Origin of the sequence: Roseobacter sp. OBYS 0001 (assembly GCF_019654895.1) — a bacterium.
Classification (GTDB): Bacteria; Pseudomonadota; Alphaproteobacteria; order Rhodobacterales; family Rhodobacteraceae; genus Roseobacter; species Roseobacter litoralis.
On sequence record NZ_BPES01000003.1, the window covers coordinates 230,686 to 286,811 of the forward strand.

Annotated in this window: 57 protein-coding genes (2 of these 57 only partly in view); 30 read left to right on the plus strand and 27 right to left on the minus strand. The window is 58.2% G+C overall.

All coding sequences use genetic code 11. The annotated features are described in order from the left end of the window. Window positions 1-211: the 5' portion of a hypothetical protein gene (locus tag K5Q35_RS08855; RefSeq protein WP_013962955.1), read on the minus strand. The gene continues 122 nt to the left of window position 1, outside the view; 211 of the gene's 333 nt are visible here — the first part of the coding sequence; the start codon lies at window positions 209-211; its stop codon lies off the left edge, out of view. A 367-nt stretch (window positions 212-578) separates the two neighbouring features. Here K5Q35_RS08855 and K5Q35_RS08860 point away from each other — a divergent pair, with 367 nt between their 5' ends. The 13 genes from K5Q35_RS08860 to K5Q35_RS08920 all read left to right on the plus strand — a co-directional run bounded on the left by K5Q35_RS08860 (window position 579) and on the right by K5Q35_RS08920 (window position 10,949). Beyond that, window positions 579-1,436 (plus strand): CoA ester lyase, encoded by an 858-nt coding sequence (locus tag K5Q35_RS08860; RefSeq protein WP_220799296.1) that lies wholly within the window; start codon window positions 579-581, stop codon window positions 1,434-1,436. Between the two features lie 4 nt (window positions 1,437-1,440). Next, entirely contained in the window at window positions 1,441-1,998 is a 558-nt protein-coding gene (locus K5Q35_RS08865; protein ID WP_013962953.1) for an NnrU family protein, read from the plus strand. Between the two features lie 16 nt (window positions 1,999-2,014). Continuing rightward, window positions 2,015-2,218: a DUF1737 domain-containing protein gene (locus K5Q35_RS08870; RefSeq protein ID WP_220799297.1), complete on the plus strand. Its 204-nt coding sequence runs from the start codon at window positions 2,015-2,017 to the stop codon at window positions 2,216-2,218. Further along, a complete protein-coding gene (locus tag K5Q35_RS08875; RefSeq protein ID WP_013962951.1) occupies window positions 2,218-3,252 on the plus strand; it encodes a MaoC family dehydratase in 1,035 nt (344 codons plus the stop codon). Before K5Q35_RS08870 ends, K5Q35_RS08875 begins: the two co-directional genes overlap by 1 nt. Window positions 3,253-3,378: 126 nt before the next feature. Continuing rightward, window positions 3,379-4,098 carry a DUF4344 domain-containing metallopeptidase gene (locus tag K5Q35_RS08880; protein ID WP_259650504.1) on the plus strand — a complete coding sequence of 240 codons (720 nt, stop codon included), beginning with the start codon at window positions 3,379-3,381 and terminating at the stop codon, window positions 4,096-4,098. Window positions 4,099-4,153: 55 nt separating this feature from the next. After that, complete coding sequence (locus tag K5Q35_RS08885; RefSeq protein WP_220799299.1) at window positions 4,154-4,819, plus strand: DUF1194 domain-containing protein; 666 nt, start codon at window positions 4,154-4,156, stop codon at window positions 4,817-4,819. A gap of 154 nt (window positions 4,820-4,973) precedes the next feature. Further along, a complete protein-coding gene (gene sdhC / locus K5Q35_RS08890) occupies window positions 4,974-5,357 on the plus strand; it encodes a succinate dehydrogenase, cytochrome b556 subunit (protein ID WP_013962948.1) in 384 nt (127 codons plus the stop codon). Between the two features lie 10 nt (window positions 5,358-5,367). Beyond that, entirely contained in the window at window positions 5,368-5,739 is a 372-nt protein-coding gene (gene sdhD / locus K5Q35_RS08895; RefSeq protein ID WP_013962947.1) for a succinate dehydrogenase, hydrophobic membrane anchor protein, read from the plus strand. Between the two features lie 52 nt (window positions 5,740-5,791). Next, entirely contained in the window at window positions 5,792-7,597 is a 1,806-nt protein-coding gene (gene sdhA / locus K5Q35_RS08900) for a succinate dehydrogenase flavoprotein subunit (RefSeq protein WP_013962946.1), read from the plus strand. Window positions 7,598-7,832: 235 nt separating this feature from the next. Further along, the gene (locus tag K5Q35_RS08905; RefSeq protein WP_220799300.1) at window positions 7,833-8,183 is read left to right on the plus strand and encodes a hypothetical protein; all 351 of its coding nucleotides are present in this window, start codon (window positions 7,833-7,835) and stop codon (window positions 8,181-8,183) included. A 153-nt stretch (window positions 8,184-8,336) separates the two neighbouring features. Beyond that, complete coding sequence (locus tag K5Q35_RS08910; RefSeq protein ID WP_013962944.1) at window positions 8,337-9,116, plus strand: succinate dehydrogenase iron-sulfur subunit; 780 nt, start codon at window positions 8,337-8,339, stop codon at window positions 9,114-9,116. A gap of 9 nt (window positions 9,117-9,125) precedes the next feature. After that, window positions 9,126-9,839: a ZIP family metal transporter gene (locus K5Q35_RS08915; RefSeq protein ID WP_220799301.1), complete on the plus strand. Its 714-nt coding sequence runs from the start codon at window positions 9,126-9,128 to the stop codon at window positions 9,837-9,839. 264 nt (window positions 9,840-10,103) lie between these two features. Further along, window positions 10,104-10,949, plus strand: coding sequence for a DUF1989 domain-containing protein (locus K5Q35_RS08920; RefSeq protein ID WP_013962941.1), 846 nt, complete (start codon window positions 10,104-10,106; stop codon window positions 10,947-10,949). A 104-nt stretch (window positions 10,950-11,053) separates the two neighbouring features. On the opposite strand, the gene deoD is transcribed toward K5Q35_RS08920, so the two are convergent. Together deoD and K5Q35_RS08930 are read right to left on the minus strand one after the other, a co-directional pair. Continuing rightward, entirely contained in the window at window positions 11,054-11,758 is a 705-nt protein-coding gene (deoD, locus tag K5Q35_RS08925) for a purine-nucleoside phosphorylase (RefSeq protein ID WP_220799302.1), read from the minus strand. Window positions 11,759-11,821: 63 nt separating this feature from the next. Next, window positions 11,822-13,789 (minus strand): protein meaA, encoded by a 1,968-nt coding sequence (locus tag K5Q35_RS08930; protein ID WP_220799303.1) that lies wholly within the window; start codon window positions 13,787-13,789, stop codon window positions 11,822-11,824. 249 nt (window positions 13,790-14,038) lie between these two features. Between K5Q35_RS08930 and K5Q35_RS08935 the strand changes: the two genes are divergently transcribed. The 5 genes from K5Q35_RS08935 to K5Q35_RS08955 all read left to right on the plus strand — a co-directional run bounded on the left by K5Q35_RS08935 (window position 14,039) and on the right by K5Q35_RS08955 (window position 20,256). Further along, on the plus strand, window positions 14,039-15,409 hold the full coding sequence (locus K5Q35_RS08935) for a 1-acyl-sn-glycerol-3-phosphate acyltransferase (RefSeq protein WP_220799304.1): 1,371 nt from the start codon (window positions 14,039-14,041) through the stop codon (window positions 15,407-15,409). A gap of 135 nt (window positions 15,410-15,544) precedes the next feature. Continuing rightward, entirely contained in the window at window positions 15,545-16,825 is a 1,281-nt protein-coding gene (gene ccrA, locus K5Q35_RS08940; RefSeq protein ID WP_013962937.1) for a crotonyl-CoA carboxylase/reductase, read from the plus strand. A 368-nt stretch (window positions 16,826-17,193) separates the two neighbouring features. Then, window positions 17,194-17,913: a LuxR family transcriptional regulator gene (locus tag K5Q35_RS08945; RefSeq protein ID WP_220799305.1), complete on the plus strand. Its 720-nt coding sequence runs from the start codon at window positions 17,194-17,196 to the stop codon at window positions 17,911-17,913. 116 nt (window positions 17,914-18,029) lie between these two features. After that, window positions 18,030-18,668, plus strand: coding sequence for an acyl-homoserine-lactone synthase (locus K5Q35_RS08950; RefSeq protein WP_013962934.1), 639 nt, complete (start codon window positions 18,030-18,032; stop codon window positions 18,666-18,668). Between the two features lie 52 nt (window positions 18,669-18,720). Beyond that, on the plus strand, window positions 18,721-20,256 hold the full coding sequence (locus K5Q35_RS08955; RefSeq protein ID WP_220799306.1) for an ATP-dependent RecD-like DNA helicase: 1,536 nt from the start codon (window positions 18,721-18,723) through the stop codon (window positions 20,254-20,256). Window positions 20,257-20,378: 122 nt separating this feature from the next. Here K5Q35_RS08955 and K5Q35_RS08960 read toward each other — a convergent pair whose 3' ends face one another. The 10 genes from K5Q35_RS08960 to K5Q35_RS09005 form a co-directional block, all read right to left on the minus strand. Continuing rightward, a complete protein-coding gene (locus tag K5Q35_RS08960; protein WP_220799307.1) occupies window positions 20,379-21,152 on the minus strand; it encodes a TIGR02186 family protein in 774 nt (257 codons plus the stop codon). Between the two features lie 2 nt (window positions 21,153-21,154). Next, a complete protein-coding gene (locus tag K5Q35_RS08965) occupies window positions 21,155-22,069 on the minus strand; it encodes a sulfite exporter TauE/SafE family protein (protein ID WP_044025372.1) in 915 nt (304 codons plus the stop codon). Between the two features lie 95 nt (window positions 22,070-22,164). Beyond that, the gene (locus K5Q35_RS08970) at window positions 22,165-23,133 is read right to left on the minus strand and encodes an ABC transporter permease (protein ID WP_013962930.1); all 969 of its coding nucleotides are present in this window, start codon (window positions 23,131-23,133) and stop codon (window positions 22,165-22,167) included. Continuing rightward, window positions 23,133-24,227, minus strand: coding sequence for an ABC transporter permease (locus tag K5Q35_RS08975; RefSeq protein WP_220799308.1), 1,095 nt, complete (start codon window positions 24,225-24,227; stop codon window positions 23,133-23,135). The genes K5Q35_RS08970 and K5Q35_RS08975 overlap by 1 nt, the downstream gene beginning before the upstream one ends. A gap of 4 nt (window positions 24,228-24,231) precedes the next feature. Next, complete coding sequence (locus tag K5Q35_RS08980) at window positions 24,232-25,785, minus strand: ABC transporter ATP-binding protein (protein WP_220799309.1); 1,554 nt, start codon at window positions 25,783-25,785, stop codon at window positions 24,232-24,234. 2 nt (window positions 25,786-25,787) lie between these two features. Continuing rightward, window positions 25,788-26,783 carry a BMP family protein gene (locus tag K5Q35_RS08985; RefSeq protein WP_013962927.1) on the minus strand — a complete coding sequence of 332 codons (996 nt, stop codon included), beginning with the start codon at window positions 26,781-26,783 and terminating at the stop codon, window positions 25,788-25,790. Window positions 26,784-26,918: 135 nt separating this feature from the next. Continuing rightward, window positions 26,919-27,350, minus strand: coding sequence for a GNAT family N-acetyltransferase (locus K5Q35_RS08990; protein WP_013962926.1), 432 nt, complete (start codon window positions 27,348-27,350; stop codon window positions 26,919-26,921). Further along, a complete protein-coding gene (gene tsaB / locus K5Q35_RS08995; RefSeq protein ID WP_220799310.1) occupies window positions 27,347-27,961 on the minus strand; it encodes a tRNA (adenosine(37)-N6)-threonylcarbamoyltransferase complex dimerization subunit type 1 TsaB in 615 nt (204 codons plus the stop codon). The genes K5Q35_RS08990 and tsaB overlap by 4 nt, the downstream gene beginning before the upstream one ends. A gap of 47 nt (window positions 27,962-28,008) precedes the next feature. After that, on the minus strand, window positions 28,009-28,572 hold the full coding sequence (locus tag K5Q35_RS09000; protein ID WP_013962924.1) for a NifU family protein: 564 nt from the start codon (window positions 28,570-28,572) through the stop codon (window positions 28,009-28,011). A gap of 134 nt (window positions 28,573-28,706) precedes the next feature. Beyond that, window positions 28,707-29,162 carry a universal stress protein gene (locus tag K5Q35_RS09005; RefSeq protein WP_013962923.1) on the minus strand — a complete coding sequence of 152 codons (456 nt, stop codon included), beginning with the start codon at window positions 29,160-29,162 and terminating at the stop codon, window positions 28,707-28,709. Window positions 29,163-29,297: 135 nt separating this feature from the next. On the opposite strand from K5Q35_RS09005, the gene K5Q35_RS09010 reads away from it, so the two are divergent. Further along, on the plus strand, window positions 29,298-29,693 hold the full coding sequence (locus K5Q35_RS09010; RefSeq protein WP_013962922.1) for a BLUF domain-containing protein: 396 nt from the start codon (window positions 29,298-29,300) through the stop codon (window positions 29,691-29,693). Here K5Q35_RS09010 and K5Q35_RS09015 read toward each other — a convergent pair. Together K5Q35_RS09015 and K5Q35_RS09020 are read right to left on the minus strand one after the other, a co-directional pair. Beyond that, window positions 29,688-30,554: a branched-chain amino acid aminotransferase gene (locus K5Q35_RS09015; protein ID WP_220799311.1), complete on the minus strand. Its 867-nt coding sequence runs from the start codon at window positions 30,552-30,554 to the stop codon at window positions 29,688-29,690. The two genes, K5Q35_RS09010 and K5Q35_RS09015, sit on opposite strands and share 6 nt — an antisense overlap. A gap of 71 nt (window positions 30,555-30,625) precedes the next feature. After that, complete coding sequence (locus tag K5Q35_RS09020) at window positions 30,626-30,853, minus strand: hypothetical protein (RefSeq protein WP_220799312.1); 228 nt, start codon at window positions 30,851-30,853, stop codon at window positions 30,626-30,628. 127 nt (window positions 30,854-30,980) lie between these two features. Here K5Q35_RS09020 and K5Q35_RS09025 point away from each other — a divergent pair, with 127 nt between their 5' ends. Beyond that, window positions 30,981-31,691: a M48 family metallopeptidase gene (locus tag K5Q35_RS09025; RefSeq protein ID WP_220799313.1), complete on the plus strand. Its 711-nt coding sequence runs from the start codon at window positions 30,981-30,983 to the stop codon at window positions 31,689-31,691. Here K5Q35_RS09025 and K5Q35_RS09030 read toward each other — a convergent pair whose 3' ends face one another. From K5Q35_RS09030 to rimO, 3 genes are all read right to left on the minus strand, one after another. Continuing rightward, window positions 31,692-32,081 (minus strand): thiol-disulfide oxidoreductase DCC family protein, encoded by a 390-nt coding sequence (locus K5Q35_RS09030; protein WP_220799314.1) that lies wholly within the window; start codon window positions 32,079-32,081, stop codon window positions 31,692-31,694. It lies immediately after the preceding gene. Window positions 32,082-32,166: 85 nt separating this feature from the next. Further along, window positions 32,167-32,409 (minus strand): CDGSH iron-sulfur domain-containing protein, encoded by a 243-nt coding sequence (locus tag K5Q35_RS09035; RefSeq protein ID WP_220799315.1) that lies wholly within the window; start codon window positions 32,407-32,409, stop codon window positions 32,167-32,169. A gap of 65 nt (window positions 32,410-32,474) precedes the next feature. After that, window positions 32,475-33,854 carry a 30S ribosomal protein S12 methylthiotransferase RimO gene (rimO, locus tag K5Q35_RS09040; protein WP_220799316.1) on the minus strand — a complete coding sequence of 460 codons (1,380 nt, stop codon included), beginning with the start codon at window positions 33,852-33,854 and terminating at the stop codon, window positions 32,475-32,477. Between the two features lie 65 nt (window positions 33,855-33,919). On the opposite strand from rimO, the gene K5Q35_RS09045 reads away from it, so the two are divergent. Then, window positions 33,920-35,872, plus strand: a complete 1,953-nt coding sequence (locus tag K5Q35_RS09045; protein ID WP_220799317.1) for an AsmA family protein — start codon at window positions 33,920-33,922, stop codon at window positions 35,870-35,872. On the opposite strand, the gene kdsA is transcribed toward K5Q35_RS09045, so the two are convergent. Next, window positions 35,869-36,702, minus strand: a complete 834-nt coding sequence (kdsA, locus tag K5Q35_RS09050; RefSeq protein WP_220799318.1) for a 3-deoxy-8-phosphooctulonate synthase — start codon at window positions 36,700-36,702, stop codon at window positions 35,869-35,871. The two genes, K5Q35_RS09045 and kdsA, sit on opposite strands and share 4 nt — an antisense overlap. A 384-nt stretch (window positions 36,703-37,086) precedes the next feature. On the opposite strand from kdsA, the gene K5Q35_RS09055 reads away from it, so the two are divergent. The 4 genes from K5Q35_RS09055 (at window position 37,087) to K5Q35_RS09070 (ending at window position 39,649) form a co-directional block, all read left to right on the plus strand. Continuing rightward, window positions 37,087-37,686, plus strand: coding sequence for a uracil-DNA glycosylase family protein (locus K5Q35_RS09055; RefSeq protein WP_220799451.1), 600 nt, complete (start codon window positions 37,087-37,089; stop codon window positions 37,684-37,686). After that, window positions 37,661-38,458 carry an SseB family protein gene (locus tag K5Q35_RS09060; RefSeq protein ID WP_013962912.1) on the plus strand — a complete coding sequence of 266 codons (798 nt, stop codon included), beginning with the start codon at window positions 37,661-37,663 and terminating at the stop codon, window positions 38,456-38,458. The genes K5Q35_RS09055 and K5Q35_RS09060 overlap by 26 nt, the downstream gene beginning before the upstream one ends. 172 nt (window positions 38,459-38,630) lie before the next feature. Then, a complete protein-coding gene (locus K5Q35_RS09065; protein WP_220799319.1) occupies window positions 38,631-39,155 on the plus strand; it encodes a YHS domain-containing (seleno)protein in 525 nt (174 codons plus the stop codon). Continuing rightward, window positions 39,155-39,649, plus strand: a complete 495-nt coding sequence (locus K5Q35_RS09070; protein ID WP_013962910.1) for a rhodanese-like domain-containing protein — start codon at window positions 39,155-39,157, stop codon at window positions 39,647-39,649. Before K5Q35_RS09065 ends, K5Q35_RS09070 begins: the two co-directional genes overlap by 1 nt. Window positions 39,650-39,651: 2 nt before the next feature. On the opposite strand, the gene mdoH is transcribed toward K5Q35_RS09070, so the two are convergent. The 7 genes from mdoH to K5Q35_RS09105 all read right to left on the minus strand — a co-directional run bounded on the left by mdoH (window position 39,652) and on the right by K5Q35_RS09105 (window position 49,361). Then, complete coding sequence (gene mdoH, locus K5Q35_RS09075) at window positions 39,652-41,544, minus strand: glucans biosynthesis glucosyltransferase MdoH (RefSeq protein ID WP_220799320.1); 1,893 nt, start codon at window positions 41,542-41,544, stop codon at window positions 39,652-39,654. Next, window positions 41,541-43,067, minus strand: coding sequence for a glucan biosynthesis protein (locus K5Q35_RS09080; RefSeq protein WP_220799321.1), 1,527 nt, complete (start codon window positions 43,065-43,067; stop codon window positions 41,541-41,543). The genes mdoH and K5Q35_RS09080 overlap by 4 nt, the downstream gene beginning before the upstream one ends. Next, on the minus strand, window positions 43,067-44,287 hold the full coding sequence (locus tag K5Q35_RS09085) for an OpgC family protein (RefSeq protein WP_220799322.1): 1,221 nt from the start codon (window positions 44,285-44,287) through the stop codon (window positions 43,067-43,069). Before K5Q35_RS09085 ends, K5Q35_RS09080 begins: the two co-directional genes overlap by 1 nt. A 48-nt stretch (window positions 44,288-44,335) precedes the next feature. Beyond that, window positions 44,336-45,676, minus strand: a complete 1,341-nt coding sequence (locus K5Q35_RS09090) for a tetratricopeptide repeat protein (protein WP_220799323.1) — start codon at window positions 45,674-45,676, stop codon at window positions 44,336-44,338. A 184-nt stretch (window positions 45,677-45,860) separates the two neighbouring features. Further along, window positions 45,861-47,069 (minus strand): CaiB/BaiF CoA-transferase family protein, encoded by a 1,209-nt coding sequence (locus K5Q35_RS09095; RefSeq protein WP_220799324.1) that lies wholly within the window; start codon window positions 47,067-47,069, stop codon window positions 45,861-45,863. Then, complete coding sequence (locus tag K5Q35_RS09100; RefSeq protein WP_220799325.1) at window positions 47,053-48,714, minus strand: thiamine pyrophosphate-binding protein; 1,662 nt, start codon at window positions 48,712-48,714, stop codon at window positions 47,053-47,055. The genes K5Q35_RS09095 and K5Q35_RS09100 overlap by 17 nt, the downstream gene beginning before the upstream one ends. A gap of 83 nt (window positions 48,715-48,797) precedes the next feature. Then, window positions 48,798-49,361, minus strand: a complete 564-nt coding sequence (locus K5Q35_RS09105) for a GcrA family cell cycle regulator (protein ID WP_013962903.1) — start codon at window positions 49,359-49,361, stop codon at window positions 48,798-48,800. Between the two features lie 389 nt (window positions 49,362-49,750). Here K5Q35_RS09105 and K5Q35_RS09110 point away from each other — a divergent pair, with 389 nt between their 5' ends. Then, window positions 49,751-50,926, plus strand: a complete 1,176-nt coding sequence (locus K5Q35_RS09110) for an aspartate aminotransferase family protein (protein ID WP_220799326.1) — start codon at window positions 49,751-49,753, stop codon at window positions 50,924-50,926. A 60-nt stretch (window positions 50,927-50,986) separates the two neighbouring features. Next, window positions 50,987-51,913, plus strand: coding sequence for an ornithine carbamoyltransferase (gene argF, locus K5Q35_RS09115; RefSeq protein WP_220799327.1), 927 nt, complete (start codon window positions 50,987-50,989; stop codon window positions 51,911-51,913). A 4-nt stretch (window positions 51,914-51,917) separates the two neighbouring features. Here the strand turns inward: argF and hrpB are convergent, their stop codons facing one another. Next, window positions 51,918-54,359 carry an ATP-dependent helicase HrpB gene (gene hrpB, locus K5Q35_RS09120; protein ID WP_220799328.1) on the minus strand — a complete coding sequence of 814 codons (2,442 nt, stop codon included), beginning with the start codon at window positions 54,357-54,359 and terminating at the stop codon, window positions 51,918-51,920. 93 nt (window positions 54,360-54,452) lie between these two features. On the opposite strand from hrpB, the gene meaB reads away from it, so the two are divergent. From meaB to K5Q35_RS09135, 3 genes are all read left to right on the plus strand, one after another. Then, window positions 54,453-55,442 carry a methylmalonyl Co-A mutase-associated GTPase MeaB gene (gene meaB / locus K5Q35_RS09125; protein WP_220799452.1) on the plus strand — a complete coding sequence of 330 codons (990 nt, stop codon included), beginning with the start codon at window positions 54,453-54,455 and terminating at the stop codon, window positions 55,440-55,442. Window positions 55,443-55,578: 136 nt separating this feature from the next. Beyond that, window positions 55,579-55,878 carry a 50S ribosomal protein L28 gene (gene rpmB, locus K5Q35_RS09130; RefSeq protein WP_013962898.1) on the plus strand — a complete coding sequence of 100 codons (300 nt, stop codon included), beginning with the start codon at window positions 55,579-55,581 and terminating at the stop codon, window positions 55,876-55,878. Window positions 55,879-55,978: 100 nt separating this feature from the next. Continuing rightward, a protein-coding gene (locus tag K5Q35_RS09135; RefSeq protein WP_220799329.1) for a hypothetical protein crosses the window boundary here: on the plus strand, window positions 55,979-56,126 show its 5' end (the start). Its footprint extends 206 nt past the window's final position; only the first 148 of its 354 coding nucleotides appear in the window; the start codon lies at window positions 55,979-55,981; its stop codon lies off the right edge, out of view.

The window sequence follows — 56,126 nt, forward strand, 5'->3', positions numbered from 1 at the left end:
CTGATGCGAAGACCTCAACAACAGAGTTGTTAGCGCCAAGGCCCATGGAATGGCGGGTTTCGCCGTATCCTTCGGCAAGCCTGTCTACAACCGCCTCGCGCGGGCCACAATTGCGCGGGTTTTCGGCAGCCGCGCTATGGCTGGATACGATGTAAAGAGCAGCGGCTGCGGTGAGCGCGCCAAGATGCAGTACTTTTACAGTGCGTTTCATGTCTATCTGCCTCAAGAGTAAGTTGAAATTTGACCTTCTGGTCAGACCGGTTTTCCGGCAGTGACCGGATTAATCCGGTTGGTATGCAGTCGCTGCGGGTGTGTCCGGCCATTTTCGGGCGGCAGTTTTTTCTGCACTGGGCACAGGTCTGTTGAGCGACCCCTGAAGCATCCGTTACAGAGTTGAACTAATCGTAAAGACCACGCGCGCAAACAGTTTCAATTTGAGGCTTTCTGCACTGCAGCGAGAAAATGCTTGATGTTCAATTCCAAAAATAATACGAATTCGCGCAAGTTTATAAGGCGCGCTGATGCCTCGGTCTTTTGGCACAGGCTTCCGGCGTCGCGGTCACGATCGGAGCTGTTTCATGTCACATTCCAACCGACCCCTGCGGTCCGTCCTGTACTTGCCTGCGTCCAACCCGCGCGCTTTGGTCAAGGCACGCAGTCTGGACGTGGATGCGATCATTTTTGATCTCGAAGACGCGGTGGCGCCTGATGAAAAAGCAGGCGCACGCGATACGCTCGCACAGGCGCTGTCTGAGGGCGGCTATGGCGCGCGCCTGAAAATTGTACGGGTCAACGCGCTCGACACGCCCTGGGGTGTCGCGGATGCAAAGGCGGCGACTGACATGGGCGCGGATGCGGTGTTGCTGCCAAAAGTGGATGGACCGGAGCACCTTGAGGCGCTCGCGGCGCTCACCGGTGATTTGCCGCTGTGGGCGATGATGGAAACGCCACTTGGCATGTTGAATGCCGCCGCAATTGCCAGCCACAAGCGCTGCGCAGGGCTCGTTATGGGCACCAACGATCTTGCCAAAGACATGGGCACGCGGTTCCGCTCGGATCGTTTGCCGATGATGGCCGGGCTGGGCCTGTGCCTGTTGGCCGCCAAGGCGCATGGCGTTGCGGTTGTGGACGGTGTTTATAATGCCTTTAAAGATGATGAGGGGCTGAAGGTCGAATGTGATCAGGGCCGCGACATGGGTTTTGACGGAAAAACGCTGATCCATCCCGCACAGATCGCAATCGCGAACGCAGCCTTTGCACCGACGGAAGAAGAAGTCGAACTCGCCAAGCGTCAGATTGACGCTTATGAGGCTGCATTGGCCGAAGGTCAGGCGGTTGCCGTGGTCGACAGCCGGATCGTTGAAAATCTGCATGTTGCAACTGCGCGCGAAACATTGGCAAAAAGGGACGCAATAGCAACCCTGAACGCGAGGTAGCAAAATGTTACTCCTGATCGCCGGCCTGATCCTTTGGATCGCCGCACATTATTTCAAACGCCTGATGCCACAACAGCGCGCGGCGATGGGAAACGCGGGCAAGGGTGTCGCCGCCGTTGCGATTGTCGCATCGCTGGTTTTGATGGTGATGGGGTACCGGGCTGCAGACTTTATCCCCGTCTGGCAACCTCCTGCCTTTATGATGCACGTCAACAACACGCTGATGCTCTTTGCGCTCTGGGTCTATGGATCGAGCGCTGCGAAGGGCGCCAAGGCGTGGCCTGCGTACAAACTGCGTCACCCGCAGCTGGTAGGGTTCAAGATCTGGGCGCTGGCGCATTTGCTGGTAAATGGCGATCTCGCGTCGATTATTCTGTTCGGCGGGCTGCTTGCCTGGGCCGTGGGGTCGGTGATCCTGATCAACAAGGCAGAACCTGAGTGGACCGCACCTGAGCGGGCGGGCATGGCGACGCGCGTGCGTCTGGCAGTGATCACGCTGGTTCTCTACGGGCTCATTTCAGCCGTTCACATATGGGCGGGCGTCTGGCCATTCCCGACCTAACCCCGGAGCATTGCGCATGATACTTTATCGCTTCCTCTCAGCGGAGGATACTTCCGCCTTTTGCCATAAAGTCACGGATGCGTTGAACAAAGGCTGGTCCTTGCACGGCAGTCCGACGCAGACGTGGGACCATCGTGCGGGTGTCATGCGCTGCGGGCAGGCGGTCACGAAAGAGGCACCCGGCACCTATACCGCTGACACCAAACTCGGAGAGCACTGATGCGCACCAAGACCAATGACGGCCGCTTTTTCGAAGACTATGCGGTCGGGCAGGTGATCAATCATGCAGTGCCCCGCACGGTCAAAATGGGCGAACGCGCGCTTTATCATATGCTCTATCCGGCGCGGCACGCACTTTATTCATCAGACCAGTTTGCGCAAACCTGTGGGATGCCATTCAGCCCGCTGGATGACATGATCGCCTTTCATGTGGTCTTTGGCAAAACCGTGCCGGATGTGTCGCTGAACGCGATTGCCAATCTCGGCTATGCCGAAGGGCGCTGGCATCTGCCGGTCTGGCCCGGGGACACGCTGCGCTCACGATCCGAGGTCATCGGGGTCAAGCAGAATTCCAACGGGAAAAGCGGCGTGGTCTGGGTGCGCACCACCGGCCTGAACCAGAACGACGAAACGGTCATGGACTATGTGCGCTGGGTGATGGTGCGCAAACGGGACCCGGAGGCGGATGCGCCCGAACCGGTGGTGCCGGACCTTGCCAAAGTGGTCGCGCCGGATACGCTGGTGATCCCGCGCGGTCTGGATTTCACGAACTATGATTTCACCCTCGCCGGTGAGCCGCATCGCTGGGGTGATTACGAGGTGGGTGAGACGATTGATCATGTGGACGGCGTCACCATAGAAGAAGCAGAACACATGATGGCGACCCGGCTGTGGCAGAACACCGCCAAGGTTCACTTTGACACCTCGGCGCGCCCGGATGGCTCGCGATTGATTTACGGGGGGCATGTGATCTCGATGGCGCGCACGCTCAGCTTTAACGGGCTGGCGAATGCGCAGATGATCGTGGGGCTGAATGGCGGCGCGCATGCGAACCCCTGTGTCAGCGGTGATACTGTGCGCGCCTGGTCCGAAGTGCTGGACAAGGCCGAAACATCTGCGCCGGGCGTTGGCGCGATCCGTTTGCGTCTGGTGGCGACCAAGGGCGGCGCCCCCTTTGATCTGCGCGGTGAGGATGGGAAATACCTGCCCAACGTGCTGCTGGACCTCGATTACTGGGCCTTGATGCCCGTGTAACAGCGCGACTTCGTTGCGCGCGCCGACTAACCTGCGCGCATCTTACGCGTGTCCTACATGATTGTTGCCGCCTGCGCGCTGCGCTTCCTTGCAGGGCATCGGCGCGCATAGATGGAAAGGCCAAGCATGCGTAAAGCGTTCATTGCGATGCTATTCGCGGCCACGCTCGTTTTGCCGGCGACCGCGAAATCGGATGACCGGACGGATGATTTCGTAACCGCAAATGCGCTGGCCATTCTCTATCACGAGTTGGGTCACGCGTTGATTGATATTCTGGACTTGCCCGTCTTCGGTCAGGAAGAAGACGCAGCGGACGTGTTGAGCGTGTTGCTGATCCATCAGCTTTACGATGACGGCGATGCGAGCGACATCATCTATGATGCGGCTTTCGGGTTCCTGCGGGAAGCGGAAGAATATGAACCCGCGCTCTGGGGCGTACATGGTCCGGACCTGCAGCGCTATTACACGATGATTTGCCTGTTTTATGGCGCTGATCCCGATGGTCGCCATGACCTCGCAGAGGAGCTTGATCTGCCGGAAGAACGACGCGACACCTGTTCCGATGAATTTGAACTGGCCGAGGCAAGCTGGGGGCCTGTGCTGGATGAGATTGCTGAGGAGGCGCCGGGTAAGAGCCTTGTTTTTAAGGGCGACGTAACCGGTTTGCTTGGTGGAGTGCTGGCCGAGGAGGTTGCCGCGCTGAACGCCGATTTTGCCCTGCCCGACAGCGTTTATCTGTCAGTGCAGGACTGCGACGAAGCAAATGGGTTTTATGCCCCGGAATCCCGCGAGATCATTCTGTGTTCTGAACTGGACGGATATTTGCGCGGCCTGTCGAATTTTTGATCGCTGTTTTGCTGAAAATGCTGGGCATGTCCCGATAGTGGCGTAACCTCGGCTTATGAGATTTATATGGGCTGCCGTCATTTATTTGTTTGGGTCCGTGCAGGCTGCGCTGGCCTGCCAGTTGGCGCTTGTGTTGGCCGTCGATATTTCCGGGTCTGTCGACAAACACGAATATCGCATTCAGATGGACGGGCTTGCTGCGGGTTTGAGGGACGGCATCGTCGTCGATGCGTTGCTGGAGCAAGAGGCGATGGTGACGCTGATCCAATGGACGGGGTCAAGCCGCCAGCGGCAGACCATACCCTGGACAGCGATCCGCGCGGCCGAAGACGTAGCGCGCCTTGCAGACCAAATAGCGGCGGATGAACGGGTTTGGCGCAACTATTCAACGGCCGTCGGAGAGGCTCTGATCGCGGCGGAACAGGCGCTAAAATCCGTGCCGCATTGCGCACGCAAGGTCATTGATGTGTCCGGTGATGGAATATCAAATGAAGGTGCAGCGCCGGACAGTCGCAGAGCGGCACTGACCGCGTTGGGGGTGACGGTCAACGCGCTGGCCATTGAAACCGATGAGGACGATCTGACGGGCTGGTTTTACGAGAACCTCATCCACGGTGAGGGTGCCTTTGTCATGACCGCAGACAGCTTTGAGGATTATCCGGCGCAGATAAAGCGCAAACTCCAGCGTGAAACGACGCGACAGCTCAGTCGAAATGATTAATGTGATCACGGTTTTGTTAGGTGTGATCACAAAACGCGCAAAAGGGAGAATTTTGTTCAGATCGCGCCAATTTAACGCGCTTTTTGGCCGATGCCGCAGGTGACAAGTGCAATAATAGGAGTAAAAGAATATCAGCGAACAAAAGGAACATATCATGGCTGATGTGAATCGGGGCAACCGTCCCTTGTCACCGCATCTGAGAATCTACCGCCCGCAGCTCACGTCAATAACCTCTATCTTGACGCGGATCACGGGAAACGCACTGCTGATTTCCTCCCTGCTGGTTGTGTGGTGGTTTCTCGCGGCGGCAACGTCGCCTGAATCCTTCGCGGTTGCCAATGGCGTGCTGACCAGCTGGTTCGGTGATGTGGTCATGACCTTGTCGCTCTGGGGGCTATGGTATCATACGCTTGCCGGTGTGCGGCATCTGATCTGGGACCAAGGCATCGGCCTTGACATCGAAACCGCGTATAAAATGGGCTATGCGGTGATCGGCGGATCTTTTGTGCTGACACTTTTGACCATCATCTTGATCTAAGGGGCCTGTGATGAGCTATCTAACCGACCGAAAGCGCGCTGTGGGCCTTGGATCTGCCAAGTCCGGGACGGAACACCACTGGTCGATGACGGTCAGTTCCGGTGCGCTGCTTATTCTGATCCCGCTGTTCGTCTTTACCTTTGGCCCGATGCTGGGCGCGTCATACGAAGAGGTCACGGCCTATTTCGCCCGCCCGTTCCCGGCGGTGATTGCCGGTTTGACGATCATTGTAACGTTTAAGCACTTTGCAGGGGGCGTTCAGGCGCTACTTGAGGACTACGTGCACGGTGTGGCGCAAAAAGTGGCGATCGTGGCGATGACATGCGTCAGCTATGCGGCCATGGGTTTTGGCCTCTATGCGATTGTTCGCCTCGCACTGTAAAAATCATTCCGGCGCGCGCCTGTGTGCCAGCTAGACTTCCGGGAGTTACTCGATGGCTGAATACGAATATGAAACACATGAATACGACGTTGTCGTCGTAGGAGCAGGCGGTGCTGGCCTGCGTGCGACTCTCGGCATGGCCGAGCAGGGGCTTCGCACCGCCTGCGTCACCAAAGTGTTCCCGACCCGCTCTCATACGGTTGCCGCGCAGGGCGGGATCGCCGCTTCGCTGGCCAATATGGGCCCGGATAACTGGCAGTGGCACATGTACGACACGGTCAAAGGCTCCGACTGGCTCGGTGATACGGATGCGATGGAATACCTCGCCCGCGAAGCGCCCAAGGCGGTTTATGAGCTGGAACACTACGGTGTCCCGTTCAGCCGGACAGAAGAGGGCAAAATTTACCAGCGCCCCTTTGGCGGACATACAACCGAATTTGGCGAAGGCCCCGCCGTGCAACGGACCTGTGCCGCCGCCGACCGGACGGGCCACGCCATTTTGCACACGCTCTATGGTCAGTCGCTGAAAAACAACGCGGAATTCTATATTGAGTATTTCGCGATTGATCTGATCATGTCGGATGATGGGGTCTGTCAGGGTGTGATGTGCTGGAAGCTGGATGACGGGACGCTGCACCTGTTCAGCTCGAAAATGGTCGTTCTGGCGACAGGCGGCTATGGCCGGGCCTATTTCTCCGCCACGTCGGCGCATACCTGTACCGGGGATGGCGGCGGGATGACCGCGCGTGCGGGTCTGCCGTTGCAGGATATGGAGTTTGTTCAGTTCCACCCGACGGGTATTTATGGGGCCGGGTGCCTCATCACCGAAGGAGCAAGGGGCGAAGGCGGCTATCTGACCAACTCCGAAGGCGAGCGTTTCATGGAACGCTACGCACCGCAGTACAAGGATCTTGCGCCGCGCGATTATGTCAGCCGCTGCATGACGATGGAAATCCGCGAGGGGCGCGGGGTCGGCGCGAACGGCGATCACATTCACCTCAACCTCAACCATCTGCCGCCGGAAACGCTAAAGCTGCGCCTGCCGGGTATTTCGGAAAGTGCGCGCGTCTTTGCGGGCGTGAACCTCAACAAAGAACCGATCCCCGTTTTGCCGACCGTGCATTACAACATGGGCGGCATTCCGACGAATTACTGGGGTGAAGTGCTTGCGCCGACGCCGAATGAACCCGATCGTATCTCACCCGGTTTGATGGCCGTGGGCGAAGCGGGCTGTGCTTCGGTGCATGGGGCGAACCGGCTGGGGTCGAACTCCCTGATCGACCTTGTGGTCTTTGGCCGTGCGGCGGCGATCCGGGCAGGCAAGATTGTCGATCCCGACAGCCCTGTGCCAAGCCCGAACCAGAAATCTGTTGAGGCGGCACTGGATCGGTTTGACAATGCACGCTACGCCAAAGGGCATATGCCAACCGCAGAACTGCGCCTTGAAATGCAGCAGACCATGCAAAAAGATGCAGCGGTGTTCCGCGCCAATGAAACCCTTGCTGAAGGCAAGACGGCGATGGAAGAGGTTGCGGACAAGTGGGCGGATGTCGGCGTCACCGACCGCAGTTTGGTCTGGAATTCCGATCTGATGGAAACGCTGGAACTCTCCAATCTGATCCCCAATGCCGTGGCCACGATCACTGGCGCTGAGGCGCGCAAGGAAAGTCGTGGTGCGCATGCGCATGAAGATTTCCCGGAGCGTGATGATGAGAACTGGCGCAAACATTCGCTGATCTGGTTCAAGGGAAACAAGGCGAGCCTCGGCTATCGCGGCGTGCATGAACAAGCGCTTACCAGCCACAACGATGGCGGCATTGATCCCAAAAAGATCGCCCCGAAAAAGCGCACGTTCTGAGATCAGACTGCGATACCTGACAAAGCGCCCCAGACGGGGGCGTTTTTATGTACAGCATTTTGCGTTTTATCTGAGGCATTCGCATCGCGAGACGCGCTCGACCGAAGGAAGAGGCAATGACGTGTGATCGAAATCAAACGCAAAATGCTTTAATCAGCGTCCGGATCGTGCAAAAAACAACGCATAAACCGATAAGCGCTGCGGCAGAACCAGCGCGTTTGGAAAGGCAGAAATGATGCAGAAATTGAGTTTAGTGGCGGCGGTGCTCTGTTTGAGCGCGTGTAGCGGGATCCAGCAGGCGACCGATAAGGCGGGCCGGGATGCCGCGAAAACGGTACTTCCAGAAGCACTTGCGGTCTATTTCCCACAGGTGCCAAAACAGTTGTTTGAACCCTTCACGGATTGCGTGGTCGATAATGCAAATGCAAGTGAGGTGCAGGCCCTCGCTGCAGACGCGGTTGTTGGCGTGGATCAAGGAACAGCGGATACAGTGCGCGCGGTATTGGCACGCCCCGAAACGCAGTCCTGCCTGAGCGCACGCGCCACAACGATGGATTTGCCGATACCCGGCCTGTCCAACACCTGACGCGCCGTGCATCGGCAAGCGTGCCAGGAAAGGCGCCCATGCCATAGATGCGGGGCAGAACTGCGGCATTCGGCTGCACCTGCATGCTGATGAGGTGCATGGAAATTTAAGCGTCATGCGGATAGTATCACGCTCAAAGAGGAATTCAGTCACATGGTTCAATTATCACTCCCTAAAAACTCCCGCATGACCAAGGGTAAAACCTGGCCGAAACCCGAAGGCGCGACCGACCTGCGTAAATTCAGCATTTATCGCTGGAATCCTGATGACGGTCAAAACCCACGCCTGGACACATATTTTGTCGATATGGACACATGTGGTCCGATGATTTTGGACGCACTGATCAAGATCAAGAACGAGATTGACCCCACGCTGACCTTCCGGCGCTCTTGCCGCGAAGGGATTTGCGGATCTTGCGCCATGAACATCGATGGCATCAACACGCTGGCCTGTATCTACGGAATGGATGAGGTAAAAGGCGATGTCAGGATCTACCCGCTGCCCCACATGCCCGTGGTCAAAGACCTGATCCCGGACCTGACGCATTTTTATGCCCAACACGCATCGACCATGCCATGGCTTGAAACCAAGACGAACCGCCCGGCAAAAGAGTGGAAGCAATCCATTGACGACCGCAAAAAACTGGACGGTCTCTATGAATGCGTGATGTGCGCCTGCTGTTCAACGTCATGCCCGTCTTACTGGTGGAATGGGGACCGTTACCTTGGGCCAGCGGCATTGCTGCATGCCTATCGCTGGATCATTGACAGCCGTGATGAGGCGACCGGTGAACGGCTCGATGACTTGGAAGACCCGTTCAAACTGTATCGCTGCCACACCATCATGAACTGCGCCAAGACCTGCCCGAAGGGCCTCAACCCTGCGGAAGCGATTGCGAACATCAAAAAGATGATGGTAGAACGGCGCGTTTAACCCTGCGCTATGGAAAGTGCGGTCGATAGCATCTGGGGCGCGCTTGTCCTTGCGACACTTGCGGGCGCGTCCATCCCTTTGGGGGCCTGGCTGGGCACCTTTCACCGCCATATCATGCCGGATTGGCTGGAAGACGAGGCCCGCCACGGCGTGGTCGCTTTCGGGGCCGGGGCCTTGCTGGCGGCGGTTGCCTTGGTCCTGATCCCCGAAGGCAGTGAAAGGTTGGACCCCTTTCCCGCTTTGCTCTGGTTTTTTGCCGGCGGTGTAGGTTTTGCGCTCATCGACAGGGTGCTCAGCAAAACCGGTGGGCGGCTCTCGCAGTTTCTGGCCATGATGATGGACTATCTGCCCGAGGCGCTTGCCCTTGGTGCCTTGATTGTGGGGGATCCCGGCGCGGCCCTTCTGGTGGCGGGGCTGATTGCGTTGCAGAACCTGCCGGAAGGGTTCAATGCCATGCGCGAGATGTCGCAGGACAGGCCGGTGCCGCTCTGGATCTTCTTTGTGATGGTTCCCCTTGGGCCGCTTGCAGCTTTTATCGGTGTGACGCTGCCGCCGGAACAGGATGCGTTGATCGGGGCGGTTATGATGTTGGCTTCGGGGGGTATACTCTATCTCATGCTGCAGGATATTGCGCCACAGGTCCGGTTGGATAACGCCATGCTTCCCCCGCTTTGTGGCGTTCTTGGGTTTGGGCTTGGTCTGGCGGGGGATTTGTTCATCTGATGCATATCGTCATTGGTCTTTTGTTCGCTTTTGTTCTTGTGATGCTCTACGCGCGCAAAAACCGTGCGACGCGTCTGTGTCGCTGGCGCTCCGACCATACGGGTGACCATGATGCCTTGTTTAAATACAAATGCGCCGCCTGCGGGGCGGTAACCTATACCGGGACGAAAGACTCCCCAAACATCTGCCTTTCAGACCAGATGTGATGCCGCCATCTGATCCATAGCGACCATGCGACGACCCAAATCCGGAGGATAGACACACATGAGCGAACCAAAAGATGCTGATGCCCGCCGCGCGGTCAAGCCGGTGATCTGTTACCCGGTTGAAACGTTGCCCGCACCCGATATGGCGATGTACGCGCGCGCGCGCGACAGTCTGAGCAAAGTCGATGAGGTGCTCGTTCCCGCACGCGATGCGCGGTGTTTTTCGGTTCCGCGTGGCCACTTCTTTCGCATCACCTCGGTGGAGGGCGCGCAGGTTGGCGATCTCAACCTGCACAACGCGCAGGATGTGTCCGAGCGGTTTTATTCCGGAAAGACACGCGCCCTGCATGGTACGCATCTGACAACCGGCCAGCGCATGTGGTCCAGTTTCCCGCACCTGCGCCCGATGGCGACGATCACGCAGGATACGTTGGGTTGGTACGGCATCGATCCTTTTGGCGGGTCGGTGCACGATGTGATCGGTACCCGCTGCGACCCCTATACGCATGCGCTGTTGTCCGACGGGGGACAGTATCACCATTGCTGCCATTCGAACCTGACGCGCGCCCTCTCCGATCACCTCGGGGTGTCGCGCGCTGAGGCGGAACCTTTGGTGCATGATGTGCTCAACGTATTTATGTGCACAGGGTTTACCCGCGACACAGGCCAGTATTTCATGAAGGCCAGCCCGGTGCGGCCGGGTGATTTCATCGAGCTTTTCGCCGAGATCGACCTTTTGGGCAATCTGTCGGCCTGCCCCGGTGGGGATTGCTCCTCTGAGCATTCAAGCGATGCTGCGTCCTGCCACCCATTGCTGGTGGAGGTGTTCAAACCTGCGCCGGACGCTCTGGCAGGTTGGAACCCACCGGCGGCGAACAGCTATGACGGAACCCACGGTCCCTGAAGCGTTGCGCGTAAATCCTGAATCACTTGTTCGCGGCCCCTCTCTGCGGTCCAACGCGAACAGTGATATGCAATGCCTCAAGTTAAACTCGAAAAGCGATCGTCTCAGGCGAAGGCGGCCTCCAGCGCGATTTCGACCATATCGCCAAAGGTCTGTTCGCGATCCTCAGCCGGGAGCGCCTCGCCGGTTTGCAGATGATCGCTGACCGTGAGTATCGCCAGCGCACGCCTTTTGTGGCGCGCGGCCAGCGTGTAAAGTTCGGCGGCTTCCATCTCGACGCCGAGGATACCGTGCCGCACCATCTGTTCATCCAGATCGGGGCGTTCGGCGTAAAAAACATCCGATGAATAGATACCGCCCACATGGGTGCGCGTGCCTTTGGCCTTGGCGGCGGTGACAGCAGCGGCCAAAAGATCATAATGCGCGGTGGGCGCAAAATTCACCTCACGGAAAATCCCCGAAGACGGCGAAGTGATCGTGGTGGCGGACATGGCAATGATCACGTCACGCACGGCCACATGCGGTTGCATGCCGCCGCAGGACCCGATGCGGATCAGGGTTTGCGCGTTATAGGTTGAAATCAGTTCATTGGCGTAGATCGACAGCGAGGGCATGCCCATGCCGGAGCCCTGGATTGTCACGCGGTTGCCTTTGTAGGTGCCGGTGAACCCCAGCATGCCGCGCACTTCGTTGACCAGTTCGGCCCCCTGCAGAAAGGTCTCCGCCGCCCATCTGGCGCGGTAGGGATCGCCCGGCATCAGCACGGTTTCGGCAATCTGGTCGGGGCGGGCACCGATATGGATGGTCATGCAGGACTCCTTTGGCAGTTCGGTGCAGTTAACGGCACCTCACTACCCTCTGCAAGCCATCAGCTACTGTGCTGCCACCGCCTGAGGGTCCGCCAGCGTGACGATATCCATCATGATCGTGTTGAGTTCAAAGTCCTTGGGCGTGTAGACCCGCGCAACCCCCATTGCGCGCAGGCGTTCGGCGTCATCATCCGGGATGATGCCGCCGACGATCACAGGCACATGGGACAGCCCGGCCTCGCGCATCTGGGTCATCAGGTCTTCGACCAGCGGAATGTGGCTGCCGGACAGGATCGACAGGCCGACCACATGTGCCCCGTCCTCCAGCGCGGCGTTTACGATCTCCGCCGGGGTCAGGCGGATGCCTTCATAGGCGATTTCCATGCCGCAATCACGGGCGCGCACGGCGATTTGTTCGGCCCCGTTGGAGTGACCGTCCAGCCCGGGTTTGCCCACAAGGAACTTCAGGCGGCGGCCCAGTTTGTCACTGACCACATCCACCGCATCGCGCAGATCATCCAGACCTTCGGTCCTGTTGGAACGCGCACCGGACACGCCGGTAGGTCCGCGGTATTCACCATGCACGGCGCGCATCTGTGCGGCCCATTCGCCCGTGGTTACACCCGCCTTGGCCGCTGCAATAGAGGCGGGCATGACATTGCGCCCCTCTTTTGCCGCTGCGCGCAGATCGCCAAGCGCTTGTTTGACGGCCTCTGGGTCCCGCGCGGCGCGCCATTCATCAAGGCGCGATATCTGCTCTGCTTCGACGGCCGGGTCGACGACCATGATGCCACCATCGCCCGTCATCAGCGGCGAGGGTTCCCCCTGCTGCCATTTGTTGACACCGACAACGATCGTTTCACCCGCCTCAATACGGCCCAGACGATCGGCATTGCTGTCCACGAGGCGCGCTTTCATATAGTCGATGGCCTCAATCGCGCCGCCCATACTGTCGAGGTTCGCGAGTTCCTGACGCGCACCGTCCTTGAGTGCTTCGACCTTCGCATCGACCGCCGGATTGCCGTCAAACAGATCATCAAATTCCAGAAGGTCCGTTTCATAGGCCATGATCTGCTGCATGCGCATCGACCACTGCTGATCCCACGGACGGGGCAGGCCAAGTGCTTCGTTCCACGCAGGCAGCTGGACGGCGCGCGCGCGTGCCTTTTTGGACAGGGTGACCGCCAGCATTTCGATCAGGATGCGGTAGACGTTGTTTTCGGGTTGCTGCTCGGTCAGACCAAGCGAGTTGACCTGCACACCATAGCGGAAACGGCGATATTTCGGGTCCTCAACACCATAGCGGTCACGGCAAATCTCGTCCCACAGATCGACAAAGGCGCGCATCTTACACATCTCGGTCACAAAGCGGATGCCCGCGTTCACGAAAAACGAAATACGGCCCACAAGTGCGGGGAAATCCTCCTCCGGGACGCGGGGTTTCAGCGCATCCAGCACAGCGGTCGCGGTCGCCAGCGCAAAGGCGAGTTCCTGTTCCGGCGTCGCGCCCGCCTCCTGCAAGTGGTAGGAGCAGACGTTCATCGGGTTCCATTTCGGAACATGCGTATAGCAGTATTCGGCCACATCCGCGATCATCTTGAGACTGGGAGCGGGCGGGCAAATATAAGTGCCGCGGCTCAGATATTCCTTGATCAGGTCATTCTGTACCGTGCCTTGCAGCTTTGAGATATCCGCGCCCTGTTCCTCGGCCACGGCAATATAGAGTGACAACAGCCAAGGCGCGGTCGCGTTGATCGTCATCGAGGTGTTCATCTGATCCAGCGGGATCTGGTCAAACAAGGCGCGCATATCGCCCAGATGGCCAACCGGCACACCGACTTTTCCGACCTCGCCCCGGCTCAGGATATGGTCGCTGTCATAGCCGGTCTGGGTCGGCAGATCGAAGGCCACGGACAGGCCGGTCTGCCCTTTGGCAAGGTTTGAGCGATAAAGTTCATTTGACGCTTTCGCGGTGGAATGGCCGGCATAGGTCCGGATCAGCCAGGGTCGGTCTTTCTGCGGGTGCGTCATATGCGTCATCCTGAATCAGCTTGAGTAATTTTCTTACGTGCAAGCTGCCATATGCGGAATTTTATATCAATGCAAATTTGCCGCGCTGCAGCAACTCGGCTGTGCTTTATCCTGCTTTACGCCATGTGCCGACCCTTGGCAAAGACAGCCCCGCGTGAGTGATGCAGGAAAACGATGGTCGCACGCAGAACGCTGCTGTTTGGGCACGAAAAAGGTTTACCCATCGCGCAATTCTTGAAACAAGCTAGCATGACTTCGACAGTGGAATTGCCGGTTTGGTTTTTTGTGCTCATCCTGCTGTTCGCGGCAGTGACTTTCGCGTCCCACTTTCTGTTTCCTTCCGTCAGGTGGTTTTTCCGGCGTCGTCTTGAACGGGCCGTTGCACAATTGAACGAACGTCTGACGCGACCGATCGAACCTTTCAAGCTGGCGCGCCGCTATGACATGATCCAGCGTCTGATCTACGACCCTGAAGTGACACGCGAAATCGTGAACTATGCTAAGAGCCATGGCGTGCCTGAAAACGTCGCCTTTGAAAAAGCCCGCAGTTATGCCCGCGAAATCGTCCCCAGCTTTAGTGCAGTGACCTATTTCGGACTTGGCATCCGTCTGGCGCGCATGCTCGTCAATTCGATTTACGAAGTATGGACCGGCCCAAAGAACGACGCGATCATCAAATCCATTTCAAAAGACGCCACGATTGTCTTTATCATGAACCACCGCTCCAACATGGATTACGTGTTGGTGACCTATCTGGCCGCGCAAACATCTGCTTTGTCCTATGCGGTGGGGGAATGGGCGCGTGTCTGGCCGTTGAGCCGGTTGATCCGGATGATGGGGGCCTATTTTATCCGGCGTCGCTCGCGCGGTGCGCTTTATCGTAAGGTGCTGGAGAGATACGTGCAGATGGCCACCGAAGGGGGCGTGGCGCAGGGAATATTCCCCGAAGGCGGGCTCAGCCTGACAGGTCGCTTGATGCCGCCCAAGATGGGTCTTTTGTCTTATCTCGCGCAGGGTCCGGACGGTCCGGAACGGGACGTGGTCTTTGTGCCAGTGGCAATCAACTATGACCGTGTTCTCGAAGACCGGGTGCTGATCGCGGCGGGTCAGCGGGGTGATCGTCGCTTTGGTGCCCGGATATCGGTGGCCGTGCGATTTATCCTGCGCAAATTCTGGCAGGCCCTGCGGGGTCGTTACGTACGATTTGGCACGGCGGCAGTTGTCTTCGGCGAACCTTTATCCATACGCGGATACTGCACTGAAAATTCAGTGGACGAGTTGGCGGCTGAATTGATGCGGCGCATTGAAGACGCCATGCCGGTGCTGATTGTGCCTTTGCTGGCCCGCCAGTTTCAAAAACACACGGGGCCACTGTCAAAGGACCAATTGGTTTATGAGCTGTCCCGGGATGCAGCGAGGCTCGGCGATCATATGCCCCATATGTCGCAGCCTGATTTGGCAAAAGCCGTTGGCAAAGGTCTGGTTCGCATGCGGCGCAACAACCTGCTCGATCAGCATGACACCCAGTGGCAGATGATTGAATCCGAACGGGCGGTCATAGATTTTTACGCGAATTCCATTGCGCACAGATTTCCGGATGATCAGGTGCGTGCGTCATAATTTCTGCACACGCTCGGTCATAAAGTTACAAAAATGAGGTCTCATATGTTGCAATGTTGCGCGTGAGAACTTATTCAGGGCGCAGAGCGACGCGATTCTGCGACGCGGCATGACTGAAACAGGCTGGAGACTGCAATGGCACTGGATACGACCGTCGCCCATTACGAAGCACCCGAAAAAGATCTCTATGAGGTCGGTGAGATGCCACCGATGGGCTATGTGCCAAAGCAAATGTATGCTTGGGCCATTCGCCGCGAACGGCATGGTGAACCCGACAAGGCGATGCTTCAGGAAGTCGTGGATGTGCCCGAGCTCGACAGCCAGGACGTGCTGATATTGGTGATGGCGGCAGGGGTAAATTACAACGGTGTCTGGGCCGCCTTGGGTAAGCCAATCAGCTTTTTTGACAGTCACGATGAACCTTATCAGATATGCGGGTCGGATGCGGCCGGGATCGTTTGGGCGGTCGGAGATCGTGTGACGCGCTGGAAAGTGGGCGATGAAGTGGTCGTGCATTGCAACCAGGACGACGGCGATGACGAGGAATGTAACGGGGGCGATCCGATGTATTCGCCATCGCAGCGTATTTGGGGTTATGAAACCGCTGATGGGTCGTTCGCGCAATTCACACGCGTTCAAAGCCAACAGCTTATGCCCCGCCCCAAACATCTGACCTGGGAAGAGTCTGCGTGCTACACGCTGACACTGGCAACGGCGTACCGGATGCTGTTTGGTCACGAGCCGCATGACCTCAAGCCGGGGCAGAACGTGCTGGTCTGGGGCGCATCGGGTGGACTAGGGTCATATGCGATCCAGCTGATCAACACCGCAGGTGCCAATGCAATCGGCGTGATTTCGGATGAAAGCAAACGCCAGTTCGTGATGGACCTCGGCGCGAAAGGTGTCCTTAACCGCAAGGATTTTAACTGTTGGGGCCAGTTGCCGACAGTGAATACGCCGGAATATGCCACATGGTTTACAGAGGCGCGCAAGTTCGGCAAGGCGATCTGGGACATCACCGGTAAGGGCGTGAATGTCGACATGGTGTTCGAACACCCCGGCGAAAGCACGTTCCCGGTTTCTACCTTCGTGGCGAAAAAAGGCGGCATGGTGGTCATCTGTGCGGGGACCACGGGCTTTAATCTGACGTTTGACGTGCGCTACATGTGGATGCATCAGAAGCGCTTGCAGGGCAGTCACTTTGCCCATCTCAAACAGGCGAGTGCCGCCAACAAGCTGATGCTGGAGCGTCGACTGGACCCTTGCATGTCCGAAGTCTTTAGCTGGGCAGATCTACCGCAAGCGCATATGAAGATGCTGCGCAATCAGCATAAGCCCGGCAACATGTCGGTGCTGGTGCAGGCTCCGACAACAGGACTGCGTACACTCGAGGATGCTTTGGAGACGCGCGGTTAACCGCCTACTGAGTCGTTTTACCTTCGAAAGCCCGCGAATCACCCCAGTGAGTCGCGGGTTTTTTGTTTGAAAAAACTGACGCTCTTTAGGATCAACAGGTTAGAAAATCGCGCTTCCCTATTTCTGGGGAGTATATATCCGCGAATTTTAAACGTGGTTACTAAATGGTAGAGTATTCTTAATCATTCGTTAACCTTTGAGAGGCGAGTCTACCATGCGAAGCGACTGGATACTGGACGTTCTAACGGACCTAAAAACTTTTGCCACGGCCAACGACCTGCCTGTACTTGCAGAACAGTTGGACGATACTGCAATTGTTGCATTGGCAGAGATTGCCTCGCTTCATGAAAGGACGCAGAACAACGCTCATGGCGACGAACAAAGTAGTGGAGGAGGTATTAGCGGCGCTGGAGCAAGCGGACACGCTTGAAGGAATCAATGAGGCGGTATTCGCGCTTCGGGGTCATTACGGCGTCGAGAATATGGTCTATCATTGGGTCGACAGCGCTGGTGATCAATACGGCTACGGAACATACCCCCTTGAGTGGGCGGCGCGGTACCAAGAGCAGAACTACATTCGTATAGATCCGGTCGTGATCGGTTGTTACCAGAGATTCCACCCTGTGGACTGGAAGCGATTGGACTGGTCGAGCAAAGCTGCAAGAGCGTTTCGTGCAGAAGCTGCAACATTTGGGTTAGGGAATCAGGGATATTCGATTCCCATCAGAGGACCTAACGGCCAGTTCGCGCTCTTCACGGTAAACACCAGTTGCGACGATGAGGAATGGGAAGAATTCACGGAGAGTAACCGGAGAGAGCTGATCCTGATTGCCCACTATTTTAACCAAAAGGCGCTGGAGTTCGAGCCGAACAAAACACCGGAGCAATCACAATCCCTCTCGCCGCGCGAGGTTGATGCGATGACGCTGCTTGCCATCGGATACAGCAGGGCGCAAGTCGCTGAAACTCTTTCTATTTCTGAACATACGCTGCGCGTTTACATCGAAAGTGCGCGGTTCAAACTAGGCGCCGCCAATACCACACATGCGGTCGCCCGGGCCCTCAGCAGAGGCCTGATTGTGGTCTGAGTCTTTGGCGTTTTGAGTGCCAAAGGTTACCAACACGCGCGTGCGGGTTGGCGGCTGTTAAGCATCCTCAAGTTATTCCTTTGGTCATCAAACGAACCGACCAGAGGAAAAAACAAATGATCCGTTACCTATACGCTGACCAACTGGACCAACACCCGACACTGCGCGATTCCATGTTCCGGGACCGCGCCGATCAGTTCAAGACAAGGTTAGGATGGGACGTCGACATCGACGAAGACGGCTTTGAACGGGATCAATATGATGCGCTGAACCCCCTTTATGTGATCTGGGAAAACGCGGATGGCTCTCATGGTGGTTCGATGCGCTTTCTGCCGACGACAGGGCGCACGATGATCAACGAACATTTCACGGACATTCTGGGGGGCGGCACGATTACCAGCCCGCTGATCTGGGAATGCACGCGCTTTTGCCTCAGCCGGGGTGCACAAAGCAAGGTGGCTGCAGCCTTGATGCTGGCCGGTGGTGAGATCATGCAGAACTTTGACGTCGCGCATTTTGCCGGTGTTTTCGACGCACGGATGGTGCGCATTTATCGGCTGATCGGCTCTTCGCCAGAGGTTCTGGGCAGCACAGGCAATGGGCGTGACAAGATCAGCGTTGGTCTTTGGGAATTCACCCCGGATGCACAGGCCAAGGTCGCGGCCAAGGCCGGGCTGTCGCTTGAATTGTCCCGCCTTTGGTTCAACCGCGCTTTTGGGACCACATCCGAACAACCACTCGCACAGGCAGGCTAAAACAGACCGTTCCTCACTGGTTCCCGGCGTGGCCTGCCTGTAGGGTCACGCCATGGAAGCCTCTGTTGTGAAATACTCTGATGACCAAGCCGTCGCTTTTGACGCGGTCACGGCTTTGCTCAGTGAAGCAGGCATAAACCTCGAAGATCAACTCCTGATGCCACCGCGCAGTTCCAAGGCAGCGGTCATGGCGATCATCGGCAAGGCAGGTTCCGGAAAAACCCTACTTCTTGCAGAGCTTTACAAGGCCATTCAGGATGCAGGTGTTGATGTGGTCTCAGGGGACTATGAGCCGCGCAAAAAACGCGACAGGCGCACGCTGGCCATCCTTGCCCCTACAAACAAGGCCGCCTCTGTACTGCGCCTGCGGGGGGTTCCGGCGACGACGATACACCGTATTTTGTACACGCCTGTCTATGACCCCGAATATGAGCGGATTGCGGAATGGTTGGCAGGCACCGGCGACAAACCCGAAACAGAAGCGTTGAGCGAAGAGGCTCTGAGCCGCGCCGAAGCGTTTTATGCCAAAAATAAATCCATTCCCGGCGCTTTGGCGGCCGCAGGATTGCGGGGGTCCGATTTCATCACGGGATGGAAGCGTCGCGAAGAGCCGCTGGACATCGGGTTTGTGGACGAGTCCTCCATGCTGGATGATAAGCAGTTCGAAGACCTTCGTGAGATTTTCCCCACGCTGTTGCTGTTTGGTGATCCGGCCCAGTTGGCGCCGGTTAATCAGTCTGGCGCCATGGTGTTCGACAAACTCCCGGCCCCCCGCATTCAGACATTGAGCCGTGTGCATCGACAGGAAGCAGACAATCCGATTCTTGATCTGGCCCATGCGCTGTCTGACCCGGATATTGGGTTTGAGGCCTTCGAACGCATGATCGAAGATGCGGCAGGTCGCGACGAACGTGTCGTCTGGGGTCAGCGGGTTGAAGTAGACCTGATGGCGCGCAGCCCGGTGCTGGTTTGGCGCAACGCGACCCGGATCCGCTTGATCAACGCGTTTCGTCAGGTTCATGGCGCGCCCGAAGATGCGCTGCTGGAAGGCGAACCGCTGATCTGCGACGGGTTGGAGCTGCCCTTGAAACACCGCAAGAAACGGCTCGATCTGGAGGCGCGCGGGCTGATCAAAGGGGCGCAGGTGATCTATCTGGGTGAGGGGCGCAAGCCGGGGTTCAGCAGGTTGCATGTGATGGGGGCCGAAGACCCGCAGGTCTCTGCCGCGTCGATCGTAAAGATTGAAAAACCTGACGAAGAAGAACCGTTTATCCCTTTTGCCGCACGCATGGGCGCGACTTTTCTGCATGGGGCGGCTGTGACGATCCACAAGGCACAAGGCAGCCAGTGGGATACCGTGCAGGTTTTTGCGCCCGATTTGTATGCGGCTGCGCGCATGGGGCGAACAGAGGCGGCGCAGCCGTTGTGGAAACGTCTGGCCTATGTGGCCATCACACGCGCGCAGAACAGGTTGGTGTGGGTGGTGCGCAATCGTCTTGCCAAGCCCACGGGTGGGCTACGCGTCGATGACCTGCGCGCCTTGCCAGCCGCCCCCCTCAGTTTGGCAGAACCTGACGAGGTGAATTGAACGTGCCGGTTGGGTAAAGCTAAAGCGTCATGCGAAAAACCTCAATCACATAACGCTGCCTGAAATCAAAGATTTCAACGCGTTACGTGATTCTTGATGTTTCAGGTATTTCGTCAGACGCTCTAGGCGCGAAAAAGCTTGAAGACCGCGGCCGCACCCCAGCCTGCCGCAATGGCGATGGCCAAAGACATCAACCCGTACAAAAGGGGCTGCTGGCGTGACAGTTCGAACAGCCAACGTTCCATACCGACCTTCTGGACGTCGATTGTGGTTGCATAGCTGGATACGATATCACCGCCGCGTGTCAGGAAAATACGGGTCGCGTAATCCCCTTCGGTCAAAGCGGCGGGCAGCCGCACCGATGTGCGAAAAAGCGTCTGTTCCTCGATTACGACACTGCCCTCACGCAATTGATAGATTTCGCTGTTTTCGCGAATGCGGATCAGCGCCTCTGTAAAGACCGCCGAATTATCTATGTTTTGAGGTGCGCCCACGGACCGGATCGCACGCGGCACAGAAACCCTGTAGCGTAAATCTTCGACTTCTTTGAGAACGTCGCGCAGGGGCCCGCTGGATAAGACTGCGTAGAAGCTTGGCGCTTCATCCACGTCGACCGCATCGGTATTGACCCAGATGCCCAGCTTTTTCTCTTTGCGCCGGACGGTGATGGGCAGGGACGGCCCGGCGATTGTGACGATCACCTGCACGGGGGGGCCATCCGGGATCAGCTCTTCGCGCTTGATGGCCCCGAAAATCAGGATTTCAGAGCCGTCAAAATTGGTATTAATGGAAATCTTGTCTTTGCTGAGGCCCAGAACGACTTCTTCTGCAGTGCTGACTGAGGCCGTCATTGCCAATGCAACGAAGGCGATCAGAGACAGGAGGCGTGCCACCATCTCTAATGCCCTGTGCTTGCGCCGATGGAGTAAAGCTCCGAAGGCATGATCAATAGGTCAAGCGCCAGTTTCCCACAGACAACCAGAACCATGATGGCGAGCAGGATACGCAGTTGCTCCGCCTTGAGCTTTACACCAATACGGGTGCCTACCTGCGCCCCGATCACGCCACCCACCAGCAGTAAAACGGCCAGCACGATATCGACAGTAAAGTTGGTCGTCGCATGCAGCAGCGTGGTGAAGGCGGTCACAAAGATAATCTGGAACAGAGACGTGCCGACAACAACCTTGGTTGGCATCCCGAGCAGATAGATCATCGCGGGCACCATGATGAAACCACCGCCCACACCCATAATGGCCGCCAGTATCCCGACACAAACGCCGACAATGAGCGGCGGGATCACCGAGATGTACAAACCCGACACACGAAACCGCATCTTGAATGGTAACCCGTGGATCCAATTGTGTTTTTTACGCGCGGGCGGCTTACCTTTCTTGGTGTTCCGGATCGCATTGAGGCTTTCGATAAACATCAGCCCGCCGATAACGCCAAGGAAAACAACGTAACACAGCTTGACCAGCAGATCGACCTGGCCCTGCGCTTTAAGGTAGTTGAAAATCACCACCCCGACTGCGGCCCCGACAAGGCCACCGACCAACAGCACCGTTCCCATCTTGAGGTCCACGGTTTTACGTTTGAGATGCGCCAGCACACCAGAGAACGACGAGGCCACAATCTGGTTCGCCTCGGTCGCCACGGCGACGGCGGGGGGGATGCCGATGAAGAACAGCAGCGGTGTCATCAGAAAGCCGCCGCCAACGCCAAACATACCGGATAAAACGCCCACAATTCCGCCGAGCCCGAGCAACAGGAAGGCGTTGACCGAAACTTCGGCGATGGGAAGGTAGATTTGCATGACCTCGTTTAGGCGTAGAGCCATGCAAAATCAATGCTTAGCGGACCTGTGTGCGCATCAGGACTGATGTAATTTTGAAAACTGGCCTTATGCGGCTAGCGTTCCTTTACATAGGGTTGGCCGCCTGCGCGTGGGGGGATCGCCTTGCCGACGAAACCTGCCAGAATAATGACCGTCATGATATAGGGCAGCGCCCCGAGAATCTGTCCCTGTACCTTTATGCCGATCACCGCCTGAATGACGTCTGGTCGCGTTTCCAATGCGCCGAAAAGCCCAAAGAGCAGCGTCGCATAAAGCGCATACCACGGTCGCCATTTGGCGAAGATCAACGCGGCCAAAGCAATGAAACCGCGCCCGGCAGACATGTCTTTGACAAAGCCAGCTTGCAGCGCGGTCGAGAGGTACGCCCCCGCAATGCCGCACAGGACACCGCAAATCAGCACGGCGGCGTAGCGCAGGCCGACAACGGAAACGCCTGCGGTATCTACCGCTGCAGGATTTTCGCCCACTGCGCGCAAGCGCAGCCCGAAACGCGTGCGGTAGAGGATCCACCACGTCAACGGCACCGTTGCAAAGGCGAGATAGACCAAAATGGAATGACCCGAAATCAACTCGGCGTAAATCGGGCCAAGGATTGGCACATTGGCCAGTGCATCGGCAAAGGGCAGGGTGATCGGCTCAAACCGCGCGCCGCCCATGAGCGATGGCGTTCGCCCCCCTTGTTGAAACCAGTCCTGCGCAATCAAGACCGTCAGCCCGGCAGCAAGGAAGTTGATCGCGACACCGGAGATCAACTGGTTGCCGCGAAAAGTGATTGAGGCGACGCCGTGCAGCAAACTGAGCGACATTGAGGCGGCAATACCCGCCATCAGCCCGAGCCAGACAGAACCGGTGATCGCCGCGATGGCGGCTGAAAAGAAGGCAGCGGCCAGCATTTTACCCTCAAGCCCGATATCAAAAATGCCAGCGCGTTCCGAAAACAGCCCCGCAAGGCAGGCCAGAAGCAGCGGCGTTGCAAGGCGCACGGTGCTGTCGAGCAATTGAATGAGGGTGAGGAAATCCATCACGCTTTCCCCCGCCGCAGCATCAGGAAAATACGCTCCAACGGCATGCGCACCATGTTATCGAGCGCTCCGGTAAACAGGATGACAAGCGCCTGAATGACGACGATCAATTCGCGCGGTATCGACGTCCAGAGCGCAAGTTCAGCACCACCCTGATAGAGAAACCCAAAGAGGATCGCGGCCAGAAAGACGCCAAACGGGTGGCTGCGCCCCATCAGGGCCACGGCGATGCCGATAAAGCCTGCCCCTTCAACCGCGTTCAGAACCAGCCGCTCGGCCTCGCCCATGACGTTGTTGATGGCCATCATGCCGGCCAGTGCACCGGAAATCAGCATGGCGATCATCGTAATCGCCACCGGGGAAATGCCTGCATAGCGCGCGGCGGGCTCCGATTTGCCGTAGCTGCGGATTTCATATCCAAGCCATGTGCGCCACAGCAGCAGCCAGACCAGCACGCAAGCGACAATCGCAATCAGGAAGGTCACATTGGCGGGGGCGGCCTTGGAAAAGCTGATCCCGACCGTGGCAAAGATGTCATGTAGCGTCGGCAGATGAACCGCCTCGGGAAAGCGCGCGGTGGCGGGGTCCATGCTGCCCGCAGGACGCAGCAGGTTGACCAGCACATAGTTCAGCACGGCTGCTGCGATAAAGTTGAACATGATCGTGGTGATCACGATGTGACTGCCGCGCTTGGCCTGCAAAAACGCAGGAATCGCGGCCCAGGCCGCGCCAAAAAGCCCCGCCGCCACCGTGGCCGCGACAAGCGCAATCGTCCAATGCGGCCAGGGGATCAGCAGGCAAGCCAGCGCGACGCCAAGCCCGCCCAGCATCGCCTGCCCCTCGCCACCGATGTTGAACAGACCGGCATGAAATGCGACTGAAACGGCAAGGCCGGTGAACAGGAAGTTGGTTGCGTAGTAAAGGGTATAACCCCAGCCATAGGTGCTGCCCAAGGCCCCGTTGACCATTAGTTTCACGGCTGCGACCGGGTCTTCGCCAATCGCCAGAATGACCAGCGCTGACAGGATGGCTGCCAGCATCAGGGAAATCAGTGGCACGAGGGTGACTTCAGCCCATTTTGGCACGACGTCCATCGCGTTAGCTCCCCACTCCGGCCATCAGCAGGCCCAGTTCTTTTTCGTCCGTGTCAGCCGACATACGCTCGCCCATGATGTGACCATCGAACATGACTGCAACCCGGTCGGCCAACGCCAAAATCTCTTCGAGCTCGACCGAGACCAGCAGGATCGCTTTGCCCTGATCACGCAGTGCGACAATCTGTTGGTGGATGAATTCGATCGCGCCGATATCCACGCCGCGCGTCGGTTGACCGACCAGCAACAGATCCGGATTGCGTTCAATCTCGCGCGCCAGCACGATTTTCTGCTGGTTCCCGCCTGAAAAGCTCTTGGCGGCGAGGGCCGGGTTGGGCGGTCGCACATCGAAACGCCCCATCTTTTCCTCGGTGTCCGCGCGGATTGCCGTGTTGTTCAGGAACAGACCGGATTGATACCCTTCGGAACGGTGATAGCCAAAGGCGGTGTTTTCCCATGCAGCAAAATCCATGATCAGACCTTCGCGCTGGCGGTCCTCGGGCACATGACCAATCCCGTGGGTGCGCCGCGAACGGCCGTCGGAATCGCGTCCTGTCAGGTCCAGCGTTGTGCCATTCAGTGTGATGTCGCCTGTGCCTTTCGCATATCCGCCCAGCACTTCGAGCAATTCAGATTGCCCGTTGCCCGCGACCCCGGCGATCCCGAGGATCTCGCCCGCGCGGACCTGAATGTTCACCCCTTTGAGCCGCTCGACCTTTTGCTCGTCCACAACGCGCAGGTTTTTGACATCCAGAATGACTTTGCCCGGGATTGCTGGCTTTTTATCTACCCGCAGCAAGACTTTACGACCCACCATCAGTTCTGCGAGGGCTGCGGGTGACGTGTCGGATGTTTTGACAGTTGCAGTCATTTCTCCCCGGCGCATGACGCTGACCGTATCTGTCGCTTCCATGATCTCGCGCAGTTTATGCGTGATCAGGATGATGGTTTTGCCCTCTTCGCGCAGGCGATTGAGAATTCGAAACAGCTGATCCGCCTCGGCGGGGGTCAATACGCCGGTCGGTTCATCAAGGATCAGAATGTCGGCGCGACGGTAGAGCGCCTTGAGAATTTCGACACGTTGCTGCATGCCCACGCCGATCTCTTCGATCAGCGCATCCGGGTCCACGTTCAGCCCGTATTCCTCTGCCAGTTCGACAAGCGTGCGGCGGGCTTTGGCCAAAGAGGGGCGCAGCAGCCGACCATCCTCGGCACCCAGAATGATGTTTTCGAGAACGGTGAAATTCTCAACCAGCTTGAAATGCTGAAAAACCATGCCGATGCCTGCAGCGATGGCCGCCTGACTGTCAGGAATGTCGGTTTTTTTGCCTGCGATGAAAATCTCGCCTTTGTCGGCTTTGTAGAATCCATAGAGGATCGACATCAGCGTCGATTTTCCTGCGCCATTCTCGCCAATAATCCCATGGATCGTGCCGGGCATGACGCGGATGGAAATGTCTTTGTTTGCCTGAACCGGACCAAAGGCTTTTGAAATGCCCTTCAGTTCGATGGCTGGGGCGGCAGTGGTCTGCCGCCCCAAAGTGCTGTCAGAATTCACGCTCAGAAGCTCAGTACCGGGCAGCTGTCGTCGGACATGTAATCATGGACCGTCACTTCACCGGCCGCGATTTGAGCTGAGGCCGCGTCAACGCTCGCCTGCATCTCATCAGAGACCAATGACGCGTTGTTTTCGTCCATCGCATAGCCAACGCCACCGTTGGCCAGCCCCATGACTTGAAAACCTGTCTCCAGGCCCGGACCATCCGTGAAGGCCTCAAACACGGCATTATCCACGCGTTTCATCATGGATGTGAGGACCTTACCCGGATGCAGGTGGTTTTGGTTGCTGTCCACACCAATGGACAGAATGCCTTCGTCAGCGGCGGTTTGCAGAACGCCAACGCCTGTACCGCCTGCGGCTGCATATACGACATCAGCGCCCTGATTGATTTGCGCCTTGGTCAATTCTGATCCCTTCACGGGGTCATTCCACGCGGCAGGCGTCGTGCCCGTCATATTGGCAATGACGGTCGCATCGGGGTTCACAGCCATTACGCCTTGGGCGTAGCCACAGGCAAATTTGCGGATCAAGGGAATGTCCATGCCACCGATAAAGCCCACGGTGCCCGATTGCGATGCCTGAGCGGCCATCATGCCGACCAGATAGGACCCTTCGTGTTCGTTGAACACAACGGAGCGGACGTTTGGCGCATCCACGACCATATCGATGATCACAAAGCTGGTGTCAGGGTAGTCCGAGGCGACCTGTCCCAATGCATCCCCAAAGGCAAAACCGGCCATCACGATCGGGTTTGAGCCCGCTTCGGCAAAGCGGCGCAGGGCCTGTTCACGCTGTGCTTCGGATTGCAGTTCGATTTCGCGGAACGTCTGCCCGGTTTCTTCCGCCCAGCGGGTTGCGCCACCGAAGGCTGCTTCGTTGAAGGATTTGTCGAATTTACCGCCGAGATCGAAAATCAGCGCAGGCTCAGCCAATGCGGCACCCGCCGACAGGGCCATAGCCGCAGTGGCGCCGAGAAATTTGTGCATAAGGGTCATTTAGGGTCTCCCAGTTTTGATTTTGGAGCGATGTTCACGGGTTTCACCATGCCATCGCTCTTCTTGAGCAGATGAATTCTGATCCTGTTCAAATTAGGGCCTAAGGCTTTGGCCGGGTCAACCGGTTTTTACGCGTCAAGCTGGGGATTCCACGCGCTGACCGTGGGTCAATTCGGATTGCATGAGCAGCGCGTCTACATTGGTGGCACCGGGGCGCTTGTAATACCCTTTGCGCCGCCCGGAAATGACGAATCCATGTTTGGCGTAGAGGGCGCGCGCGCCTTCATTGTCTGCGGCGACTTCGAGAAAGGCCATTTCGGCTTGAGCTGACTGTAACCATGTCTTCAAAAGAGCATCTGCAATGCCGCGACGACGGTATCTGGGGTCGACGGCGAGCGTCAGGAGTTCCGTTTCCCCCGCAAGGGTGCGCGCCAATGCGAAGCCGTTCTGACGTTCAAAAAGGCTGACGTGCGGCGATCCGCAAAGGGTTTTGAACTCATCGGGAGCCCACCCGCGTTCCGGCGCGAATGCTGCTTGGTGAAGCTGCGCCAAAGTCACTGGTGTCATGTCAGGATCTTGGGTGGCGCGTCTTTTGCCGGTGCCGCATCGGCGGGCCTGAGGTAGAATGGCGCTGGTCGTTGGGGCGTATCATTGCGGCGCGCGCCCGCAAGATGTGCGATGGCTACTGCGATTGGCAGCGTCGCCTGACGGCCGCCCGCGCCGATCAACGGCCCTTCATGGGGCGGACAGTCTTCAAGGCGGATTATCGCAGCATCACTTGTGCTGCCGTCTTCGGCGGTGCTCTGGAAATAGATGTGGTCCCGCCGGGCATCGACTGCGCAGGCAAAGGGCGCTGTTTGGCCGTACCCCAAGGCGTCAAATACCGTGACACCCACAGCCGGTATGTTGAGGCCCAGCGCCAATCCCCGCGCTGCTGACACCGATATGCGTATGCCCGTAAAATTCCCGGGTCCGATTCCCACGCCGATCACATCAATGTCCGCCAAGGTAATGCCAGCCTCGTCCAGCACTTCCGAGCAAATGACCAGCAGGCGCTCTGCTTGCCCTTTGGCCATCTCTTCGACACGCCACGCAAGCACATCATCGCCGCGCGTGACAGCTACCGCACACCGCGCCGACGCGGTATCAAAGGCGAGGACAATGGGCGCGCTGGTCACTGTCTTGTGCTTTCAGGTGTTTCTGAAACGGTTTGGCGCGTCAGGTGTCAGGTTGCGACCGGACGCACTTCGGTCACTTCGGGGATATAATGGCGCAGCAGGTTTTCGATCCCCATCTTCAACGTCAGAGTGGATGATGGACAACCGGCGCAGGCGCCCTGCATGTGCAGATAGACCACACCGCGCTCAAACCCGTGGAACGTGATATCACCACCGTCTTGCGCCACGGCGGGCCGAACGCGGGTATCCAGCAACTCTTTGATCTGATTGACAATCACACCATCTTCGCCGGTATGCTCAGCGTGGCCGGAGGTGGGCGTATGATCGCCCGCCATGACGGGTTGACCAGATTGAAAATGCTCCATGATCGCGCCCAGAAGGCCGGGTTTGATATGGTCCCAGTCCACGCTGTCCGCTTTTGTCACCGTCACAAAGTCGGTTCCAAAAAATACGCCCGTGACGCCCTCAATGGCAAAGATGCGTTCCGCCAAAGGGGATTTGTCCGCGGTCTCCGCGCTCGGGAAATCTGCGGTTCCCATTTCAAGGACGGTCTGACCCGGCAAAAACTTCAGCGTGGCTGGGTTCGGCGTGGATTCGGTCTGGATAAACATCGGCATTCTCCTGAGGTTGCTTTAGATATGCGGATCACGCCTGCGCAAGTCAAGGTTTAGAACCGTTCTAAATCACTCCAGCATGGGTTTTTTCCGCACAACACTCCCGATTGCGGAAAGTGCGCGCCACCTGATCAGGTAATTGCTTCGAGTTTTTCTTTACTCAGATCGCCCGGCACGATGGTGATCGGAATGGGCAATCCACCGGCGTTTTTGGTCAACTGTGTTACCAAAGGGCCGGGGCCTTTTTTGTCTGTGCCCGCCCCAAGAACAAGAACGCCGATTTCAGTGTCCTCCGCAATCTGTGCCACGATTTCATCGACGGCCTGTCCCTCGCGGATAACCAGTTCAGGATCGATACCCTGACGGTCTCTCATCCACTTTGCGAACACCTCGAAATGCACCTGAATCCGCTCGCGCGCTTCTTCGCGCATTACTTCGCCGACACCAATCCAATGGTTGAAATCATCGGGTGGGATTACTGCTAGAATTTCAACCCCACCGCCTGTCCGTGCGGCGCGCATGGCAGCAAAACGCATCGCATTGAGACATTCACGACTGTCATCCAGCACCACCAAAAACTTGCGCATGATCGGACGCCCCCTTGTTGGCCAGATCATGACCGCAGATAGAAACTTACGCAATCGCAATTTGGACACGAATGTCTCTGGACAGGTTTGCAAAACAGGATCACATTGGCGATGGTTTGGACAAGGCGGACAACTATGGCGATGCAACAGCTCATCTACGCGTCGCGGCCATTCGGGTATGATTCATCCGTTTTGGCGGGCATCCTGTCTCAAGCACGTGTCAAGAACAAGCAAAACGACATCACCGGGGCGCTGATCTGCCGGGCGGATATTTATCTGCAACTTATTGAGGGGCCTGCAGAAAAAATTGAAACGGTGTTTGATAAAATAAGCAGAGACGATCGCCACCTTGAGGTCGTCGTTCTGGTGCGTGAACAGGTAGAGGATCGTCTGTTCCCCGAATGGGAAATGAAACATGATCCGGCCAATTCATGGCTTTGGTCGCCGGATGAAATACACGATGGCATCTTGCAGACCGTCTCCGCTGATCAGGTCAGGGCTGTTTTCATACGCTCTTCCGAAGCGTCATAAAGGTTCAGACGCTGCCCAGTCCCAATACAATTCACGTAGACGCCGGGTCACCGGGCCCATCTGATAGGATGTGTCTTCAAACGCTTTGACGGCAGTTATCTTTGACATATTGCCAGTCAGAAAAACCTCGTCCGCTTGTTCGAAATCAGCAAAGTTGAGCACCTTTTCATGCACGATAATCCCTTCGCGTTGCATGTTGGACATATGCCGCGCGCGCGTGATACCGGCCAGAAACGTCCCGTTCGGGATCGGCGTGAAAACCTCGCCATCCTTGACCATGAAGACATTGGCGGTCGCTGATTCCGCGACATTGCCCATAGCGTCCGCGACGAGTGCATTGCCAAAGCCCCGGCGACGCACTTCGTTGAGCATGCGCGCATTGTTTGGATAAAGGCACCCTGCTTTCGCGTTGACGACACTGCTCTCCAGCACGGGCCGCCTGAAACTGGTGCGCCCTAGGCTCACGGCGGTATCCGTAGGGGCCATCGGAATTTCCTCAAGCGAGATGGCAAATCCGACCTGTTCGGGATCAGGCACAATCGCCGTCATATCCCCCTCAAGCCCCCAATACATGGGACGTATGTAGACCGCATCCTGCGGGCCATAGGCTTTAAGACCCTCGCGTATGATCTCGACCATGGTTTCTGCCGTGACCGTCGGGTTCAACATCAAGGCGCGGGCTGAGCGGTTCACCCTTTCGCAATGGGCCAGCAGATCCGGGGTGTTCCCGTTGAAATAACGCGCGCCATCAAACACGCTGCTGCCCAGCCAACTGCCATGGTCTGCGGCACGCATGATCATCACATCTTCGCGGTGCCAGCGCCCGTCAAACCAAGTTGAAATATTCGTTCCGGTCGCCATCCGCCGCACCTCTTTCATGGATCACGGCAACGTCGCTGTTTTCCAACGTGGGGTCAACGGCATGTCACGATTCAGGTAGCTTTGTAGACACCTTCGGGAAGATTAAGCGCTGCCGTCAGATCCCGCCATTGTTCTGGCGACAAGCGGACCGACACGATTTGATCGGTGCGCGCATCATATTGGTTGAGGAGGATGACGCTTTCTGTCGCGTGGACAGTGACGTCTTCCTGCAAGGGGGCGGTTCCGTCATCAACAAGCGTCACGACGGTCGCATCAAATTCATGCTCAATGGTAAACATGAGATCAGACTACGTGTTGATGCAGGTTTTGCAAGTCTCACAAGTCTGTGTAAGGGGGCTGGTCGTCAACGTGGACAATGCTACTGTCCCAATACGGTTTGGTGCCGTGAAAAAGGGTTTCAATCCTATGCGCAAATCTGGTGTTTTCGCCGTCATGGCCGTGGTTTTGGCGGGTTGTTCCGTGTCAACCCAGCCCATCCCTTCTGCGCTGTCCACAGAGGTGCTAAGCAACATATCGCCCTTTCCGACACTCGAAATGAAACGTAATTTCAGCAGTGTCGTCGAAACTCTTGAACCTATTGCCGAGCGCGAGTGCCGGGCCCGGACGTCGCGGGTGAACTGTAATTTCAAAATACTTGTCGACGAACGACCAGATCAACCGCCCAATGCCTTTCAGACCATTGATCAATCAGGTCGCCCGATCATCGCATTTACGCTTCAGTTGATTGCCGATGCGCGCAATCAGGATGAACTAGCCTTTATTATGGGCCATGAAGCGGCCCACCATATTGCGGACCATCTTGGACGGCAGCAGCGAAATGCCGTGGCACGTGCGGTGATCGCAGGCGCCCTGACTATCTTGCGGGGTGGGGATGCCACCGCCGTGGAAGTTGCACAGCAACGCGGGGCACAAGTGGGCGCACGCACCTATTCAAAGGATTTTGAGTTGGAGGCCGACGCTTTGGGCACCATCATTGCCTCACGCGCAGGATACGATCCGGTGCGGGGTGCTGAGTTTTTTACGCGCATCCCCGATCCGGGCAACAAGTTCCTCGGCACGCATCCGCCCAATGCACAGCGGATCGCTACTGTCCGTCGGGTCGCTGCCGGTCTCTGATCACGCCGTCCCGCGCCTGAGCCGCCGCATGTACCAGCGATAAATCAGCGGGGCGAGCACATAGTCATAAACAACACAGGCCAGCCAATGCACGCCGGGCAGCCCAACCAGCCGCGCCAGCCAGCGGTATCGTGGCATATCCTGCCACAGAACGATGAACGCAGGGATGCCCGCGAAAACCTCACCGTCTTTCATCACGTGAAGCTTGCGCGCGGCGGTATCCGGATCAATGTCCCACGCGGCCAGCTTGTCGCCGTCATTGAGGTCATCGAAAGCAATCGGTAACGCCTTGTTCTGGCTATACTGCGCATAGTGGTTGATTTCATAGCTGCACACAGGGCAGGACGCATTATAAAGAACGGCCGTTTTGGTGTCGTTATTCTCGGTCATGATCCAGATGTAGTCGCGTTAGTTGGTTTGACCAAAGCGGCGGACAATTCACCGCAGGTTGCTTTGATCGGGGCAGTAAGAGCAATCACAGCTTGCTGTGCGAACCATCACACATTGGAGCGTTGCGCGTAGCTTTGCAGCCGCAAAAGAACACCTTACGATCCTCTTCCGCCTCGTATTTCATCGGCGCAAAGCTCGTGTCTTTGTGCGAGCCGTCACAAAATGGCTGTTTGGACGACTGGCCACAGGTGCACCAGAAATATGATTTACCGGCGGTGACTTCGACCGGGTAAGGGGCCGTCTGGGCTATTTTGGCGGTGTCGGACATGGCGTCGGTTCTCCTTGCTGTGCGCTCAAAAGGTAGCGCCCGCTTGTCAAAGGCAAAGCACCAACTCAGGTCGGCGGTACAATGCGGCCCCAAAGATCGTATTCTCCCGCCTCATCGACCTCAACCGTGACGATATCGCCCGGTTTCAACCCATCATGGCCGTCATCAATGAACAGGTTGCCGTCAATTTCCGGCGCATCCGCCTTGGTACGGCAGGTCGCGGCATCAGCGTCCACCTCATCCACAATCACCTCCAAGCGCTGAGCGACCTTTGCGGCGAGCTTTGCTTCGGAGATGTCCTGCGACTTGGCCATGAAGCGGTTCCAACGGTTCTGCTTGACGTCCTCGGGCACATGATCAGGCAAGGCGTTGGACCTTGCCCCGGCAACGTTTTCGTATTGAAAGCAGCCGACGCGGTCCAGCTTTGCTTCGTCCAGCCAGTCCAGAAGGGTCTGAAACTCTTCCTCCGTTTCGCCGGGATAGCCGACAATAAATGTCGAGCGCAGCGTCAGGTCCGGACAGATCGAACGCCATGCCGCGATTTCATCCAGCGTTTTTGCAGCAGCGGCAGGGCGTGCCATGCGGCGCAACACATCCGGATGGGCGTGCTGAAAGGGGATGTCCAGATAGGGCAGCACCAAACCGTCCGCCATCAGCGGGATCAACTGGCGCACATGCGGGTAGGGATAGACGTAGTGCAGCCGAACCCATGCCCCCAGTGATCCGAGGTCGCGCGCAAGATCCGTGATATGAGCGCGATGCCCGCGGTCCTCGGCGTGTTTGATGTCCACGCCATAGGCCGATGTGTCCTGACTGATGACCAGCAGTTCCTTGACGCCGCTTTCGACCAGCTTTTCCGCTTCCCGCATCACCGCGTGGGCCGGACGGCTGGCCAGACGCCCGCGCATGTCGGGGATGATGCAGAATTTGCACTTGTGATTGCAGCCCTCGGAAATTTTCAGATAGCTGAAATGCCGCGGTGTCAGGCTGACGGCCGACGCAGGCAACAGATCGACAAAGGGATCGGGACTGGGCGGCACGGCGGCGTGCACCGCATCCAGCACCTGTTCGTACTGTTGCGGGCCGGTCACTGCCAGCACCTTTGGGTGCGCCCCGGTGATGTATTCGGGTTCAGCGCCCAGACAGCCCGTCACGATCACACGGCCGTTCTCGTTCAGCGCTTCCCCAATGGCCGAGAGCGATTCCGCCTTGGCGCTGTCCAGAAATCCGCAGGTATTCACGATGACCGCATCCGCGCCATCATAATCCGGTGATATGCCATAGCCTTCTGCGCGCAATCGCGTCAAAATACGTTCACTGTCAACAAGCGCTTTGGGACAGCCGAGGCTGACCATGCCGATTGTCGGCTGGCCGGGACGGTTCGGTTGCGTCAGCCGGGCTTTGGGCGCAAGATCAGGGCGCAGATTTGGTGGGTTGGTGCTCATGATCTGCGCTATACTGTAGTTGCAAGAGGCTTGAAAGGCCTTGCGTTGGCGCGGGAGTGTGCGTGATGAAATGGGTTTTTCGTTTTTTTGGGCTGATTTTTGCCCTTGTCGTTTTGTTGGTCGTGACGGTGATTTTTTTGCCGGCGGATCGTCTGGCGCGCATCGCGACGGAGCAGCTGTCCGTGGCCACAGGCCGGGATGTCGCAATAAACGGTGATGTGGCGCTGACCTTCTGGCCGGTGCTTGGCGTCAGCGCAGATGATCTTGAGGTCAGCAACGCAGGCTGGGCCGATCAAGGGCCAATGCTTCAGGCGGCGAATGCAGCGATTGGTGTTGACGTCATGGCGCTGCTGCGCGGTGACATTAGAATAACCAACGTCGAAGCGCATAGCCCCACAATCCGACTTGAGCAGCGCCTTGACGGACGCGCAAGCTGGGAATTCACCAATGCCGAGGACAGCGCGCAGATCAAAACAACAACAGAGGCCAAAACGGACCAATCTGAGACTGTGGCGGCGGAAAGCCGCTCGATCAGTATTGAACGCCTGAGTGTCACGGACGCGACCTTGATCTATGATGCCGAGGGCAGCGATCTCGTGACTTTGGCCGGTGTTGATCTGGCGCTCGACTGGCCGGACCCGGCGGGCCCCGCCGAAATCTCCGCAACGGTCCGTCCGGCAAACGTACCGGTCAGTATTGATGCAGAAATTGAGGGCTTTGGCGACTTCATCACGGGCGAGACGCGCGGGGTTAAGGTTACGGTGGCAGCGCCTGCGGGGCAAATGTCATTGAATGGGCGTGCCAGCACAGCCGGGGCCGTTGCGGGCGCATTTGCGTTCAAGACGGACAATACCGAGGCGTTTTTAGCTGCACTTGGGTTGCCTGGCGTCGTATTGCCCCCCAAGCTGGGTCAGCAGATCGACGTGGCTGCTGATATCACATTAACCCCGGACCGGCAGTTGGCGCTGCGTGGTCTGGCGCTTGATCTGCATGGCAATCGGCTGAGCGGCGCTGCCGATATCTCATTGAACGGCATCCCGACCGTGAATGTGCAGCTGGCGGCAGGTGATCTGGATTTGACGCCTGCGCAGTCTGCGTCGCGCACTTCAGGATCCTCAGGCGGGCAGGGTGGCGCAGAAACCACGTCCGAAGGGTGGTCAAAATCACCGATTGATGCCTCGGCGCTGGCCTCCTTCAACGGGGACGTCGCTTTGAGCGCGGACAGTATCGACTTGGGGCAGTTCAAACTTGGGGCGACGCAAACCGTTTTACGAAATGATACGTCGCGGATGGTGTTTGAGTTGCGTCAGGTTAAAGCCTACGGCGGACAAATCACTGGTGAACTTGTCGTCAATAATCGAAGTGGTTTGTCTGTGGGTGGCAGGATGAATGTGGCCGGTATTCAGATGCAGCCGCTGTTGAGCGATGCGGTTGAATTCGACCGCCTGACCGGGCAGGGCGATTTGCAAGTTTCCTTTCTGGGGACGGGTCCATCTGTTCACAGCATTATGAATTCGCTGTCGGGTGACGGCAGTCTGAACATCGCGCGCGGCACGATTGAAGGAATCAACCTTGATCAACTGCTGCGCGGTGGCGCGTCCAGTGGCACCACGATTTTTGACGATCTCTCGGCCACATGGAACATCTCAGAAGGGGTTCTGCGCAACCGTGACCTCTTGTTGCAGTTAAAAAACTACAGCGCTTCGGGTGAAGGACAGGTGGGGTTGGGTAAACGCGATCTCAACTATACGGTGACCCCGGTTGCCTTGCGTGCCAATTCCGGGAATGGGCTGGCCATTCCGGTACGGTTCCAAGGGCCGTGGTCAGATGTCTCGATCAAACCGGACCTTGAAGCCGCGCTTGACCTTAACCTCGATAAAGAGCGCAGAGAGCTCGAGGATCGCGCAAAAAGCGAGGTTTCAGAGCGACTTGGTATTAAAGATGAGGACGGAAAATCCACGGAAGATGCGATAAAGGACAAAGTCAAAGACGAGTTGCTGCGCAAGCTGTTCGACTAGATCCTCAGCGGGTTTGCCTTTGCCAGAGCGTCGAATTGCATCAGCGTGTCGATCAGGTCCGGCATCTGGTCGAGGTATATCATATTGGGCCCATCCGAGGGCGACGCGTCCGGGTTTTCATGCGTTTCAATAAATACCGCAGCGACACCGATGGCGACCGCCGCGCGCGCCATCACGGGTGCAAATTCGCGCTGACCGCCCGATGATCCACCCTTTCCACCCGGTTGCTGAACCGAATGTGTGGCATCCATCACGACCGGATAGCCGGTTTGCGCCATCTGTGGCAAGGCGCGCATGTCCGCGACAAGTGTATTGTAACCAAAAGACGTGCCACGCTCGGTCAAAAGAATTTTCTTGTTGCCCGTACTTTCAATCTTGGTCGTGATGTTCGGCATCTCCCATGGCGCCAGGAACTGCCCCTTTTTGACGTTGACCGCCGCGCCGGTTTCACCCGCAGCGAGCAGCATATCCGTCTGACGGCACAGAAATGCGGGGATTTGCAGAATATCAACTGCTTGGGCGGCGGGCGCGCATTGCCCCTCGTTATGCACATCGGTCAGGACCGGCACACCAATCGCCTGTCCCACCGACTGCAAAATCTTGAGGCCCTCATCAATGCCGGGGCCGCGAACGCCTGACAAGGATGTCCGGTTTGCCTTGTCGAATGAGGCTTTGAACACATACTGCGCACCGGCCTTGTCGCAGGCTGCTTTCATCCGGCCCGCGATCATTTGGGCGTGGTCTTGGCTTTCCAATTGGCAGGGGCCTGCGATCACGGTCAGGGGGCGGTCGTTACCGATCACAAGATCGCCGACGGGAACATGTGTCATGTCAAGAAGTTACCTGTTCTCTTAGAATTCAAGCTGTGAGACAGACCATCAAGTAGTTTCCGGTAAAGATCAAGAAGGCGCGTTCCGTGTTTTCAAAGCCACGCCGACCTGCGTGCGTGTCTATACTTTGCGTTGTGTGCCCGTCCAAAAAGATTCTGGTATGTCGTTGAACGCCAGCATCCTCACCCCGGCATGTTCAGCGGTCCTGCCTTGGGGCCACTATGCTTGTCCGATCAGGGGGTGATCGCGGTATGTTACCCCCAAAACGCAAGATTGAACGCCAAATTGAAACTACTGTGCGAGGATTGCGACACGGTGTGTTGGACAGCTCCGGTTGCACCGGGTTGCCTTCACCCTGCGCACCGATAAAGTGCGCAAGTGGTGATGCTTCAGGATCAGATCAGAGACTGCCGTTTGTGCGCTGAGCGCTTCGCGGCCACCGCGACGGCACATGAACCGCGCCCCGTTGCATGGTTTGAGCCGCAGGCGCGGGTGCTGATTGCAGGGCAGGCGCCGGGGATGCGGGTTCATAAGTCCGGTAAACCTTTTTCTGACCCTTCAGGGGACCGGTTGCGCAGCTGGATGGGTGTGTCAGAGCAGGTATTTTATGACCGTGCACAGGTGGCTATCGTGCCGATGGCGTTCTGTTTTCCGGGCTATTCGGCGTCCGGCAGTGATCTGCCGCCGCCCCTGATTTGCGCGCAGACATGGCATGACAAAGTGATTGCTGACCTGCCGCACATAGGGCTCACTCTGATTGTTGGCAGCTATGCAATGAAATACCATCTGGGCCTTAAGTCGTCGTTCACGCAGGCCGTGCACAGCTGGAAAGATCGAGATGAGGACATCTTTGTCTTGCCGCACCCAAGCTGGCGCAATACGGGATGGCTCAAGAAAAACCCATGGTTCGAAGAAGAGGTGCTGCCTCGTCTGCGATCGCGTTTAAAGGATGTTCTGCATGACAGACCTGACCCCTCTGGATAAGGCCCATGCCCTGATGATTGCGGATGAGGAAAACGATCAGGCGCGCTTGGGGTTCTACGAAAGACTGGCAGAGAGTGAGCTGTTCCTGATGCTGGCCGAAGACCTCAACGCCGCGGATGACGCTGTATCGCCCGAGATATTTGAACTGGAGGGCGTGAAATATGTGCTGGTGTTCGACCGCGAAGAGCGTCTGGCCAGTTTTGCCGGGCAGGTGACCCCCTATATTGCGGTGTCCGGTCGGACCATTGCCGGGATGCTGGCGGGGCAGGGGATTGGGCTGGGTGTCAATCTGGACGTGGCCCCGTCGTCAATTCTATTGGCGGATGCGGCGGTGGACTGGTTGCACCAGACACTGGGGAACGCACCGGATGAGGTTGAGGAAAAGGTCGCAGAGCTTTCGCCCCCCAAAGGCCTGCCGGAGACGTTGATCAAGGCGCTGGATACAAAACTGGCCACCGCCATGGGGCTTGCGTCTTGCGCCTATCTTGTCGGTGTCCGTTTTGCGGGCGGGCGGAATAGTCATATGCTGGGGTTTGTCGATGCGCTGCCGCAGGCTGAAGGGGCGCTTGCCAGTGCAGCCGCCGAAGCGTTGACCTTTTCGGGCATCGAAGCAGGGGCGATGGATGTCGCCTTTTTCCTGAGCTCTGATCCCGTGGCCGCCAGAATGGAGCGTGTCGGCCTGCGGTTTGATCTGCCTCAGTTGCAACACTCCGTAACACAAATGCGCCCACCGCCCGGTTCGGATCCTGAAAACCCACCCAAATTGAAATAATTCACCCCTGCAGGGCGCGAATTCTCACGAAACGATCACGCGAACCGGCCATTTTTCACAAGCCTGAGAGGCGAGGGCCAAAGGGGTGCACCTGTGCGGTGCAAGCGGCTAAACCAGTTGACAGCGGTGCAAAAGCGCCCGTTGATGAAAAATGCCAGACTGGAGTATTCCGATGCGTTTCCCACTTAAGATGATCGCCGTTGCGGCAACTGCCATAACCCTTGCCACATCTGCTTTTGCGGGCGATCAATATGTCGACCCGACAGGCTTTGCCGTTTCCGGATATGATGTTGTTGCCTATTTCGACCTTGATCAGGCGCCTGTTGGTCAGGATCAACCCGCCGCTGTGCCGGGGAACAAAAACATCACGTCGACCTATAACGGTGCGACATTCGCGTTTTCCAGCGAGGCGAACAAAGCGCGCTTTGACGCGGACCCCGCAGCCTTTGCGCCGCAATATGACGGGCATTGCGCCTATGGTGTTGCCAAGGGCGGCAAAGTCCCCGGAAACCCGGAACTGTGGCGCATTCTTGATGGTAAATTGTATCTCAACATCACGGAAAACGTTGTGGGCTTCTGGGAAGAGGATATTCCCGGTAACCTGACCCTGTCCGAAAACAACTGGGTGAGCCTTGAGCCGGCGGCCGCCTCCGACCGAGTGATCCCGCAGTTCAGCAGTGACGCTCCCGTGAACTGATGCGGCAACCAGATCCGATCGAACAAAGCCAAAAATCCCCGTTGCGCATGTCGCGGCGGGGATTGCTCGTTGTTGCCGTCGCGGGGGTGGCCACGGGCGGAGCCGTTGCTGCGCAGTGGTTCAACATCCTCGCTGAAAACGGCGAAGCCGCGCTAAGCCCTCCGGATGTGCATGAGGCAGCACGCAGCGGGGATGTCGTGCTCATTGATATCAGGCGACCCGAAGAATGGGCGCATACTGGTATCGGTGAAGGCGCTGTTCCCATAGATATGCGCCGTCCGGATTTTGTAGAAGCGCTGCTTGTTGCGACACAAGGGGACAAATCGCGTCCTGTCGCATTGATCTGCGCACGCGGTGTCAGATCGCGCCATATGTCCAAACAACTCGCCGCCGCAGGCTTTACGCGCATCATTGATGTGCCAGAGGGGATGCTGGGATCAGGTGCGGGTCCGGGCTGGCTGAACCGTGGCTTGCCGGTCGTCGCCTTCCGATAACGCTATTCGGCCGCTTGATGTGGTCGGTCAAGAATGGTCAAGAGCTGTCGCCTTTTGCGCCGGGCATTCTGTACGATACCCGGTTCGCGCAGCGTCAGCGGGCTTTGCATGCGCAAGGGCCCTGGCAGATAGCGTGCAACGGGCAAGGCACTGGCAGCAGACAGTGGCACGGCCAACAGCAGGCTGGCTGCAATCGGGATCAGCCACAACGACACCAGACCCGACACAAGACCCATTGTCAGAACAATACCAACGCCGGTTTCCACCCAGTGAAAGCGCAACAGGTCCTTAAGAGGATAGGCCACCGCCGTGCGGTTCTGTGCTGCCCATGTCATCTCGCGGCCAATGGCCGTCCGCACGACAGCGCGCGTTTGCTGGATCATCAGGATCGGGGCATAGGCAATGGACAAGAACACTTCGACCCCAAAGGCGGACAAAAAGGCACGGCGCCCGCCATACAGACGCGTGGCTTTGGGATGTGCGGCGATAATGCCCGCGCCGACCAATTTGGGCATCAGCAGCATGGCATACATGATCATAAGAAAGACCGCAGAATCGATGTGGCTCATGGCGGGCGGCCAGTCGGGAAACAGCGGATTGGCCTCATTGAAATAGCTGATCACGTTGGTATCGCGGTCCTTGCCCAGCAAAGACCAAACGATGAGCAACACGAACCACGCGGGTGACAGCAAATAGCTGACCGCGCCATGCAGCAGGTGAAACCGCGAGACAGGATGCAGCCCGGCAGTGCCCAGCAGACGCAGGTGTTGCAGGTTGCCCCGACACCAGCGTTGATCGCGCAGTACATAATCGATCAGCGTGCCGGGTGTTTCTTCGAAGCTGCCGGTCAGGCGTGGCATGAAACGTACGCGCCAGCCTGCGCGCCGCAAAAGGCCCGCTTCGACAAAGTCATGACTGAAGATCAGATCTGATCGCCCCCCTCTGCGAGAGAGCCTCGGCAACCCGGCGCATGCCGCAAAAGCCCGGGTGCGAATGATTGCGTTGTGACCCCAGTAATTGCCTTCGCCTCTGGCCCAGTTTGCCAGCCCTTCGGACATCAGCCAGCCATAGGCGATGTTTGAAAACTGCTGGAGGCGCGCAAACAGCGTCTCCGCCCCGATCAGAACCGGGCATGTCTGGATCAGCGCGGCCTGCGGGTCTGCGCTGAGTTCATATGCGAGGCGGTCGATGGCCTGCCCCGTCATCAGACTATCCGCGTCCAGCACAACCATGGCGTCATGCGCTGCACCCCAACCGGTGATCCAATCCACCAGATTGCCAACTTTCTTATCGGTGTTTTCGGCCCGGCGGCGGTAAAAGACACCCATGCCCGCAGGGGCGGAGACTTGCAGCAAGCTGTAGGCGCGCTCTTCTCGTGCAGCAGTTGGCGCATCGCGCGTGTCGGACAGGATGAACAACGTGTAACGGTGGTGGGCTTTCTGGCGGGCCAGATCATCGAGCATGGCCGCCGCGTTGCCGAAAACATCGCTGGTCGCTTCGTTGTAGATCGGCATCAGCAAGGCGACATCCATTGGCGCTGCGTGCCCTTTGGCGCATTGTGCGTCAGTGGCCCGCGCCAACAGACCGGCAAGGGCGATGCCGATTGTGCTGACCGAGAGGCTGACCCAGATAAAGGTGAGACCGATCAGGCTGAGCAGAAACCACTCAAGACCCGCCATGCCCGTTTCCGAAAACCACCCGTAGATGCCGCGCATCAAGAGCACGGTCCCGACCAATGCGGGCACGAAAAGCGCAAGACGCCAGTAAAGGGATGTCTCAGGGCGATCCTGCTTGGGCGCATTGTTGACCGGGTGCTGGTCAAAGTCCTGCGCAAGCATCTCCAGCGGCGCGCGCCGGGGCATCGCCATAAACGCTGATTTGGCGTTTTCGCTCATGCGCGCGTCCAGCGGTAAAGCCAGATTTCGGAGAGGGGCGCATCCTGCAAGCGCAACTGGGCGCGGAACTCGACCAAATCCGCCTCTTGCGGGTGGAAGGTGAAGGCAAGGCGGGGTCCGCCGGTCTCCGGATTGCGTTGCACAAGCCCTTGTGACAGCTCACCGGTGCTGCTGCGCAAGATAATATCAAGCTGGCTCAGGTCGTCGGGCACATCTTCGCGGCCCTCAAAGTCGATGGCGACGACAATTCCGCCCTCCGGGCGCGCGCCCATCGCCGTGTCGCTGACACGCAGCGGCATGCCTGTCCGGGGGGCAGGATCGTCGGCCCAGTCCAGACGATAGGACATCTGGTGGCTTTCGCCCGCAGGCACAGGGGTTGCGGGGCGCCAATAGGACACGATGTTGTCGTAGATTTCCAGATCAGCGGGGATTTCAACAAGCGTGACCGCCCCTGGTCCCCATCCCTCGCCCGGTGTGACCCAAAGGGCGGGGCGGTTGTGGTAAAGCGCTTCGAGATCGGCAAAGTCGCGGAAGGCCCGCGCCCGTTGCATCAGGCCAAAGCCACGGGGGTCATCGTCGGTAAAAGCACTGATCTGCAGGTTCTTGGGATTGGCAAGCGGACGCCAGATGGTTTCGCCTGCACCATTATGGATCATCAAACCATCGCTGTCATGCACGGCCGGGCGAAAGTCGGAAAACCGCTCGCGCATCGTGGCATCGAACAGAAACATGGATGTCAGAGGCGCGATCCCAATGTGGGTCAGCGTCTCGCGGGCGAAAATCTCGGCCTCGACCTGCATGGTCAGCGTCTTGCCATGGGTGATGACGAACCGGTAAGCCCCGGTGCAGCTGGGACCATCGAGCAGCGCGTGCAACACCACATCAGGCGCACCGGGCTGCGGTGTTTCCAGCCAAAAGGCGATGAAATCGGGAAACTCTTCGCCCTCAGGGTCGGCGGTTTTCAACGCCAGCCCCCGCGCGGAGAGGCCGTATGTCTCGCCCGTACCGATGCCGCGAAAATAGCTGGCACCCTGAAAAACCGCGTATTCCTGAAAAATACCGGGCTCTTCGAGTTCCGCGCGCAGTCGCAGGCCGGAATACCCCAAGGTTTCATCTATCTCGACATCAGGAAATTTATCCGTGCTGTCAAAGACACCCATGTCAAATTTCAGCGGTCGCGCGCTGCCATTCTCGACGACGTTGATCTCAACCGGCTGCGGAAAATAGAGACCGGGTGGAAACACATCTACGCGCTGCGGGCCGTCTGTGTTTTCCCAAAGCGCATTGCGCCCGTCAAACCAGATTTTACGGTATTGATCATAGCTCAGGTTGCGCCAGCTTTCCGGGATCAGCGGGCGCGGCGCATAGGGTTTTTCCGCCAGCGCCTTGGCGCGCATTCTGACCTTTTGCGCATCGAAGGCCGTTGGTGCGCCCGATTGCAGCCCGGGTTCCTGCGCTGCCAGAACGATCGGGCGCAGGGCAGCCACAGCCACCAGAGATTTGAGAAGTTCACGACGTAACATTACCGCACCGCCTTTTTTCGCCAGGGTTGCGATTTAAACCATCCAACCCCATAGGCGACGCCAATCAGGACGGTAAAACCCGCCAGATTGACAATGATCTGATTAAACAGAGAGTTGCGCCCCAACGTGTCCAGCGCCACGCCAAGCAGCCGCGCGGTGAACATGGAGGTGATGAAAACGGCCAGTGACTGCTGCCCCACTTTCATGATGACGGCAAGGATGCGGCGCCACCCTTCGGCCAGCAAGCCGCCGGTCTGGGGGGGCAGAATGCGACGACCTGCTTCGCCCACGGCGATCCAGCACAGATAGGCAAGGGCCAGAAAATGCACGTAGCGCAGAACACCGAAGTCCGATTTGTTGATCAGGACGTTGTATTCCTTGCGCCACTCGCGCACTTCGGGCAGTTGCCGGGTAATGCGGAAATAGGCCAGCGGGATGATCACGAGAACAATCACCCCGGCCACGATCACCAACAGTTTGTGGCGCGGGGGCGGTGGTATCCAGCCTGCCATGAAGGCAAAGCCGGTGAAAAACACCAACTGCCATCCGAAGGGATTAAAGAACCAGTGCCGCTCTGACCATGGCTCAGCCGGGAGGGCGAGAACATCAACCTGCGCCCCGAGCCAAACACCGACAATCAGCGCGGCCGCCAGAGCGGGATGCGCGCGGTGGCAAGCAACGACCAGCGGCATCATCGCAAGCACCACGAGATACATTGGCAGGATATCAAAGTAATTCGGCACATAGGTCAGCGTCAAAAGCCCCAGCAAATTTTCCTCCGGCCGATTGAAAAACGGGTAGAGGTTCAGTTGCCCAACATAGTCGCGCTGAAAAAGTTCCGTGCTGTTCAAAAATACCATCGTGCCCGCGATGGCGAAAAACAGCGCGATATGTGCCCAATAGACTTGCCAGCATCGGAACGCGACACGCGCAGCCCCCATCAACAGCCCCTGATCGCGAAACACGGCACCAAATGCGATGGCAGAGGCCATGCCCGAACAAAAGACAAAGACTTCAGTGGCATCGGAAAAACCAAAGCGCGCGGGAATCCAAAGGGTCAGCCAGTTTCCGGGTGTATGCGCAATCAGGATGATGAACATGACTATGCCGCGAAAGAAGTCGAGGCGTGGGTCACGGATGCGCTGACCGGCCTGCGCGGTTTTCTGCGCAGGCGTCTCGCCACGCGTCAGAGGGAGTCGTGAGGGATCGGCAAGTGTCATGGCGGGTCTTTATGTCGTCGGTTGAGATTTGTCATCAGGGTGCCGCTGCTATTGGGCAGGGATCCGCCGGGCTTCGGCGATGGATGCCATACGCGTCTTGGTAAACCTGTCGGCTTGCCCGGCCCGCTGCCTGAGGCGGGCATGCAAGATGTGTTCAGTTTGCTCATAACGTCCGGCACGCAGCCCTGCATCAATGGTCAAGCGCTCGAAAACATCGCGTTGTGCATGGCTACCGCCAATGGACTGCATGTTTGGACGCGCAGAGGCCAGATCGCTGAAAGCAGCATCATAGCGCCCTTCGGCGAAAGCATTCAGCCCTGAGGCGGCGGCAACGCCGGGGTCGGCATAGCGCGCGGGCATCTCGCCGCTAGATTTGGCGTCACGTGCAAAACGCGCTGTCATCGCGCGCTGAGCATCCGGTCGCGAAGCCCCTGCCAAGGCCAGCATATAGTGCAGATCGGCAAAGACGACACAGCCGTCGTCGGTGCGCCGTTCTGCGATATCGGCCAGTTCGGCCCACCGCGGCCCAACTTCTAAGCCTTCCAGCTCAAGGCGCAACAACAGCGAGGTTGCATTCGATATGTCGCGGTAATCATCGGTTTTATCTGACCTGATCTGCGCATCATAAAGGCCCAATGCGACGTCAAGTTCACCACGGTCCATATGCAACAGCGCCTTGTGCCACCACACATGATATCTGAAATTGTTACAGTGATCCCAAGCAGCGGTGTTGTTTTCGATCAAGTCGATGCCGAGATCCGGACGCGCGGTCATGTCAAAAACATGTGCAACCGCATGTAAGCCCCAAGCGTCATCGGGCGCCAGTTCAAGCCCCGAGCGACCCGCTTGCTCGGCGTTGTCATATTCGCCGGTTTCTTCCAGCGTGAAGGCATGACAGCCCAATGCAAAGCCCCGCAGCGGGTGATCTTTGTCATGTGCTGGCAACACCCGCTCAATGGAGCGTCGCATGCCCTGCGCATCCCCCAGAATGAACCTGATCCCGTGGCTGACCTTCGCAGACAGCGTGTCTGCGGGATAGGCCTGCAATGTGCGTTCCATCGCAGCAACCGCGTCGGACGGTTTATCCGCCAGCCACGCGTCCAGCGCGTCAATCCATGCATGCTCTCGCGGATTTGCAGCATCAGATGAACGAGCGGCAAGCAGAGCCTCCTTAGCGGTCTGAACCAATTCGCGCCGCCCCATCATCAGCGAAAAAAGCCCCCGGGCGGCGTGGCCCATCGCAAAATTCGGCTCTGCCGTCAGGACCGCGCCCAAACACTGAGGCGTTGCTGTCCCATGCGCCAGAAAGGCGCGGATCATGCCGTTCCAGTCCTCCACCGCTTTTGCCGTTGATAAGGACACCGGACTTTGACAAATATCGAAATTCATTGAAAATACACCTTTTTACACCTGTTGTTTTCTGTTTATCGAAAAACGACAGTGTGCGAAGCGCTCGTGCAGAAGTTACACGTCAACGTGAAGGACTGTGTGGAAAAACGATGAATGTTTCACAGTTATCCTCAGAAAGTAACGTGATTTCAGCGGAAAACTGCGCATAGGATGATTGAATTAATCAGCTCTTGTCATCGGACAGACCGAAATCACGCAGCACTGTTTCGGTGTCCTGACCAAAGCGGGGGGGCGGGCGGTCATATCGCACCGGCGTGCGGGATAGTTTCAGTGGATTACCCAATAGCTGGACAGTGCCACCTTGCACCCCCGGTGCTGCCATTTCCTGTACAACACCGCGCGCTTTCGCCTGATCAGAATGAAGCGCCTCAGCCACTGTGTTGATCGGACCCACGGGCACTTTGACCGCGTGCAGGCGCGCGATCACGTCGGCTTTGGTGATGCCAGAAAGCCGTTCGGCAATCAGCGGGATCAGCACGTCGCGGTTCTCAATCCGCGCGAGGTTCGTGGTAAAGCGCGTATCGGCGGCCATCTCCGGGCACCCCAGCACATCGCAAAAACGTGCAAACTGCGCGTCATTTCCCACTGCGACCAAAACATGCCCGTCTGAACAGCCAAAAGCCTCATAGGGTACAATGTTGGGGTGTGCATTGCCGCGCCGCACCGGCAGTTTGCCGGAAGTGAGGTAATTGGTGCCCTCATTGATAAGCCATGCCATCTGCGCATCTACAAGCGACAGATCAATGTGCTGCCCTTCGCCGGTGGCATCGCGGTGGCGCAATGCTGCCAATATGCCGATGGTGGCGTACATGCCGCACATGACATCCGCGATCCCAACGCCAACTTTCATCGGCTGCCCCTCTGGCTCACCGGTCAATGACATGATGCCACCATAGCCCTGTGCCATGAGGTCGTACCCCGGTTGATCCCTGTTGGGTCCCGTGTGCCCGAAGCCCGAGATTGAGCAATAAACCAACGCGGGATGCGCAGCACAGAGTGCGGCGTGATCCAAGCCGTATTTTTCCAACCCGCCGGGTTTGTAATTCTCGATGACGACATCCGCGCGCGCCGCCAGCTTTTGAACAGTTTTCTGTCCATCCTCGGTCGACAGATCGATGCTTACGGACTGTTTGTTGCGGTTGGCGGCCATGAAGTAGGCAGAAAGATCGGTGCGTGACCCGTCATTATTGAGCGCATAGTTCGGCCCCCACCCCCTTGTGTCGTCGCCGCCCGTTTTCGGGTTTTCGACTTTCAGAACCGTGGCGCCCAGATCACCCAGCAGCTGTGTGGCCGTCGGCCCCGCGAGGATTCGGCTCAGGTCAAGTACGACAAGACCATCCAGCGCGCCTTTCGACTTAGATTCGTCCGTCATAAGACCCCCGTTCGATTTTTGCAGCGATCACGGTAAACTTGTCCGCCGCCAGTGCTGTTTCCAGTGCGTCGCGCATTTCTGTACGGTTGTGCACTGTGACGCCGACGCCCCCAAAGGCACGTCCGATGGCGGCGAAATCGTGCTCTGCGAAGTCCACACCGTGGTTTGACAGTTGGCGGGCGCGTTGCTTAAGTTCGATCAGCGCGAGGGAGGCGTCTACGAAAACCACAAAGATCGTGCGCAGACCGAGTTCCGCTGCGGTCGACAATTCCCCGGCGACCATCAGGAATCCGGCATCTCCAGAAAAGGAGACAACAGGCGTGTCCTGTGTGGCCAGTGATGCCCCCATGGCCAGCGGCACCGCGCATCCCATTGTGCACAGTGCCGAGGATTGGATCAGGCCGCGCGGCGTGTAGCACTGCCACATCTGGCTGAGCAGGATGCGATGCGCACCGCTGTCCGCCGTGGCAATCGTGTTCCGGGGCAAGATGGCGCGACAGGTGTCAATGACGGCGGCCGGGCCCCAGTCATCACCCGTCGGGAAAGCCGCTGCCAACGCTGTTTTTGTAGCCTCAGGGGCGTGATCCGGCCATGTGTTTGCCGGCGTGATCCCGTCTGAAAGGGCCTCAAGGGTTGCCCCGCAATCTGCGATGATGTTCAGGCTGGCCTGATGCATGTAGTGATGGTTTGGCGCGGCGGTGATGTCGATGATGTTCTGCGTCTGTGGTGTCCAGACGTCACGCCAGCCGGTGCGCATTTCGATCGGGTCATAGCCCAGGCATAGGATCAGGTCTGCGGCGTTCAGCAGAGGCAAAAGGTGCGTATCCGCAAGCGGTGACAGGCCTGCGCCGCCAAGCGCCAGCGGGTGATCTTCGGGGATGATCCCTTTTGCCTTATACGTTGTGATCACCGGGACACCGAAGGTTTCAGCAAATTGCACGAGCGCAGCGCCGCAGCCCTCATTCATCGCATCAACACCTGCGACAATGATCGGGCGTCGGGCGGACGTCAGCCAATCGCGCGCCTGTGACAGGTCGCTTCCCGCAGGGGCCGTTGACGCGGCAGGCTGCCGGTCTGGTGGCGCTTTGGCGGGCACAAGGCTGTCGGCGACAGAAATCGGCACATCAATATGCACCGGTCCGGGGCGACCCTCTGTTGCGATCGCTACAGCCTTGTCGGCGATGATGTGCGCCGCACCTTGCACAAGCGTGAAGCTGACTTTGGTGATCGGGCGAAAGACAGCCTGCTGATCCAGAACCTGATGCGTGTAGCTCTGCGCCTCGTCTGCGTCCACGGCGCCCGCCAGAACGATCAGCGGCACGCGGTCCTGATGTGCATTCGCAACCGCGTTCACACCGTTCAAAGCACCGGGACCAACCGTTGCCACCAAAATACCTGGTGCGCCGGTCTGGTGATATGCGCCTTCGGCCATGAAGGCGGCTGCATTTTCATGCTTGGCGAGGATAAAGGTGATGCCCGCCGCCTCCAAAGCGTCAACCAGCGTCAGGACTTCCCCGCCGGGCATGCCAAAAGCATAACGGCACCCTGCCCGGTAAAGGCGTTGTGCGACCGCATCGGCAGCGCGAATTTGGGTTTTGGTGATCACCATGGCAGTCTTTTCGCTTTTTGAGTACGACAGGGTCATACCTGACCCAAAGCCACGCGCAACTCACCTTTGTGTTTGTGATATTTCAAAAGGGCCGCGATGGCGAACCGGTCAGGCAAGGATCAGCGGCGGCGGTCCCGGCGGGACGACATAGGCTGAAACGCAACGCCGACATGTGCCTCGCAATAGGGTTTGCCCTGTTGCACCGTCAGACCGCAAAACCAGAAGTCGTCCGTCGCAGGGTCGCCCACGGGCCATTTGCAGGTCCGCTCGGTCAGTTCCATCAGCGTCAGCCGTTTGGCTTTTTTCTCGATGGCCGAGACCTTGGCGAGGGCTTCCGGGCTGATCTCATTTGCGGATGGCTGCGGCGGCAGAGGCTGCCCGGCCGGGATAATCTGTTTGCGCGCAGGCAATGGTTTGGGTGCTGCGGGTTCGGGGGCCGCTTTCGCAGCGGGCTCCGCCGGCTTGGGGGTCGGTTTGGGCTTGGTGTCCGCTTTCGGTGCAGCTTTGGCTTTGGTCTCGGTCTTTGTGCTGGTCGTGGCACGGTTCGACAGGCCCAGCCGGTGCACCTTGCCAATGACGGCATTACGGGTCACACCGCCGAGCTCCTTGGCGATCTGACTTGCGGATTGGCCTTCGCCCCACATCTTTTTGAGCAGTTCAACCCGTTCGTCTGTCCAGGACATCAGCATTCCTCAATTCAAAAGGCGGCCCGTTGATCAGGACCGCCACTATGTCAGCGTAGTCTCTTATTCTAAAGACTAGACGCGGAGATACAAGCCGCGAACGCCCTTTGAGCAAGCTTAAACCGCTTTATTATGGGTAGGAATCGCCACCGGTGGATAAATTCTGCTTTGCAAATCGGCAGCCTTGTCCTAAACCGGGTGCATGTTGATGTTCAGAAAACCCCTCATGCGACGACAGGCTCGACGCACCGGCTGAAGCCGAAACCCGAAAGACCGCATGTCTTTGCGGTCACTGAATCAACTGAAAATCTGTAAACATTATTGACCTGTGTCTCCGGCTCATGCACGTTCTGCGTTCTGGCCTGCGACCCCTACCTGAGGATGATCCGATGATCCCCACTATACTGCCGACCTATGCCCGTGCCCCCCTGAGCTTTGTAAAAGGTGAAGGCTCCTGGTTGATTGAGGCAGATGGGCGACGCTTTCTTGATCTGGCGGCGGGGATTGCGGTCACGGCTCTGGGGCATGCGCATCCAAAGCTGGTTAAGGCTCTGACGGATCAGGCAGAGGCGCTATGGCACACCTCGAACCTCTATCAGATTCCGCAGCAGCAAAACCTCGCCGACAAGCTTACCGATCTGACCTTTGCCGATACGGTCTTTTTCACCAACTCGGGCACCGAAGCCTGCGAGTTGGCTGTCAAGATGGCGCGCAAATACTGGAACGACAAAGGCAAGCCGGAAAAATCGCAGATACTGGCGTTTTCGGGGTCATTTCACGGGCGCTCTGCGGCTGGTATCGCGGCGGCGGGGTCTGAGAAAATGACCAAAGGGTTTGGCCCACTTTTGCCCGGGTTCACGCATTTGGAGTTCGGCGACCACGACGCGCTGACAGCAGCTTTTGACGACACCACAGCGGCCGTCATTATAGAACCTATTCAGGGGGAGGGCGGCATTCGCCCGGTGCCGGATCAATGTCTCAAGGGCTTGCGCGATCTGTGTGACACGCATGGCGTGCTGCTGATCTTTGACGAAGTACAATGCGGCGTGGCGCGCACGGGCAGGCTTTTTGCGCATGAATGGGCTGGGGCGACACCGGACATCATGATGGTTGCCAAAGGCATCGGGGGCGGGTTTCCCATCGGGGCCGTGCTGGCCACCGAAGAGGCCGCCTGCGGCATGACGCTGGGCACGCATGGATCGACCTATGGCGGCAATCCGCTCGGTTGTGCGGTTGGCTGCGCGGTTCTGGATCACGTTGCTGATCCTGCGTTTCTCGCGGATGTGGCCCGCAAGGGGGCCTTGATGCGCCAACGGCTTGAGGGTCTTGTAGCAGAGCATCCCGAGGTCTTTGAAAGCGTGCGTGGCTCTGGCTTGATGCTGGGTATCAAATGCTGTGCGGCAAACACGGACGTTGTCGCGGCGGGCTATCACGAATTGATCCTGACCGTTCCGGCGGCTGACAATGTGGTGCGCCTGCTGCCACCGCTCACGATTTCAGACGATGAGATCTCGGATGCCGTCGCGCGGCTTGGTGCTGCGGCGCGCAGTATTCAAGCAGCCTGAGTACGTAACCCATAGTTTGGGCGGCGCGAAGATCGCCGTCCTTGAACAGAGTAAGATACAATGAACCATTTTCTAGATATTCACCTGACCGACCCTGCCGATTTGCGTGGGATCATTGATCAGGCAGCAACCATGAAAAACGCGCGGCTTGGACGCCCCCGTGGCGCGCCGGATGACACGCAACCGCTGAAAGATCATATGGTGGCGCTGATCTTCGAAAAGCCGTCGACCCGAACGCGTGTGTCCTTTGATGTTGGGGTGCGGCAGATGGGGGGGCAGACAATGGTCTTGTCCGGCTCTGACATGCAACTGGGCCATGGTGAGACCATCGCCGATACTGCCCGCGTACTGAGCCGCTATGTTGACCTCATCATGATCCGCACCTTTGATGAGGCCGTGCTGACCGAGATGGCAGAGTTTGCGACCGTCCCGGTGATCAACGGTCTGACTGACCGCACGCATCCTTGTCAGATCATGGCCGATATCCTGACGTTTGAAGAGCATCGCGGCCCGATCGCTGGAAAAAAGGTGGTCTGGTCGGGGGATGGCAACAACGTGTGCTCGTCGTTTCTGCACGCGGCTGGGCAGTTTGGCTTTGATGTGACCTTTACCGGCCCGCCAACACTGGACCCGGAGCCAGAGTTTATCGATCTGGCTCGTTCCAAAGGGGTGAATGTTGCTGTGGAGCGTGACCCGGCCAAGGCCGTCGAGGGGGCCGATCTGGTGGTCACGGACACGTGGGTCTCCATGCATGACGCGCAATCGGCGCGCGAACGTCGCCACAACCAGCTGCGGCCCTATCGGGTGGATGCGGCATTGATGTCGCACGCCAAGTCGGAAGCGCTTTTCATGCATTGCCTGCCTGCGCATCGCGACGATGAGGCCACATCCGAGGTGATGGACGGGCCACAGTCCGTGATCTTTGATGAAGCTGAAAACAGGCTGCATGCGCAAAAAGCCATCATGCGCTGGTGTCTGGCCGTCTAGTGTTTCACCGGCGGCGCGGTTTGGCCCGGAGTGTCGGGTCCGCCGCCGTTGGGTCTTCGGGCCAGGGATGTTTGGGGTACTGGCCCCGCATGTCTTTGCGCACGTCCGCGTAGGACGAGGCCCAAAAGCCCGGCAGGTCTTCGGTGACCTGTACGGGGCGTTGGGCGGGCGAAAGCAACGTGATCTGAACCGGTGTTCCGGCGATCGTGGGGTGTTGTGTGACGCCAAAGAGTTCCTGTAGCCGGACCGCGATGCAAGGCTGGTGTCCGTCGTAGTCGATTGCAATTTTGCGGCCAAGCGGCGTGAGGAAATGGGCAGGTACGGCGCGATCCAATGCTTGCATCCGGTCCCAGCCCAGATGTGCCTGCAGCGCTGAGGTGATGTCAAAGCGGCGCCAGTCGCTGGTCGTTTTGACGCCCGTCATATGCGGCAGCAGCCATGTTTCAAGGGTATCCATCAGTTGCGTTTCGCTCAGGTCCGGAAAATCTGCATGCGCACGGCGCATCAGCGCGGCGCGTGCCATGAGCCGTTTTGCCGCTTTGGTGGGCAGTAGGCCCAATTGGCGAACCCCCTCCAGCATTGCAATTGCGATGTCCTGCGCAGGTGCGTCGCGCCATATCCGGTTGTCCAGCACAAGTGCGCCGAACCTTTCCTGCTGACGTGCTTCAACACGGTTCTCGCGGCGTGACCACTGACAAACGTCATGCCATGCAACCTGATCTGTAAAGACCTCGCGCAGGTTTTGCTCGGACAGGGTGGCGGCCTGCCTGATGCGCGCCTCGCGTGGGTCACCGTCCAGATCGGTTGCAATAATCAGCCGCGCCTGCGCCATGGGGTCTGCATCGGGCAGGCGCGCGCCTTTGCCGCCAGCGAGGATATATCGCGGAGCATCTCCCGCCCGGCGCAAACCGATGCGATCCGGATAGGCCAGTGCCGCCAGCAGGGCGATGTTTTCCGGGCCTGTGCCGCGTGTGTTTCGGGCGAGCCTTTTGGCTTCCTGCTGGATGCGCTGAACGGTCGGGCGGTGCGGTTCAAAGGCATGTGCACGTTGAAAGGCGGCAGGGTCGCGCACAGCGTCAAACCGCAAAGTGAGATCGCAGGACGCGCCGCGCAAAACGTCACGCTCTGCCAATAAGGCCGCCAGCAGTGGGGCGTTTTGTCCCCCCAAAGCCACCATATGGGCCAGCCGGGGATGCAGCGGCACTTGCGCCAGAGCGCGACCGTGCGCTGTGATCCGCCCCCTGTCATCCAATGCGTTCAACATGGCCAACACCGCATGGGCCTCGGCCAACCGCCCCTTATGCGGCGGTGAGACAAACCGCAGCGTGTCAGCAGAACTGCCCCAAAGCGCCACTTCGAGGGCGAAGGCGGTCAAATCGCCGACGTCGATTTCTGGTGGCGGGAATGCTGCCAATGCGCCATCTTCGCCTTTGGTCCAGAGCTTATAGCAGGCACCGGGGGCCATGCGACCAGCACGTCCGGCACGTTGGTGTGCTTCGGCCTTGGATACTTTTGTCGTCACCAGTCTGGCCATTCCTGACGCGGGGTCGAAAACAGCACGCCGCGACATGCCCGCATCGACAACCACGCGTATCCCTTCGATGGTCAGCGAGGTTTCGGCGATTGCGGTCGCAAGGACGACCTTGCGCCCGTCTTTGCAAGGCGCGATGGCGGCGCGCTGGTCTTTGAAATCCATCGCGCCAAAAAGAGGCTGCAGTAAGGTATCCTGCGGAATTTGGTTTTTGAGCAACGCAAGCGTGCGCCTGATTTCCCCCTCGCCGGGGAGAAAGGCAAGCACGCTGCCCTCTTCCGTTTTGAGTGCGTTCAGGATGAGATCGGCAGTGGCCGCTTCCAGCCTTTGGGTTTTGCCAATCGGTCGGGGCAGCCAGTGTTCAATCACGGGATAGCTGCGCCCCTGCGATGTGAGAACCGGCGCGCCCATCAGGTCCGCCACCGGGGCTGCATCCAGCGTGGCAGACATCACAACTAGCAGCAGGTCATCGCGCAGCGCCTCGGCGACCTCCAGACACAACGCAAGGCCCAGATCCGCGTTCAGTGACCGTTCGTGGAACTCGTCAAATATCACAGCGCCCACGCCGGGCAATTCGGGGTCGCTCTGAAGCATGCGCGTCAGGATGCCTTCGGTCACAACCTCGATCTTCGTGTCCTTGCTGACCTTGGACTGGCCCTTGATGCGATACCCGACACGACCCCCCAGGGGTTCACCCAGTGTTTGCGCCATGCGTTCTGCTGCGGCGCGGGCAGCCAGCCGCCGGGGCTCCAGCATCAGAATGCGCCCATCGGTCAAACCCGCTGACAGGATGGCCAAGGGCACGCGCGTGGTTTTACCGGCGCCGGGGGGGGCTTGCAGAACCACGCGTTTGTCATCGCGCAAGGCGTTGATGACCTCCGGTAAAATCGCATCAATTGGCAAAGAAAATGACATGTGGCCTCATAGCCGATGGTTGCAGGCGCGCCAAGCACTGGACATTTGCCAATCACTGCCGGAAAAACGTCAATGAACAAAGGGGCAGGGCATATGGAGACGGCGCAGCTTGCGGCAGGTGTCATCAAGGGCGAACGTCGCGCCTTGGCGCGGGCAATTACATTGGTCGAAAGCGCGCGTGAGGATCACCGGGTGCAGGCCAGTGAATTACTGCAACTGCTGCCCTTAGACCGGCAGGCCCTGCGCATCGGGCTGTCGGGCACGCCGGGCGTCGGGAAATCCACCTTTGTCGAAAGCTTTGGCATGATGCTGGTCGAAAAGGGCCTTCGGGTGGCCGTTTTGGCGGTCGATCCGTCATCCTCGCGTTCGGGGGGATCGATTCTCGGCGATAAAACCCGGATGGACAGACTGGCCCGTGCACCCAATGCGTTCATCCGTCCCTCACCCAGCCAAACGCATTTGGGCGGTGTTGCGCGCCGCTCGCGTGAGGCGGTGGCGCTTTGTGAGGCGGCAGGGTTTGACGTGGTGTTGATTGAAACCGTGGGCGTTGGCCAATCCGAGACCGTCGTCGCGGAAATCTCTGATCTGTTTCTGCTCTTGCTGGCCCCGGCGGGCGGGGACGAATTGCAGGGCGTCAAGCGCGGGATCATGGAGATCGCTGACATGATTCTGGTCAACAAGGCGGATGGCGATCTGAAGCCTGCGGCGACGCGCACCTGTGCTGATTATGCGGGCGCTTTGCGGCTGTTGCGCAAGCGGCCTCAGGACCCGGAGGGGTTCCCCAAGGCCGCGATGGTGTCCGCTTTGCATGAAAACGGTCTGGCCAATGTCTGGCAGGATATCGAAACGCTGATCGCCTGGCGGCGCGCGCAAGGGTTTTGGCACCGCACGCGCGCGGATCAGGCCCGCTATTGGTTTGGACAGGACGTGCGCAATGCCTTGCTTGGGCAGTTGGAAACACCACAGGCGCGCGCCGCTTTACAGTCCTTTGGCGACAAGGTTGCATCGGGTGAGATGCCCCCATCTGTGGCGGCGCAGTCCTTTTTGGCAGGGCTGGATCGTCGTGATGGGTCAAAGTCATGATTTTGCGTCCGGCTTGGGTTGACCGGAGGAGCGATTCCCACTAAAGCCAGCAAACGAATTTCCGGGGCGCGGCGTGACGCCAGCCCCTTTTGTCGTGACCGGACCGCCGGTGCGGCCCGAAAAAAAGGATGACCCCATGTCGCGCGTATGCGAATTGACCGGAAAAGGTCCGATGACTGGCAACAACGTCAGCCACGCCAACAACAAGACACGTCGGCGTTTCTTGCCGAACCTGAATGATGTGACCCTGCAGTCCGAAACACTGGGCCGCGCATTCAAGTTCCGCATTTCTGCCGCGGCACTGCGCACCGTGGACCACCGCGGTGGGTTGGATAAATTCATGGAAAAGGCCAAGGACAGCGACCTGTCTGCCAACGCCTTGAAAGTGAAAAAAGCGATCGGCAAAGCATCCGACGGTGCAGAAGCGCTGAGCTAAGCGCGACCTGAAATTATTTTCGAAGGCTCCGATCTGAAAAGGTCGGAGCCTTTGGCTTTTGGGCTGGAAACCAGCGCCTTCGGGGTCGTATACTGCTGGTATGTTGCGACCCTTGTCCTCCCCTGTTCTTGGCGTATTGGTAAGCCTGCTGTTGATCGCCACCGGTCACAGCATGGCGATGGCGCGCGGCGCTGCAGCGGCGACAGGGCAGATGGTGATTTGCACGGGTGCAGGCCCCACCACCGTAT

Bases quoted from the DNA above. Each gene is read 5' to 3' on its own strand.
- K5Q35_RS08860 (WP_220799296.1), top strand. From the start codon at position 579: ATGTCACATTCCAACCGACCCCTGCGGTCCGTCCTGTACTTGCCTGCG.
- K5Q35_RS08865 (WP_013962953.1), top strand. From the start codon at position 1,441: ATGTTACTCCTGATCGCCGGCCTGATCCTTTGGATCGCCGCACATTAT.
- K5Q35_RS08870 (WP_220799297.1), top strand. From the start codon at position 2,015: ATGATACTTTATCGCTTCCTCTCAGCGGAGGATACTTCCGCCTTTTGC.
- K5Q35_RS08875 (WP_013962951.1), top strand. From the start codon at position 2,218: ATGCGCACCAAGACCAATGACGGCCGCTTTTTCGAAGACTATGCGGTC.
- K5Q35_RS08880 (WP_259650504.1), top strand. From the start codon at position 3,379: ATGCGTAAAGCGTTCATTGCGATGCTATTCGCGGCCACGCTCGTTTTG.
- K5Q35_RS08885 (WP_220799299.1), top strand. From the start codon at position 4,154: ATGAGATTTATATGGGCTGCCGTCATTTATTTGTTTGGGTCCGTGCAG.
- sdhC (WP_013962948.1), top strand. From the start codon at position 4,974: ATGGCTGATGTGAATCGGGGCAACCGTCCCTTGTCACCGCATCTGAGA.
- sdhD (WP_013962947.1), top strand. From the start codon at position 5,368: ATGAGCTATCTAACCGACCGAAAGCGCGCTGTGGGCCTTGGATCTGCC.
- sdhA (WP_013962946.1), top strand. From the start codon at position 5,792: ATGGCTGAATACGAATATGAAACACATGAATACGACGTTGTCGTCGTA.
- K5Q35_RS08905 (WP_220799300.1), top strand. From the start codon at position 7,833: ATGCAGAAATTGAGTTTAGTGGCGGCGGTGCTCTGTTTGAGCGCGTGT.
- K5Q35_RS08910 (WP_013962944.1), top strand. From the start codon at position 8,337: ATGGTTCAATTATCACTCCCTAAAAACTCCCGCATGACCAAGGGTAAA.
- K5Q35_RS08915 (WP_220799301.1), top strand. From the start codon at position 9,126: ATGGAAAGTGCGGTCGATAGCATCTGGGGCGCGCTTGTCCTTGCGACA.
- K5Q35_RS08920 (WP_013962941.1), top strand. From the start codon at position 10,104: ATGAGCGAACCAAAAGATGCTGATGCCCGCCGCGCGGTCAAGCCGGTG.
- deoD (WP_220799302.1), bottom strand. From the start codon at position 11,758: ATGACCATCCATATCGGTGCCCGCCCCGACCAGATTGCCGAAACCGTG.
- K5Q35_RS08930 (WP_220799303.1), bottom strand. From the start codon at position 13,789: ATGACGCACCCGCAGAAAGACCGACCCTGGCTGATCCGGACCTATGCC.
- K5Q35_RS08935 (WP_220799304.1), top strand. From the start codon at position 14,039: ATGACTTCGACAGTGGAATTGCCGGTTTGGTTTTTTGTGCTCATCCTG.
- ccrA (WP_013962937.1), top strand. From the start codon at position 15,545: ATGGCACTGGATACGACCGTCGCCCATTACGAAGCACCCGAAAAAGAT.
- K5Q35_RS08945 (WP_220799305.1), top strand. From the start codon at position 17,194: ATGGCGACGAACAAAGTAGTGGAGGAGGTATTAGCGGCGCTGGAGCAA.
- K5Q35_RS08950 (WP_013962934.1), top strand. From the start codon at position 18,030: ATGATCCGTTACCTATACGCTGACCAACTGGACCAACACCCGACACTG.
- K5Q35_RS08955 (WP_220799306.1), top strand. From the start codon at position 18,721: ATGGAAGCCTCTGTTGTGAAATACTCTGATGACCAAGCCGTCGCTTTT.
- K5Q35_RS08960 (WP_220799307.1), bottom strand. From the start codon at position 21,152: ATGGTGGCACGCCTCCTGTCTCTGATCGCCTTCGTTGCATTGGCAATG.
- K5Q35_RS08965 (WP_044025372.1), bottom strand. From the start codon at position 22,069: ATGCAAATCTACCTTCCCATCGCCGAAGTTTCGGTCAACGCCTTCCTG.
- K5Q35_RS08970 (WP_013962930.1), bottom strand. From the start codon at position 23,133: ATGGATTTCCTCACCCTCATTCAATTGCTCGACAGCACCGTGCGCCTT.
- K5Q35_RS08975 (WP_220799308.1), bottom strand. From the start codon at position 24,227: ATGGACGTCGTGCCAAAATGGGCTGAAGTCACCCTCGTGCCACTGATT.
- K5Q35_RS08985 (WP_013962927.1), bottom strand. From the start codon at position 26,783: ATGACCCTTATGCACAAATTTCTCGGCGCCACTGCGGCTATGGCCCTG.
- K5Q35_RS08990 (WP_013962926.1), bottom strand. From the start codon at position 27,350: ATGACACCAGTGACTTTGGCGCAGCTTCACCAAGCAGCATTCGCGCCG.
- K5Q35_RS09000 (WP_013962924.1), bottom strand. From the start codon at position 28,572: ATGTTTATCCAGACCGAATCCACGCCGAACCCAGCCACGCTGAAGTTT.
- K5Q35_RS09005 (WP_013962923.1), bottom strand. From the start codon at position 29,162: ATGCGCAAGTTTTTGGTGGTGCTGGATGACAGTCGTGAATGTCTCAAT.
- K5Q35_RS09010 (WP_013962922.1), top strand. From the start codon at position 29,298: ATGGCGATGCAACAGCTCATCTACGCGTCGCGGCCATTCGGGTATGAT.
- K5Q35_RS09015 (WP_220799311.1), bottom strand. From the start codon at position 30,554: ATGGCGACCGGAACGAATATTTCAACTTGGTTTGACGGGCGCTGGCAC.
- K5Q35_RS09020 (WP_220799312.1), bottom strand. From the start codon at position 30,853: ATGTTTACCATTGAGCATGAATTTGATGCGACCGTCGTGACGCTTGTT.
- K5Q35_RS09025 (WP_220799313.1), top strand. From the start codon at position 30,981: ATGCGCAAATCTGGTGTTTTCGCCGTCATGGCCGTGGTTTTGGCGGGT.
- K5Q35_RS09030 (WP_220799314.1), bottom strand. From the start codon at position 32,081: ATGACCGAGAATAACGACACCAAAACGGCCGTTCTTTATAATGCGTCC.
- K5Q35_RS09035 (WP_220799315.1), bottom strand. From the start codon at position 32,409: ATGTCCGACACCGCCAAAATAGCCCAGACGGCCCCTTACCCGGTCGAA.
- rimO (WP_220799316.1), bottom strand. From the start codon at position 33,854: ATGAGCACCAACCCACCAAATCTGCGCCCTGATCTTGCGCCCAAAGCC.
- K5Q35_RS09045 (WP_220799317.1), top strand. From the start codon at position 33,920: ATGAAATGGGTTTTTCGTTTTTTTGGGCTGATTTTTGCCCTTGTCGTT.
- kdsA (WP_220799318.1), bottom strand. From the start codon at position 36,702: ATGACACATGTTCCCGTCGGCGATCTTGTGATCGGTAACGACCGCCCC.
- K5Q35_RS09055 (WP_220799451.1), top strand. From the start codon at position 37,087: ATGCTTCAGGATCAGATCAGAGACTGCCGTTTGTGCGCTGAGCGCTTC.
- K5Q35_RS09060 (WP_013962912.1), top strand. From the start codon at position 37,661: ATGACAGACCTGACCCCTCTGGATAAGGCCCATGCCCTGATGATTGCG.
- K5Q35_RS09065 (WP_220799319.1), top strand. From the start codon at position 38,631: ATGCGTTTCCCACTTAAGATGATCGCCGTTGCGGCAACTGCCATAACC.
- K5Q35_RS09070 (WP_013962910.1), top strand. From the start codon at position 39,155: ATGCGGCAACCAGATCCGATCGAACAAAGCCAAAAATCCCCGTTGCGC.
- mdoH (WP_220799320.1), bottom strand. From the start codon at position 41,544: ATGAGCGAAAACGCCAAATCAGCGTTTATGGCGATGCCCCGGCGCGCG.
- K5Q35_RS09080 (WP_220799321.1), bottom strand. From the start codon at position 43,067: ATGTTACGTCGTGAACTTCTCAAATCTCTGGTGGCTGTGGCTGCCCTG.
- K5Q35_RS09085 (WP_220799322.1), bottom strand. From the start codon at position 44,287: ATGACACTTGCCGATCCCTCACGACTCCCTCTGACGCGTGGCGAGACG.
- K5Q35_RS09090 (WP_220799323.1), bottom strand. From the start codon at position 45,676: ATGAATTTCGATATTTGTCAAAGTCCGGTGTCCTTATCAACGGCAAAA.
- K5Q35_RS09095 (WP_220799324.1), bottom strand. From the start codon at position 47,069: ATGACGGACGAATCTAAGTCGAAAGGCGCGCTGGATGGTCTTGTCGTA.
- K5Q35_RS09100 (WP_220799325.1), bottom strand. From the start codon at position 48,714: ATGACCCTGTCGTACTCAAAAAGCGAAAAGACTGCCATGGTGATCACC.
- K5Q35_RS09105 (WP_013962903.1), bottom strand. From the start codon at position 49,361: ATGTCCTGGACAGACGAACGGGTTGAACTGCTCAAAAAGATGTGGGGC.
- K5Q35_RS09110 (WP_220799326.1), top strand. From the start codon at position 49,751: ATGATCCCCACTATACTGCCGACCTATGCCCGTGCCCCCCTGAGCTTT.
- argF (WP_220799327.1), top strand. From the start codon at position 50,987: ATGAACCATTTTCTAGATATTCACCTGACCGACCCTGCCGATTTGCGT.
- hrpB (WP_220799328.1), bottom strand. From the start codon at position 54,359: ATGTCATTTTCTTTGCCAATTGATGCGATTTTACCGGAGGTCATCAAC.
- meaB (WP_220799452.1), top strand. From the start codon at position 54,453: ATGGAGACGGCGCAGCTTGCGGCAGGTGTCATCAAGGGCGAACGTCGC.
- rpmB (WP_013962898.1), top strand. From the start codon at position 55,579: ATGTCGCGCGTATGCGAATTGACCGGAAAAGGTCCGATGACTGGCAAC.